Source organism: Pseudomonas sp. 313, assembly GCF_000316965.1.
Lineage (GTDB): Bacteria > Pseudomonadota > Gammaproteobacteria > Pseudomonadales > Pseudomonadaceae > Chryseomonas > Chryseomonas benzopyrenica.
Genome location: NZ_ANBZ01000040.1, coordinates 1 through 42,474, shown reverse-complemented (window position 1 = coordinate 42,474; position 42,474 = coordinate 1). Strand labels below are relative to the sequence as shown.

The window sequence follows — 42,474 nt, the reverse complement described above, 5'->3', positions numbered from 1 at the left end:
CTTTTCGCCTTGTTTGGCTCTAGCTCGCGAGCTCCTGAACAGGTTCTGAAGGCGCCCCCCGTGGGGGCGCCGGGACGGATCAGTTCCAGTGGGCCAGGGCGAAGCGCGGCAACTCGTCCGGATAGGGCTGGAAGGCCAGGTCCGAGGTGAAGGCGTAGTTGATGGAATAATTGAACACCGGTGCCCAGTAGGCCTGCTCGGCGATCCGCTGCAGCGCCTTGCGGTAGTTCTCCTTGCGCACGGCCGGGTCCATGGCGGTGTCGGCCACCTTGAGCCAGTCGATCACCTGGGGATCCTTGGCCACGTCGTCGGCATTGCCCTTGAAGTAGACGCCGGTGGCCGCCGAAGCATCGGCGATGGAGAAGGAACCCCAGGCCAGAAAGGCCATGGGCACCTTGCCGGCGCGCTGCTGGTCACGCAGGGCGGCGTATTTCAGATAGCGCAGCTTGGCGTCGATGCCCACCGCACGCAGGTCCCCGATCAGCGCCTCGACCACGTCGCGGTCGCGGTAGGCGAAGATCTCGGTGCTGAAGCCATTGGGATAGCCGGCGGCCTTGAGCAGGGCCTTGGCCTTCGCCGGGTCGTAGGGGTAGCCCGGTAACGCCTTGGCGTCGCAACCGAATTGCTCCGGATAGCACGCCACCTGCAGCGGCTGGCTGCCGCCCCCCATGAGCTGACTGGCGATGGCTTTACGGTTGATCGCGTAATTGATCGCCTGGCGCACCTCTGCCTTGGCAAAGGGTGAATCCGGGCTGGAGGCGCCCTGGGCATCCATGCTGAGGAAGCCGATCCTCATGCTGGCGCCGCTCTCCACGGTGAGATTGGGCGCGGCCTTGAGTTGCTCGGCCTGGTCCGGCGCCACGCGCCAGGCCCAGTCGATGCCGCCGGTCATGAGTTCGGCGAGTCGGGTCTCGGCGTCGGGAATCACCCGGAACTGGATATGGCCGATGCGTGGCTGCCCCTGGGGGCTGTCCTTGAAATAGTCGGGATTGCGCTCCAGCGTGACCCCCTGGCCGCTGGTGACCGCGACGATGCGATAGGGCCCGGTACCCACCGGCTTCTGCGCGAAGCCCGCCAAGCCCACCTTCTGGAAATACTTGCCGGGATAGATGGGCAAGGGATTGGCCAGGTATTCCAGCGCGGCTGGAAATGGCTGCTTGAGGTGCAGGCGGACCTTGTACTCGCCCAGCTTCTCGGCGCTCTTGATCCAGTTGACGTTCTGCTGGGTGACCACCTTGCCCTCGGGCGAGGCTACGTAATTGAAGGTGAAGACCACGTCATCGGCGGTGAAGGGATCGCCGTTGTGGAAGGTCACGCCCTGGCGCAGATCGAAGTCGAGGGTCAGCGGATCGACCTGCTGCCAGTGGGTGGCCAGCATCGGCTTGTATTCGCCGGTCTGGGGGTCGCGGTAGATCAGGGTGTCCCAGGCCAGGTGGGCGAGGATGACGCCTTCACGGGCATCGTTGTGATAGGGGCTGACGTTTTCGGGTTCGGTGTCGGAGGCGTAGACCAGGGTGTCGTTGGCCTTGCCGGCGAAGGCCTGGCCCTGGGCCAGGAAGAGGGAAAACGCGATGCCACAAGCGAAACCTTTGAGTCCCATGCCGTCTGTCTCCGGGGCGGTGGTTGATCAAAGGCAGGTCCGCGAAGCGCGGGGAAGGAGTTCTTGCTGAAGCCTGTTATTGGTCTCTTGACCCGACTCTAGGTCTTGCCATCCCATGCCACAAGCAGAATATTTAGATGCGAGCCATGCCTTTTCGGCAAAGGAGACCCCATGCAGCCCTACGGAATCCAGTCCACCGCCCTGCGCTATTTCCTCGAGGTGGTGCGTTGCGGCTCCATCAGCGAAGCCTCCCAACGGCTCAATGTCGCGGCCAGTGCCGTGAGTCGCCAGATCGCCAAACTGGAACGCGAACTGGAGACACCGCTGCTCGAACGTCGCGCTCGCGGGGTGGTGCCCAGCGCCGCCGGCGAGCGTCTGGCGGTGCATGCGCGCAAGGCGCAGCTGGCCAGCGAGCAGGTGGCGGCCGAACTGCGCGGCCTGGCCGACCTGCGCCTCGGCCAGGTGCGTCTGGCCACCACCGAAGGCTTTTCGCTGGACTTCCTGCCCGAGGTCATCGTTGCCTTTCGCCAGGGCTATGCCGGTATCCACTTTTCCCTGGAGGTCTGCGCGCCGGCGGCGGTCACGCGCCAGGTCCAGGAAGGCGATGCCGACCTGGGCCTCACCTTCAGCCTCAGGCCTGAGCCGGACATCAGCGTCGACGCCACCTTGAGTGGCGCCATCGAGGCGGTGGTGGCGCCCGAACATCCCCTCGCCGGCCGTACCGCGCTGACCCTGGCCGATCTACAGCCCTTTCCGCTGGCGCTGCCAATGCCCGATACCACGGTGCGGCAGCTGTTCGACATCTGCTGTGGCGTCCAGGGACTATCCTTCGAGCCGGTGCTGGTAAGCAACAACATGCAGGCGCTCTATCGCTTCGCCGCCTTGGGCGGCGGCGTGGCGCTCTCCAGCGAACTGAGCCTGCGCAGCCGGCTACGCGAAGGTCAGCTGCGGGCATTGCCGCTGCGGGATGACGGCCTTGCGGCGCGCCGGATCGAATTGCAGAGCATGGCAGGCCGCGAATTGCCGCCGGCGGTCAATGCCTTTCGCCACGCGCTCATCGAGGCGCTGGGGCGCTGAATCAAAGCGGTGCATTGCGCCGCTTCGAACGCACTGCGATGGGGCGGCGCGCGGGGTGCAGCCTCAATGTCCAGGCGAGCAATCCGCCTGGTACGGGACCTGGCGGTAACTGGCACGCATCTGGCAAAGGCCATAGGGTGCAGGAGCACCGGCCAGCCGGTTTGATGCACCACAATCTGCAATGGATGACTAGGGTTCCGACTCGCTCGTGCGGGTGTCTGGTCCGAGAGTCGTCGACCTCTGATGGGGTTACACGGCGGGACAAAAGCCCGGGAGACACAGCGCCAGTCGCGTGCTCCTGTCCCGTCGTCCATCCTATTGGAGGTCCCATGCGCCATCCCCTGCTCGCCTCGCTCGTTCTCGGTTGTTCCCTGCTGCTTGGTGCCACCGCTCAGGCGGCACCGCGTGACGACTTCAAGGTGTGCTGGACGATCTATGCCGGCTGGATGCCCTGGGGCGAAGCCCAGGCCCAGGGCATCATCGACAAGTGGGCCAAGAAATACGGCATCCACATCGAGGTCGTGCAGCTCAACGACTACGTCGAATCCATCAATCAATACACCACCGGCCAGTTCGACGGCTGCGCCATGACCAACATGGACGCCCTGACCATTCCGGCCGCCGGCGGCGTGGACAGCACGGCGCTGATCGTCAGCGACTACTCCAACGGCAACGACGGCGTGGTGATGAAGGGCAAAGGCAAGACCCTGGCCGACCTCAAGGGCCAGCAGGTTAACCTGGTGCAGTTCTCCGTCTCCCACTATTTGCTGGCGCGAGCGCTGCAGAACGTGGGGCTGAGCGAGAGGGACCTAACCACCGTCAACACCTCCGACGCCGACATGGTGGCCGCCTTCCAGACCGCCGACGTGCGCAGCGTGGTGACCTGGAATCCGTTGCTGGCCGAGATCAAGGCTCAGCCCGACACCACCGAGGTATTCGATTCCAGCAAGATTCCCGGCGAGATCCTCGACATGCTGGTGGTGAACACCGCCACGCTCAAGGACAACCCGGCCCTGGGCAAGGCCCTGACCGGTGCCTGGTTCGAGATGCTGGCGCTGATGCAATCCGGCGACGCCAAGGGCAAGGCGGCTCTGGAGGCCATGGCCAAGGCCTCGGGTACCGATCTCGCCGGCTTCCAGGCGCAACTGGACAAAACCCGGCTATTCGCCACGCCCGCCGAGGCCCTGGCCTTCGTCAAGGATCCCGCGCTGCCGACCACCATGCAGCGCATCGCCCACTTCTCCTTCGAACACGGCCTGCTGGGCCAGGGCGCACCCAGCGCCGAGGCCATCGGCATCGCCTATCCGGGCGGCAAGACCAGCGGGGACGCGGGCAATCTCAAGCTGCGCTTCGATCCGACCTTCGTACAGCTGGCCGCCGACGGCAAGCTCTGAGCCCCGCCGCGAGGACGACGCCCATGCGCTTCATCAATCGGCATCCCGATCGGGGCGGCCGGCTCCTGCTGGTCCTGCTGCCCTTCGCCCTGCTCGCCCTGCTCTATCTGGTGGGCTCGGCCACCCGGCTGGCAGAAAACCCCAACGACAAGCTGTTGCCCAGCGTGGCGCAGATGGCCGATGCGGTACAGCGCCTGGCCTTTACCGCCGACGTGCGTACCCGGGGTTATCCGTTCTGGCAGGACACCCTGGCCAGCCTGCAACGCCTGGGCCTGGGCCTGGGGATCGCCGCGCTGATCGCCCTGGTGGTGGGCATCGCCGCGGGCAGCCTGCCCCTGGTCGGCGCGCCGCTGTCGCCGCTGGTGACGGTGCTCTCGATGATCCCGCCGCTGGCGATCCTGCCGATTCTCTTCATCGTCTTCGGCCTGGGCGAACTGGCCAAGGTGATGCTGATCGTGGTGGGCGTCACCCCGGTGCTGATCCGCGAGCTGGACCAGCGCGCCCGGGAGCTGCCACGCGAACTGCTGATCAAGGCCCAGACCCTGGGCGCCAACAGCTGGACGGTGATCCTGCGCCTGGTGCTGCCGCAACTGCTGCCGCGCCTGCTCATCGCCCTGCGGCTGCAGCTGGGTGCCGCCTGGCTGTTTCTCATCGCCGCCGAGGCCATCGCCGCCACCGATGGCCTGGGCTATCGCATCTTCCTGGTGCGGCGCTATCTGGCCATGGACGTGATCCTGCCCTATGTCGCCTGGATCACCCTGCTGGCCTGGCTGCTGGACGCGGGCCTGCGCCTGCTGACGCGGCGCGCCTTTCCCTGGTACGGGGAGGGTCGCTGATGATCGAGGTCCGCAATCTCTGGCAGCGCTATGGCGAGCAGGTGGTGCTCGAAGGCCTCAATCTGCAGGTGCGCGAAGGCGAATTCTGCGCCCTGGTCGGTGCCTCCGGCTGCGGCAAGTCCACCTTCCTGCGCCTGCTGCTCGGCCAGGAGCGGCCCAGCCGCGGCGAGATCCGCATCGATGGTCAGCCGCTCTCGGCGGAACCGGATCCCGAGCGGGGCGTGGTCTTTCAGCGCTATTCGGTGTTTCCCCACCTGAGCGTGCTGGACAACGTCGCCCTGGGCCTGGAATTGCCCAGGTCCCCGCTGCTCGGCCGGCTGCTGGGCACGGCCAAGCGCCAGGCCCGGGAACAGGCCGCCGCCCTGCTCGAACGCGTCGGCCTGGGCCAGGCGCTGGGCAAGTACCCGGGGCAGCTGTCCGGCGGCATGCAGCAGCGCCTCGCCATCGCCCAGGCGCTGATCGCCCGGCCGCGCATCCTGCTCCTGGACGAGCCTTTCGGCGCCCTCGATCCCGGCATCCGCAAGGACATGCACGCCCTGCTGCTGGAGCTCTGGCACGAGCGCCCGCTCACCGTGTTCATGGTCACCCATGACCTGCACGAGGGCTTCAGCCTGGCCACCCGGGTGCTGGTGTTCGACAAGGTCCGCCAGGACCCGCAAGCCCCCGGCGCCTATGGCGCCCGCATCACCTACGACCTGCCCCTGACCGCCAAGACCCGGCCCGTGCATGCGGCTGGGACTCGGCCAGCCCTTACCTGACGAGATTGCCCATGACTGACGAACTGCTCTACCAGGAACGCGTCCCCGGCGGCGGCACCGCCTCCTTCATCCTGCGCCGCGGCCAGACCCTGCGGCTGACCGACGTGGAAGGCGGCGCCAATGTCAGCCTGCTGCTGTTCAATGCCGATGACCGCAGCGAGCGGTTGAACCTGCCCGATACTCTCAAGGGCCAGCACACCGCGCGTCTCACCGCCGGCCATTGCCTCTATTCCGACATGGGGCGGGTGCTGGCGGCCGTGGTGCGCGACACCTGCGGCTGGCACGACAGCTTTGGCGGCGTGGCCAATGCCGCCGAGGTGGCGGAGAAATACGGCGCGGGTCGCTATCAGGAGTTGCGCAACGGCTTCCACCGCAATGGCACCGACAACCTGCTGGTGGAACTGGCCAAGTGGGGCCTGGGCCTGGAAGACCTGCTGATGACCCTCAACCTGTTCAGCCGGGTGGACGTGGATGCCGCGGGCGCCTTTGCCTTCGTGCCCGGCAACTCCCGCGCCGGCGATCTGATCGAGCTGCATGCCCCCATGAACACCCTGGTGGTGCTGACCGCCCTGCAGCATCCGCTGGACCCGGACCCGGTCTATGCGCCGCGCCCGGTCGATCTCGCCCAGTTGCGCGCGGCGCCCGAGGTGGCCGAACGCTGCCGCACCTCGCGCCCGGAAAACGAGCGCGCCTTCCAGAACACCGCCCGCTACTTCCTCTGAGGCCCTGCCATGACCCTGATCGCCAGCACCAAACGCCCGGAAGATGCCAGCTACCGCGCCCTCCTGCCGGCCGGAGCGCCCTACCTCAAGGAGGTCAAGGCCGGCCAGACCCTGCGCATCCATGACCTGGAAGGCAACCAGGCGGTGGACACCCTCTTCTACGCCGCCGCCAACCCCCAGGAACGCTACGATCCCCAGCGCACCCTGAGACGCCAGGGCCGGGTCTATCTGTCGACCGGCAGCGTGCTCTATTCCAACCTGGGCAATCCCCTGCTGACCATCGTCGCCGACACCTGTGGCCGCCACGACACCCTGGGCGGCGCCTGCTCCCAGGAGAGCAACACGGTGCGCTACGCCCTGGATCGCCGGCAGATGCACAGCTGCCGTGACAACTTCCTCTGCGCCGGTGGCCATGACGGGCGCCTGGGCAAGCGCGACATCGGCGCCAACATCAACTTCTTCATGAACGTGCCGGTGACCGCGGACGGCGGCCTGACCTTCGCCGATGGCATCTCCGGCGCCGGCAAGTATGTGGAGTTGCGCGCCGAGACCAACGTCATCCTGCTTATTTCCAATTGCCCGCAACTCAACAACCCCTGCAACGGCTGGAACCCCACCCCGGCGGAGGTGCTGCTATGGGACTGACCCGCGCACGCCAGCTCTGGCAGTGGCTGCGACCGCGTCTCCATCGCCTCTGCGAAGTCCGCGCCGGGCGCTACAGCTACCGCGGCAAGCGCTAGACGCCGACTGACCTACCGCCCTCGCGCGGCCTCTTGGGGACGACCCCGAGAGCTTTTATCTGGCGGGACGGCCCGCCGCCTTCGAGGACGCCTCGAATGTTCACCACCCTGCTCATCGCCAACCGTGGCGCCATCAGCTGCCGCATCCAGCGCACCCTGCGCGACCTGGGCGTCGCCGCGGTCGCCGTCTACAGCGAAGCCGATCGCGCCAGCCGCCACGTCAGCGAGGCCGACCAGGCCTTCAGCCTGGGCGAAGGCGCTGCCGCGGCCACCTACCTGGACACCGCCAAGCTGCTCGAGGTCGCGCGCCAGAGCGGCGCCCAGGCCATTCACCCGGGTTATGGCTTCCTTTCCGAGAACGCCGCCTTCGCCGAAGCCTGCGAAGCGGCCGGCATCGCCTTCGTCGGCCCTACCCCCAAGCAACTGCGTACCTTTGGACTCAAGCACACGGCGCGGGCCCTGGCGCGCGCCCAGGGCGTGCCGCTACTGGAGGGCACCGAGCTGCTGGAGACCCCGGAGGCGGCCCTGGCGGCCGCGCAGGAGATCGGCTATCCGGTGATGCTCAAGAGCACTGCCGGCGGTGGCGGCATCGGCATGCGCGTGTGCCGCACGGACCCTGAACTCGCCGAGGGCTTCGACGCCGTGCGCCGGCTGGGTCAGAACAACTTCAGCGATGCCGGCGTCTTCCTGGAGAAATACATCGAGCGGGCGCGGCACCTGGAGGTGCAGGTGTTCGGCGATGGTCGGGGCGAGGTCCTGGCGCTGGGCGTGCGCGATTGCTCGGTACAGCGCCGCAACCAGAAGGTGCTGGAGGAAACCCCGGCGCCCAACCTGCCGGCCGGCATGGCCGAAGCGCTCTGTGCCGCCGCGCTGGAGCTGGCGCGCGCGGTGCGCTATCGCAGCGCCGGTACCGTGGAGTTCGTCTACGACAGCGCCGCCGACCGCTTCTACTTCCTTGAGGTGAACACCCGGCTGCAGGTCGAGCACGGCGTCACCGAGCAGGTCTGGGGCGTGGACCTGGTGCGCTGGATGATCGAACTGGCCGCCGGTGACCTGCCGCCGCTGGCCGAGCTGGCCAAGGAGCTTCGCCCCCAGGGCCATGCCATCCAGGCGCGACTCTATGCCGAAGACCCGGGCCGCGACTTCCAGCCCAGCCCCGGGCTGCTCACCCAGGTCGACTTTCCATCCGCTGATGGCCGGGCGCTGCGCCTGGACACCTGGGTCGAAGCCGGCTGCGAGATCCCCCCCTATTTCGATCCCCTAGTGGCCAAGGTTATCGCCTGGGCCCCGGACCGGGACTCGGCTCGGCAGCGCCTCGACCAGGCCCTGGCCGCAACCCGGCTTTATGGCGTGGAAACCAATGGCGACTACCTGCAGCAGATCCTCGCCGCCGCGCCCTTCGCCAGCGGCCAGCCCTGGACCCGCTGCCTGGAAGGCCTGACCTACCAGGCCACCACCCTGGAGGTGCTCAGTGCCGGCACCCAGACCACGGTGCAGGACGCCCCCGGACGCCTCGGCTACTGGTCGGTGGGCATTCCCCCTTCCGGCCCCATGGACGACCGCGCCCTGCGCCTGGGCAATCGCCTGCTCGGCAACGATGGCCGCGCGGCCGCCCTGGAAATCACCCTGGCCGGCCCCACCCTCAGGTTCAACACCGAGGCCGTGGTGGCGGTCACCGGCGCGGCGCTGCCGATCCTGCTGAATGACCAACCCCAGGCCATGGACAGCGTCTTTCGCGTCCCCGCGGGTGCCATCCTGCACCTGGGCGCCATCACCGGCGCCGGCGCCCGCAGCTATCTCTGCCTGAGAGGCGGCCTGGACCTGCCTGACTACCTGGGCAGTCGCAGCACCTTCACCCTCGGCCAGTTCGGCGGTCACGGTGGCCGCGCCCTGCGCGCCGGCGACGTGCTGCACCTGCACCCGCTGACCGACGCACGCGCGGAGGCCCGACTGCCCGCCGCCCTGACCACCCGGCTGCCCGAGACCCGCACCCTGCGCGTCATCTATGGGCCGCATGGTGCGCCGGACTATTTCAGCCCGGCCTATCTGGATCTCTTTCTCGCCACCGACTGGGAGGTGCACTTCAATTCCAGTCGTACCGGCGTGCGCCTGATCGGCCCCAAGCCGGAATGGACCCGCGAAGACGGCGGCGAGGCCGGTCTGCATCCCTCCAACATCCATGACAATCCCTACGCAGTCGGCGCCGTGGACTTCACCGGCGACATGCCGGTCATCCTCGGCCCCGACGGCCCCAGCCTGGGCGGCTTCGTCTGCCCGGTCACGGTGATCGAAGCCGACCTCTGGCAACTGGGCCAGCTCAAGGCCGGCGACCGGCTGCGCTTCCTGCCGGTGGACCTGGCGACCGCGCGGCGCCTGCAGCAGGCACGCCTGGCCGAGGAAAGCAGCTTGCAGCCGCAGGCGGAGATCGCCATTACGCCCGAGCGCGGCGATCCCGTGGTGCTGGATCTGGGCCAGGGCGCCGAGCGCCTGGTGGCGCGGCTTTCCGGGGATACCCATCTGCTGCTGGAGATCGGCCCACCGGAGCTGGACCTGGCCTTGCGCTTTCGCGGCCATGGGCTGATGCAGGCGCTGGCCGCGCTGGCGCTGCCCGGGCTGTGCGAGCTCACCCCCGGCATCCGCTCGCTGCAGGTGCACTACCAGCCCGAGGCCCTGCCCCTGGCCGAGTTGCTGGCGGCGGTCAGTCGCTGCTGGCAGGCGCTGGGCGATGCCCAGGACCTGCGGGTACCCTCGCGCATCGTCCATCTGCCGCTGTCCTGGGATGATCCGGCCTGCCGCCTGGCCATCGAGAAATACACCACCACGGTACGCAAGGACGCGCCCTGGTGCCCGAGCAACCTGGAGTTCATCCGCCGGGTGAATGACCTGGAGTCCCTGGAGGCGGTCAAGCGCATCGTCTTCGACGCCAGCTACCTGGTGATGGGCCTGGGCGATGTCTACCTCGGCGCCCCGGTGGCCACACCCCTGGATCCGCGGCACCGGCTGGTGACCACCAAGTACAACCCGGCGCGCACCTGGACCGCGGAAAACTCGGTGGGCATCGGCGGCGCCTATCTGTGCGTCTATGGCATGGAAGGTCCCGGCGGCTACCAGTTCGTCGGTCGCACCCTGCAGATGTGGAATCGCTACCGTGCCGTGGAAGCCTTCCACGGCCAGCCCTATCTGCTGCGCTTCTTCGATCAGATCCGCTTCCATGAGGTGTCGGCGGACGAGCTGCTGCGCATCCGCGCGGACTTCCCCCTGGGTCGCGTGCCGCTGCGCATCGAAGAGAGCGAATTGTCCCTGGCCGACTACCAGGCCTTCCTGGCACGCGAAGCCGAGGGCATTACCACCTTCCGCACGCGCCAGCAGAGCGCCTTCGCCGCCGAGCGGCAGCGCTGGATCGACTCCGGCCAGGCGCATTTCGACAGCCAGGAAGCCGCCGTCGAAGCCACCGAGGATGCCCCCCTCGCCAGCCACCAGCTGGCCCTGGAAAGCCCGGTGGCCGGCAATCTCTGGCAGGCCCAGGTGCAGCCGGGCGACCAGGTGGAAGCCGGCCAGCCGTTGCTGATCCTGGAATCCATGAAGATGGAAATCCCGTTGCTCGCGCCCTGCAGCGGCCGGATCCACGACCTGCAGGTTCAGCCCGGCTCGCCGATCCGCGCCGGCCAGCGCCTGCTGGTCATCGACAAGACGTGAAGGAAGCCACCATGACATTCGATCTGCGCCTCGACACCCTGAGCGCCGCCTATGCCGCCGGGACCCGGACCCCACGCACGCTCATCGCCGAACTGCGGGAGCAGGCCGCGGCCCTCAACCCCGAATACCACCTGTTCATCCACCTGCTGACCCCAGCCGAGCTGGAGCCCTATCTCGCCGCCTTGGACGCTCGCGATCCCGCCGAGCTGCCGCTCTATGGCATCCCCTTCGCCATCAAGGACAACATCGACCTCGCCGGCATCCCCACCACGGCGGCCTGCCCGGCCTATGCCTATGTGCCCGAGCGCTCGGCGACCCTGGTGGAACAGCTGGTCGCCCTGGGCGCCGTGCCGCTGGGCAAGTGCAATCTCGACCAGTTCGCCACCGGCCTCAACGGCACCCGTTCGCCCTACGGCGCCTGTCGCAACAGTGTTCACCCGGACTATCCTTCCGGCGGCTCCAGTGCCGGTTCGGCCCTGGCCGTGGCCCTGGGTGTCGCCAGCTTCGCCCTGGGCACCGATACCGCCGGTTCCGGGCGCGTGCCCGCGGGGCTGAACAACCTGGTGGGTCTCAAGGGCAGCAAGGGATTGCTGTCCACCGCCGGCGTGGTGCCCGCCTGCCAGACGCTGGACTGCGTGACCTTCTTTACCGCCACCGCCGCCGAAGCCAGCACGCTTCTGGCGCTCACCGCCCGCTTCGATCCGCGCGATCCCTACAGCCGCGCCAATCCACAGTGGAACGACGCCGGCGCCTTCGGCCGCCCGCGGCCCTTCCGCTTCGGCGTCCCGACCCAGCTGGAGTTCCTCGGCTGCCCGGAAAGCCCGGCGCTGTTCGCGGCGGCCAAGGCGCAGCTGGAAGCCCTGGGTGGCGAAGCCGTACCGTTGGATCTTGCGCCCTTCCTGGAAGCTGCACGCCTGCTCTATGAGGGTCCCTGGGTGGCCGAACGCTACAGCGTGGTTGGCGCCCTGATCGAGGCCGAGCCGGACGCCGTACTGCCGGTGATCCGCGCCGTGCTGGAAAAGGCGCCCGGCACCAAGGCGGTGGACGCCTTTCGCGCCGGCTACCGCCTGCAGGCGCTGAAAGCCCGGTGCGACGCCCTGCTCGCCGAACTGGACTGCGTGCTCACCCCCACCTATCCGCGCCCGGTGACCCTGTCGGAACTGGCCGCCGAACCGGTCGCCCGCAACGCCGACCTGGGTTACTACACCAACTTCATGAACCTGCTGGACTACGCCGCCGTGGCCGTGCCGGCGGGCGTCATGGCCAACGGACTGCCCTGGGGCGTGACGCTGTTCGGCCGGGTCTTCACCGACCAGTACCTGCTGAGCCTGGCCGCGGCCCTGCAGGAAGCCCAGGGCCTGGCGCTGGTCGGGGGCGCCCTGCCGCACGCCAGCCTGCCGGCGCGTCCCGCCCGCCATGACCGTGCCCGCCTGGTGGTCTGCGGTGCCCACCTGCAGGGGCTGCCCCTCAACGGCCAGTTGCTCGCCCGCGGTGCCCACCCCCTAGCCCTGACCCGGAGCGCGCCGCACTATCGCCTCCACGCCCTGGCCGGCGGCCCGCCGCTACGCCCAGGCATGGTCCGGGTCGCCGAAGACGGCGCCGCCATCGAGGTGGAGGTCTGGGAGCTGCCCAGCAGCGAACTGGGCAGCTTTCTCACCGGCATCCCCGCCCCGCTCGGCCTGGGCAAGGTGGAACTGGCCGATGGCAGCTGGGAAACCGGCTTCATCTGCGAGCCCTATGGCCTGGCGGGGGCCGAGGACATCACGGCGCATGGTGGGTGGCGGGCGTGGTTGGCGAGTCGCAGCGCCCACTAGCGTAATCCCAGGCTCGGGAATCTGGATCGGGTCCCGAGCCCCGTGGGAAGCCATCAGCCGGCGTCTACCTCGCGCACCACCAGACGCTCCCCCTCCTGAATCGCCAGCAACCGGACAGCCATCGGCTGCGCTAGCAGACAGTCGGCCACCGCTGGCTCCAATAGCCGGCGCAGCCGCCGGACCAGATCGCGAGCGCCGAAGCGGGGATCGTGATCACGGGTCAGGAAGGCCCTGGCGCTGTTGTGCAGCTCCAGGCTTTTTCCCCGGCGGCCCAGACGCTGATTGAGCTTGTCCAGCTCGATGGCGAGCAGCCCGGGTAGCCAGTCCTGATCGATGCGCTCGAACGCCAGGATCCGCTCGATACGATTAAGAAATTCCGGATCGAAATGCGCATGCAGCGTCTCTTCCAGGATAGGTTCAGGATCCGCCGACAGCTTGAGCCAGCGCCGCCAGCCACGCGCGAAGCGGGTACGCTGCTGCTGGACGGCGCGGGCACCCAGGTTGCTGGTCATGAAGATGAGGCTGTTGCGAAAATCCAGTCGCTTGCTGCCGGCGCTGAGCACCAGCTGGCCGCTGTCGAGTACATTCAACAGGGTACGGATGACCTGGCGATCGGCCTTTTCCAACTCGTCGAACAATACGATGCCAGGGCGGCCGTAACTACCGGCGATGGCCTCGGCATCGAACAGCGTGGTGCCTTCCTTGCTGCCCACATAGCCGGGCGGCGCGCCGGCCAGGGCTGCGGCGTAGTGCTCCTGGGCCAGGGTGTTCATGTCGATGCGACATAGGGCATCTGCCCGACCATGAATAGCCTGGGCCAGCAGGCGCACGATCTCGGTCTTGCCGACCCCGGTGGGGCCAAGGAACAGACTGACGCCCAGGGGTCTTTCCGGATCACCGATGTCGGCCTTGACCACCTTGAGCAGGGCTTCCACCTCATCGAGCACTCTGGCCTGACCAAGGATGCGCGCTCGCAGCAGGACCATGACCGCTGCCGGCTCGAACAGGAACCGGGAGGGTAAAGGCGCCTGCCCCTCGCATGCGAGCTGGCCACGGTTATGCTCGATCAGGTCATTGACGAAAGGCATGGCCCGCTCCTCGCGCCGCTGGCGCTAACCCAGCTGACGTTCCTGACCGGGATGCGGTAATTTCCCCACCGGGCAGTCCGCTACACCGAGGGTGGAGCGCGTCATCCGCTCGACGTCGGCCTGGGCCTTCTGCGCATCCAGGACCCAGGTGCGATAGAAGTCGAAGGGACAGTCGGCCACCCCCTTGTCGCCGTCGCCGGAGTTGTAGACACCGGTGTAGCCGCGGTGCAGCAGCTTGAACAGGTGGTTCTGCGACTGGTCGTTGGCGCGGGCATCGCGAATCTGCGAGATCGACAGCTGGGCGTACTGAATGCCCATCTCCTCCTCGCCGCACTCACCGAGGGTGCGGCCATCGAAACCGATCAGCGCCGAATGGCCGAAGTAGCTGTACACCCCGTCGAAGCCGGTGGCGTTGGCCACCGCCACATAGCAGTTGTTGGCCCAGGCCATGGTCTTGGCCATCAGCACCTGCTGCTCCTTGGCCGGATACATGTAGCCCTGGCAACGTACGATCAGCTCGGCACCCTTCATGGCGCAGTCGCGCCAGATTTCCGGGTAGTTGCCGTCATCGCAGATGATCAGGCTGATCTTCAAGCCTTTGGGCCCCTCGCTGACATAGGTGCGGTCACCGGGATACCAGCCCTCGATGGGGCACCAGGGAATGCACTTGCGGTACTTCTGCACGATCTCGCCATGGTCGTCGATCAGCACCAGGGTGTTGTAGGGCGCCTTGTGCGGGTGCTCCTCGTGGCGTTCGCCGGTGAGCGAAAAGATCCCCCAGGTTCTGGCCTCGCGGCAGGCGGCGGCGAAGATCGCCGTCTCCTCGCCGGGGATGGTCGCGGCGGTGGCCATCATCTCGTCCTTGTCGTACATGATGCCCATGGTGCTGTACTCGGGGAACACTACCAGATCCATGCCCGGCAGGCCGAGCTTCATGCCCTTGATCATCGCGGCGATCTGCTGGGCGTTGGCCAGCACCTCCGCCTTGCTGTGCAGGCGTGGCATCCGGTAGTTGACGACAGCAACGCCGACGGTATCGGGGCTGCTGGAAACATCGCCGTGGCGCATGGAGTGGCTCCTTCGAAAGGGCTGGACCGGGAATCAGTGGCTGATCATCCAGGGGCGGGTTGACGGACTGGTCTTCAGGCCATGGGGATTGGCCTTGCTGCGGGCCGCCGGCTTGCTTGGCGCGCAGCAGCTGCAACCGGCGCCATGACTGCGCTTGGCCTGGTATTCCTCAAGGGATTGGGGCGCGTGGCGCGAACGCTCATTGGTCTCCTGGGCGCGACGCGCCCCGCGCGCCAGGGTCGCCAGGCCAGGGGCACTGAGGATCACCCGGGGGCTGGGCGTAGCACAGACGGGACAGCTGCAGGGATCGTCGCGCTGGGCCATGGGCCGCAGCAGGGTGAAATCCCCGCAGTCGGGGCAGTCGTATTCGTAGATCGGCATGACGGGCTCCTGGCGGCGGGGGCGCGACCGGCGGCCGCACCCGGGCGGCTCACTTGTCGTAGGCGATGGGCATGTCGATGCTGCCGTCCAGGTAGCGGGTCGGTCCGGCGGCAGTGGGATTGATGTCGAATTCGAAGATGTCCGTCGGCAGCCAGAGGGTGGCGCAGGCGTTGGGAATGTCGACCACCCCGCTGATGTGGCCCTGCACCGGCGCCGAGCCCAGCAGCGAATAGCCCTGGGCGCCGCTGTAGCCGAATTTCTTCAGGTACTCGATGGCATTGAGGCAGGCCTGCTGGTACGCCAGGTTGACGTCCAGGTAGTGCTGCTTGCCGGCGTCATCCACCGAGATGCCTTCGAAGATCAGGAAGTTGTTGTAGGTGGGCACGATGGGGCTGGGCTTGAAGATGGGATTCTTGATGCCGTACTTGGCCATGCCACCCTTGATCAGCTCGACCTTCATATGCACCCAGCCGGCCATCTCGATGGCGCCGCAAAAGGTGATCTCACCGTCGCCCTGGCTGAAGTGCAGGTCGCCCACCGAAAGGCCCGCGCCCTCCACATAGACAGGGAAGAAGATCTTCGAGCCACGCGACAGGTCCTTGATGTCGCAGTTACCGCCATGCTCGCGCGGCGGTACGGTGCGTGCGCCGGTAGCGGCTGCCGCGTCGCGGGCCGCGCCGGTAAGCTTGCCCATGTGGGCGGTCGCGGCGAACGGCGGATTGGCCAGGGGCGGTACCCGGGTCGGGTTGCTGTCGATCAACTCCTGCTCGCGGGCATTCCAGTTGGCCAGCAACTTGGGGTCCGGCAGGCAGCCGATCAGTCCGGGGTGGATGAGCCCGGCGAAGCGTACGCCGGGGATGTGGCGACTCTTGGTGAACATGCCCTCGAAGTCCCAGATGGATTTCTGCGCCGAGGGAAAGTAATCGGTGAGAAAGCCGCCGCCGTTCTGCTTGGAAAAGAAGCCGTTGAAGCCCCACTGGGACTCGGCCTTGGCGCCGATGTCGAGCAGATCGACCACCAGCAGGTCGCCCGGCTCGGCGCCCTTCACCCCTACCGGGCCGGAAAGATAATGCACGGTCGACAGGTCGACATCGCGTACGTCGCTCGCATCGTCGTCGTTCTTGATCGCGCCACCGGTCCAGTCGTAGGTTTCCAGGATGAAGTCATCCCCCGGCTTGACCCAGCAGGCCATGGGGATGTCCGGATGCCAGCGGTTGTGGACGTTCTCGTTGTCGGTGGCGGCCTGGTTAAGGTCAACTTTGATCAGGGTGTCGGTCATCGCGCAGCTCCTGGCTGTTGGCGGTAGCGGGAGGGTTCCAGGTCAGTCTCGGGGCTGGGATTGGGGCTGCAAATACGTCGGATGACGTAGGCGCAAACCCAGACAAGGCAAGGCTTGGACGGGATTACCAGGCAGCCGGAAGCGACCGCCGTGCTGCTGCAGGGCGGCCGCGCAGAGCGCCGGGATCAGACCGACAGATAGCGGCTGATGGTGGCCTCGTCGACTTTGTCGCGGGTTTCCTCGACCACGAAGCGGCCCTTCTCGATCACCAGAAAACGGTCGGCGATCTCGAGGGTGAAGGACAGCACCTGCTCTGACACCACGATGGTCAAGTCACGCAGGGCGCGGATCTCCTTCAGGGTGCGGGCGATGTCCTTGATGATCGAGGGCTGGATGCCCTCGGTCGGCTCGTCCAGCAGCAGCACCTTGGGATTGGTGGCCAGGGCGCGGGCGATGGCCAGTTGTTGCTGCTGGCCACCGGAGAGGTTGCCACCCTTGCGCTGGCGCATCTCATGCAGCACCGGGAACAGCGCATAGAGATCGTCCGGCACCTTGCCTCGCGCGGAGGCCGGTAGGCCGGTCTGGATGTTTTCCAGCACCGTCATGTGGGAAAAGATCATTCGCCCTTGCGGCACATAGGCGATGCCACGCTCGACGCGCTGGTGGGTCTCCAGCCGGGAGACGTCCTGGCCGTCCACCGCTACGTGGCCGCTCCAGGTCGGCAGAATACCCATCAGGCTGCGGAACAGGGTGCTCTTGCCCATGCCGTTGCGGCCCATGACGGCGACGATTTCCTTGTGCGCCACGTCCAGGCTGAGGTCGTGGAGGATGCGGCTCTGACCGTAGCCGGAGACGAGGTTCTGGATGGTGAACATGACCGGGTTCTCCCGTGATCGACTGCAGGAAAAGGGCTGGAGGCGAGGGCTCAGTGCCCCAGGTACACCTCGATAACCTTGGGATTGCTCTGCACCGCTTCCATGCTGCCTTCGGCCAGTACCTTGCCCTGGTGCAGCACCGTGACCTTGTGGGCGATGCTTTTGACGAATTCCATGTCGTGCTCGATGACCAGCACCGAGCGCCCCTGACTGATGCGGTTGAGCAGCTCGGCGGTCTGGGATCGCTCGGACACGCTCATGCCCGCCACCGGTTCGTCGAGCATCAGCAGCTCCGGGTCCTGCATCAGCAGCATGCCGATCTCCAGCCACTGCTTCTGGCCGTGGGAGAGCAGATCGGCCTGCTGGTGCAGCAGGTCGGCGAGAAAGATCTCCGCGGCCACCGCCTGCACCCGCGCGACCACCGCCGCACTGCGCTTGAAGAACAGCGCACCGAATACCTTGCGGCCTTCGGGATAGGACATCTCCAGGTTCTCGAACACCGTGAGATTCTCGTAGATCGAGGGGTTCTGGAACTTGCGGCCGACACCCGCGCGAACGATGTCGAATTCCTTCATCCGGGTCAGTTCACGACCGTTGAATTCGATGCTGCCGGCGGTGGCGCGGGTCTTGCCGCAAATCAGGTCCAGTACCGTGGTCTTGCCGGCGCCGTTGGGGCCGATCACCACGTGTACCTCGTTGCGGTCGACATAGAGATTGAGGTCGTTCACCGCCTTGAAGCCGTCGAAGGAGACGGTCAGGCCTTCGATGGCCAGTACCGGCTTGGCGAGCTGGAAACCGACGGGACTGGTAATCATGGCGTGGTCTCCAGGCGGGAGGCTTTGGTTGCCGTGTGCGGCGCTGACGAGGTGACGGGCGCGCTCGCCGGCTGGCGTCTCAGGCGTGCCACCAGGCGCTGCCCATGGCTCTTCCACAGACCGGCCAGGCCGTTGGGGAAATAGAGGACGACCACGATGAAGAGCCCGCCCATCAGGTACAGCCAGAGTTCGGGGAAGGATTCGGAGAAGTAGGTCTTGCCGAAATTCACCAGCAGCGCGCCGTACACGGCGCCCAACAGCGACAGCCGGCCGCCGACGGCGGCGAAGATGACCATCTCGATGGAGGGCACGATGCCGACGAAGGACGGCGACATGAAGCCCACCTGCAGGGCGAACATGGCCCCGCCCACCGCCGAGAAGGCCGCGGCCAGGCAGAACACGAAGATCTTGAAGCTGGCCACGTCGTAGCCGGAGAAGCGCACCCGCTCCTCCTTGTCACGCATGGCCACCAGCAGCCGGCCCAGCTTGGAGCTCAGGACGAAGCGGCCGACCAGGATGCAGCCGAACAGCAGCGCCGCGTTGACGAAGTAGAGGATCACCTTGGCGCTGTCCGAACGGATGTCCCAGCCCAGCAGCGTCTTCAGGTCGGTGATGCCATTGACCCCGCCGGTGAGGCCCTGCTGGCCGATGATGAGGATGGTCAGGATGGCGGCGATGGCCTGGGTCACTATGGAAAAGTACACGTCCCCTACCCGCCGCTTGAACATCGCCAGACCGATGATGAAGGCCAGCAGCACCGGAACCGTGATCACCGCCACCAGGGTGAAGCCGAAGCTGTGGAACGGCTGCCATAGCCAGGGCAGCTCGGTAATCTGGTTCCAGTCCATGAAGTCGGGAATGCCGGGGGTGGACTGGATCTTGGTGCTTTCCGGATCCGAGGCTTCGAGTTTGAGGAACATCGCCATGCAGTAGCCGCCGAGACCGAAGAAGATTCCCTGGCCGAGACTGAGGATGCCGCCATAGCCCCAGCAGAGCACCAGGCCGACCGCGACGAAGGCGTAGGTCAGGTACTTGCCGACCATGCTCAGGCGGAAGATGTCCAGGGTCAGCGGAAACACCAGCAGGATCAGCGCGGCCAATACCAGCAGGCCTAAGGTGCCCTGCCGGCCGCCGAGCAGGTTGTCGATTGCCTTGTTCATCGTGGACTCCCTACTTGCGGACTTTTGCCGAAAACAGCCCCTGGGGCCGCAGCATCAGGATGAGGATCACCGCCGACAGGGTCAGCACCTTGGCCATGGAACCAGAGAGGAAGAATTCCAGCAGCGACTGCGCCTGGGCGATCCCGAAGGCCGAGGCGATGGTGCCGAGCAGGCTGGCTGCGCCACCAAAGACCACCACCAGGAAGGTGTCGACGATATACAGCGAGCCCGAGGTCGGACCGATGGAGCCGATGGTGGTGAAGGCCGCGCCCGCCACCCCGGCCACGCCGCAGCCCAGGGCGAAGGTCAGGCGGTCTACGCGGCGGGTGTTGATACCCACGGCGCGAGCCATCACCCGGTTCTGCATGGTGGCGCGCACCTGCAGCCCCCAGCGCGAGCGGTACAGCATGAAGAACAGGGTCAGGGTCAGCAGCGCAGTCACGACCATGACGAACAGGCCGTTCTTGGGGATATCGATGCTGGCGGTCGGGCTCCAGGAGCCCATGATCCATTCCGGCAGTTCGGCACTGACCTCGCGGGCGCCGAATACCGAGCGAAACACCTGCTGCAGGATCAGCGACAGGCCCCAGGTGGCCAGCAGGGTGTCCAGCGGGCGCTGGTAGAGCCGGCTGATCATCGCCCACTCCACCAACCAGCCGATGGCGCCGGCGACGAAGAACGCCAGGATCAGGGCGAAAAAGAAGTAGTAGGGCTGCAAGGCCGGAAACAGGTGCAGGGTAAGCGAGGACATCACGTAGGTGGTGTAGGCCCCCACGGTGAGAAATTCGCCATGGGCCATGTTGATCACGCCCATCTGCCCAAAGATGATCGCCAGCCCCAGCGCCATCAGCAGCAACACGCAGAACACCGAAAGGCCGTTGAAACCCTGCATCACGGCGATCGCGCCGAAGTCGGATAAGCTTTCCATGGAGATCTTCCCGTGAAGGTGGACGGAGGCGTCCGTCAGGCGACGCCTCCGGTCAGGCAAGGCTTACTGGTAGCCTTTGGGGAAAGGATTGGGCTCGATCAGATCGGCGGATTCGTGGACCACCTTGAAGGTGCCGTCCGGTTGGATCTGGGCGATGCGCGAGCGGCTCCAAAGGTGATGGTTCTCGTGAACCTTCACGTAGCCTTCCGGTGCGGTCTTCAGCTCCAGGCCCGGAGACGCCGCGACCACCTTGTCGACATCGAAGCTGCCGGCCTTCTCCACCGCCATCTTCCACAACCAGGGACCGAGATAGGCCGCCTGGGTGACGTCGCCCACCACCGCACCCTTGCCGTACTTGGCCTTGAACGCCTCGACGAAGGCCTTGTTGTTGGGATTGTCCAGGGTCTGGAAGTACTTCATCGAGGAGTAGAAGCCGGCCATGTTCTCGCCACCGATGCCGAGCATCTCATCCTCGGTCACCGAGAGGGTCAGCAGAGTCTGCTTGGCCGAAGTGATGCCAGCCGCCTTGAGCTGCTTGTAGAAGGCCACGTTGGAGCCCCCGACGACCGCGGCAAAGACCACATCGGGCTTTTTCAGCTTGATCTTGTTGGTCAGGGAACCGAACTGGGTGCCGCCCAGCGGGTAGTACTCCTCCCCCACCACCTCGCCATGCAGCACGTTTTCAATGTGCTTGCGGGCGATCTTCATCGAGGTCCGCGGCCAGATGTAGTCCGAGCCCACCAGGTAGAACGTCTTGGCGCCCTTCTCCTTGGCCAGCCAGTCCAGCGCCGAGAGAATCTGCTGGGTGGCTTCCTGGCCGGTGTAGAAGACGTTCTTCGACTGCTCGAGGCCCTCGTAGAAGATCGGGTAGTAGAGCAGGCCGTTGTCCTTCTCGAAGATCGGCAGCACCGCCTTGCGCGAGGCCGAGGTCCAACAGCCGAACACCGCCGCGACCTTGTCGGCCTCCAGTAGCTTCTTGGCCTTTTCGGCGAAGGTCGGCCAGTCGGAGGCGCCGTCTTCCTGGATGATCTTGACCTGCCGCCCGAGCACCCCGCCCTGGGCATTGATCTGCTCGATCGCCAGCCGCTCGGCCTGGATGGCCCCGGTCTCGGAGATGGCCATGGTGCCGGTGGCGGAATGCAACTGGCCGACTGTCACGGTGGTATCGGTCACGGCCAGGCCGGTGGTATTGGCGGCGTCCGCCATCACGCCCTGGCTGAACACGCTGGCTGCCAACAGGGACAATGCCGCGGCGCCCAGTGCCAGGCGTCGCGGAAGACTGGATTTCACGCCCGCTGATCTGTGCATCTTGTCGCTCCTCTAGATGATGTGCAGGTCGCCCCCGGGGACCGGGACTGCGGCTTGCGCTGCGGAGCAAGGATGGGCCGGGACAGCAGGCGCGGAACATACGCAGGATGACGTAACGGCCTACGTCATCTGACGTACAGCCCGCTGCAACGCCCTGAGGCATGCTCTGTCTGTCGCGCGCCCGCGCGGGGCACGCCAGGCCGGGCAGACAGTGGCCACAGAGAGGCAGGAGGCCAAGACGGCCGAGGCATGGAACTTGCCTGAACACCGCCACGCAGACCCCAGGAGCCCTGCCGTGCAGCAGACCGGGACGCAACGCATCGCCAAGATCCGCAGGGACTACAACAGCTGGGTGGCCGACGAGACGCTGGAAGACTACGCCCTGCGCTACACGCCCCGGTCGTTTCGCAAGTGGTCGGAATTCCGCATCGCCAACACCGCCCTGGCCGCCGTGTCCTTTCTGGCCCTGGAAGCCATCGGTGGCGCCCTGGCGATCAGCTATGGCTTCACCAATACCCTCTGGGCCGTGCTGGCGGCGAGCCTGGTGATCTTTCTCACCGCCCTGCCGATCAGCTATTACGCGGCGCGCTACGGGGTGGACATGGACCTGCTGACCCGCGGCGCCGGCTTCGGCTACATCGGCTCGACCATCACCTCGCTGATCTACGCCAGCTTCACCTTCCTGTTCTTCGCGCTGGAAGCGGCGATCATGGCGCTGGCCCTGGAACTGTACTTCCGCATTCCGCTGGCCCTGGCCTATGTCATCTGTTCGATCATCGTCATCCCCCTGGTCACCTATGGCATCACCCTGATCAACCGCCTGCAGCTCTGGAGCCAGCCGCTCTGGCTGATCCTGCTGCTGTTGCCCTATGCCTTCGTCATCGCCAAGAATCCCGGGGCCCTGGCGGACTGGACCACCTTCGCCGGCCGCGAGGGCGAGGCCGGCGCCTTCAACCTGCTGTCCTTCAGCGCCGCCTGTACCGTGGCCCTGGCCTTGGTGACCCAGGTGGGCGAGCAGGTCGACTACCTGCGCTTTCTTCCGGAAAAGACCGCGCAGAATCGCCGGCGCTGGTGGGCGGCGCTGCTGATGGCCGGTCCCGGCTGGATAGTGCCCGGCGCCCTGAAGATGCTGGCCGGCGCCTTCCTGGCCTTTCTCGCCCTGCAGCACGAGATTCCCCTGGAGCGTGCCGCCGAACCTACCCAGATGTACCTGGTCGCCTTCGGCTACGTGTTCGCCTCGCCCGGCTGGGCCATGGGGGCCATGGTGCTGTTCGTCATCGTCAGCCAGGTCAAGATCAACCTGACCAATGCCTATGCCGGCTCCCTGGCCTGGTCCAACTTCTTCGCCCGGGTCACCCACAGCCACCCGGGAAGGGTGGTCTGGCTGGTGTTCAACGTGCTGATCGCCCTGATGCTGATGGAGCTGGGAGTGTTCGAGGCCATCCAGGAGGTGCTTGGGCTCTATGCCAACATCGCCATCGCCTGGATCGGCGCCGTGGTCGCCGACCTGGTGATCAACAAGCCTCTAGGGCTGTCACCCCGGCACATAGAGTTCAAGCGGGCGCACCTCTACGACATCAACCCGGTCGGCGTCGGTGCCATGCTGCTCGCCTCGCTGCTGTCCGGTCTGGCTCATGCGGGGCTGTTCGGCGCCCTGGCGCAAGCCGCCTCACCCTTGGTATCCCTGGTTTCCGCGCTGATCTGCGCGCCGCTGCTGGCCTGGCTCACCCAGGGCCGCTACTACATTGCCCGGACCAGCGTGCTGAAGTTGCTGCATCCCGCGCAGGTCCATCTGGAATGCGTGCTCTGCACCAATGCTTTCGAGCGCGAAGACATCGCCTTCTGCCCTGCTTACGGCGCGCCCATCTGCTCGCTCTGCTGCGCCCTGGATGCCCGCTGTGGCGATCTCTGCAAGCCCAGGGCGCGCCTCGCCGAGCAGGTCGACACCCTGCTGCGCTGGCTGCTGCCGAACACCTCGGTGCCGCGCCTGCATACCCGCCTGGCGCACTATCTGGGCGTGCTGCTGGTCATGGTCGGGCTGATGTTCTGCGCCCTGGCGCTGATCTACAGCCAGGTCTCCCAGGGGCTGCAGGTCGATGAGCGTCACCTGTTGTATCAGGGATTCTTCAAGGCCTTCATGGTGCTCACGCTGTTTGCCGGCGCCCTGGCCTGGTGGGTGGTGCTGACCCGCGAGAGCCGCCATGTGGCGCTGGAGGAATCGACCCGGCAGACCGCGCTGCTGATGCAGGAGATCGAGGCGCACCGCAGGACCGACGAAGCGCTGCAGCGGGCCAAGGAGGCTTCCGAAGCCGCCAACGCGGCCAAGAGCCGCTACGTTACGGGCTTGTCCCACGAGTTGCGCACGCCGCTGAACAGCATCCTCGGCTATACCCAGATCCTGCAGCGTGATCCGGCCAGCAGCGGCCATCAGCTGGATGCCCTGGCCACCATCTACCGCAATGGCTCGCACCTGCTCTCGCTGATCGACGGCCTGCTCGACGTGGCCCGGATCGAAGCGGGCAAGCTGCAGCTGGAACCCTCGGAGATTCCCTTTCCGGAGTTTCTCGAACAGCTGCAGCAGATGTTCACGCCCCAGGCCCAGGACAAGGGTCTGAGCTTTGCCCTCGAGGTCGGGGGACGCCTCCCCGCCGTGGTGCGCGGCGATGAAAAACGGGTGCGGCAGATCCTCATCAATCTGCTCGGCAATGCCGTGCGCTACACCGACCAGGGTGGCGTGATCCTGGCGGTCACCTATGCGCGGGAAACCGCTACCTTCGAGGTCATCGACAGCGGTCTGGGCATCGCCGCAGAGCAGCTGGAGCGGCTGTTCCAACCCTTCGAACGGGGTGATCCGCTGCGCCAGGACAACGGCCTGGGACTGGGTCTGACCATCACCCGCATGTTGGTGACGTTGATGGGCGGCGCCCTTGACGTGACCAGCACGCCCGGCCAGGGCACCCGCTTCGTGGTGCGCCTGTTCCTGTCCGAGGTACGGGTGCCCCAGGCGCTGGTCCACGTCGAACACAGCATCAGCGGCTATCAGGGCCCGCGACGCCGGGTGCTGCTGGTGGACGACCACCTGGATCACCGCCGGGTGCTGGCCGGCATGCTCGAACCTCTTGGCTTCGAACTGGCGGAGGCCGCCAATGGCCAGGACGCCATCCGCCAGGTTGCCCTCTGGCAGCCGGACCTCATCCTCATGGATCTTTCCATGCCGCTGCTGGACGGACTGGAGACCAGCGCGCTGATCCGCCGCAATGGCCTGTCCAGGGCGCCGATCATCGTCATTTCCGCCAATGCCTTCGCCGTTGATCGCGAACGCAGCACCGCGGCCGCCTGCGATGATTACCTGGCCAAACCGGTCCATACGCCGCAGCTGCTGGAAAAGATCAGGATGCACCTGAATCTGACCTGGCTGGAGCGGACCGCCGGACCGCCTGGCGCACGATCGATTTCGCTCCAACCGCCGAGCGCTGCCAGTCTGGAAGCGTTACAGGAGCTTGGGGCGCTGGGCTATGTGAAAGGCATCCACGCCTGCCTGGACCGCATCGAGCGCGAGGAGCCGGCCAGCGCCGCCTATGTCGATACCCTGCGCGCACTGGTGAAACGCTTTCAGCTCAACGACTTCAATCGCCGTCTCAAAGACGCGCTGCAGCCGGCCGACCTGCCCCTGGAAGGAGAGAATCCATGACCGCCGCCCTACCGCCCAGCGTGGTGCTGATCGTCGATGACACGCCAGACAACCTCGCCCTGCTCTCCGACGCCCTGGACGCCAGCGGCTACATGGTGCTGGTGGCCCTGGACGGCGCCAGCGCCCTGGAACGCATGCAGCGCCGCCGCCCGGACGTGGTGCTGCTGGACGCCATGATGCCCGGGCTGGATGGCTTCGAGACCTGCCGGCGGATCAAGGCCCAGGCCGAACTGGCCGACATCCCGGTGCTGTTCATGACCGCCCTGACCGAGAGCGAGCACGTGGTGGAGGCCTTCGCCGCGGGCGGCATCGACTACGTGACCAAGCCACTCAAGACCGATGAGGTCTTGGCACGAGTCGCCGCCCACCTGCGCACGGCGCGCGAACTCCAGGCGGCGCGCAGCCTGCCAGCGAGCCGCCCGCATGCCAGGACCGCGCTGGACCTGGCGCCGCTCAGCAGCCGCTACCAGCTGACCGGCCGCGAGGTCGAGGTGCTGCACTGGGTCGCCTGCGGCAAGACCAATCGCGACATCGGCGACATCCTCGGCCTCTCGCCCCGCACGGTGAACAAGCACCTGGAACACGTCTACGTGAAACTCGGGGTAGAAACGCGCACCGCGGCGGCGACCCTGGCCATCGCGACGTGCCGCTAAGCGTTCGGGCGCCGTCAAGCACCTCCCAGGGACCGCTGTCAGCTAATGCAGGAGCGGAGAATCACTGCCGCTACCTAACTGCAGGACGTTGCCAAGCTAGGCACGCTCGTCCTTGGCGGTATCCATGACGATGTAGCTGACCACCGAATGGACATGGGGCAGTACGCCGAGAACCTGGGTATGGAAGGTGCGATAGGCACTCATGTCGGCGACCTCTATGCGCAACAGATACTCGACCGCGCCGGTGACGGTGTGGCACTCGACCACATCCGCCGAATCGCTGATGGCCGCTTCGAAGGCATCCAGCACCGCGCGGGAGTGAGAGGACATGCCCACCGCAACGTAGACGACGAAGCCGATGCCCAGCAGCGATCGATCCACCACCGCTCGATAACCCTTGATGACACCGGAGCGCTCCAGCTCCTGTACGCGCCTGAGGCAAGCCGAGGGCGACAGTCCTACCCGTTCAGCCAGCTTGACGTTGGTCTGTCGAGCATCCCGTTCGAGCTCACGCAATATTCGGCGATCAAGACGATCTACTTTGATCATTAATTGCACTCCAGCCGTCCAGGAAGAAGTTTATGCAATCCTATATAGATATCAAAGCAATAAAATACGACCTAATTTTCTAAAGCCGCACTACCGTTGCCATGACCGATCTCGCCGTCCTGCTGCCCTTTCTGCTGTTTTGTTTCATCCTCACCGCGACTCCAGGTCCCAATAACGTCATGGTGCTCGCCAGCGGCGCCCAGGTGGGCGTGAGACGTACGCTGCCGCTAATTGTCGGGATCGCCATTGGGGTAGCGCTGCAGTTGGCGGTAGTGGGTCTTGGTCTAGGCGTAGTCTTTGCCGCCCTACCCGGCCTGCATCTGCTGCTGAGCATTCTGGGACTGGCTTATCTCCTGCTGCTGGCCTGGCGTATCGCTACCTGCGGACCTATTCGGCTCGACGCCGAGGCCACCACGCCGATGGGCCTGCTGGGCGGCGCGGCCTTCCAGTGGATCAATCCCAAGGCCTGGACGGTATCCATCAGCGCAGCGGCCACCTATATACCGGTGCAGCATCACCGCCTGGACGTGATGCTGGCCGCTACCCTGTTGGCGCTGGTGAGCCTTCCCTGTGTAGGGATCTGGGCGCTCGCCGGCAGCGTCCTGCGTAATGGGTTGGCCGATGAACGCCGCGCCCGCTGTTTCAATCTGGCCATGGCCGTCACGCTGCTGGTCGCCACCTTGCCGCCGCTCTATCAGCTTTTCACCCACTGACTAGGAAAACGGTTCTTCGCGGCTGTGGGAAGGTCGCCGGTGGCACACCCAAGCAACGCTCCTGGCGCAGACAGATCCGTTCCTGGCGATGAGCCGCACTCATGTCATCGTGAGCGACGGGCACTATTCAATATCCGGTCTGGCTGCTATCCATGATGCCCGACAGCGCTCCTGCGCCAGAGCCGCGGCCCTCTCCTCTCACCTAGATGATAGATACACACGATGTCCACGCCTTATACCGACCGCTACGACCTCCCCTTGTCGACCTTCTCTGCCCACGCCGCCGAGCGCTACCAGGCCGGTGTCGATCTGCTGCTGTCGCTCTGGCCGGGGGCGGCCGAGGCGCTGGACGAGGCCATCGCCGCCGATCCTGATTTCGCCCTGGCGCTTGCAGCGCGGGCGCGGCTGCAGCTGATCGACAACCAGGCCGGCGCCGCCCGGGAGGCCATCGCGCGGGCGCAGCGGCTGGTCGAGCGGCGCGGCACGGAGCGCGAGCGCCGCCATGTGCAGGTCCTGCAGCGGCTGATCGCCGGTGAATCCGCCCAGGCGCTGCAAGATGCGCTGGCGCATGCCGACCGCTGGCCGCGGGACATCCTGATCCTGGGCTTGCCCCTGGGTGCTTTCGGCCTGCTGGCATTTTCCGGGCGGGCCGATCACGATCAGGCACGGGTCGATCTCTGCGAGCGCCATGCCCGCCATTTCGCTGCGGATGACTGGTGGTTTCTGACCTACCGCGGCTGGTCCCTGGGCGAGAACGGCGAGGTGGTGCGGGGCCGTACGCTCACCGAGCGGGCGCTGGAGCTACGCCGCCACAACGTCAATGCAGCCCATGCCCTGACCCATGTCCTGCACGAATCCGGCGACAGCCCGGCCGCGCAGGCCCTGATCGCAGGCTGGCTGCCCGAGTACCCCCATCACGGTACCCTGCATGGCCATATCGCCTGGCACGGCGCCCTGGTGGCCCTCGAACAGGGCGACAGCCAGGGCGCGCTGGACCTCTATCAGCGCTTCGTAGCGCCAGCCGCGTCCACCGCCGGTCCGCTCAACCGGGTCAGCGACAACGCCTCCTTTCTCTGGCGCCTGGGGCTTTATGGCCACGAGGTGCCAGCCGACCTCTGGCAGGCTACTGCGGCCAGTGCGTCCGGGCTGTTCCAGCAACCGGGGCTGGCTTTCGCCGACGTCCATATGGCCCTGATCGCCGCGGCGACCGGGGATCGGCAGGCGCTGGAAGAACGCGTGGCCGGACTCGAAGCCCGCCTGTGCGACGGCACTCTTTCCGCCGGACCGGTCGTCCCCCTGCTCTGCCGCGCCTTGCTGGCCTTCGCCGACGAGGACTATGACGGCTGCGCACGGCTGCTGGAGCCGCTGCGCACGGATGTCGCCCGCATCGGTGGCAGTGGCGCCCAGCGCGAGGTCATCGAAGACACCCTGCTGGTCGCCCTGCTGCGCGGGGGCGACCACACCAAGGCAGGCGTACTGCTGGACGAGCGCCTGCACCGGCGGCCTTCGACCCGCGACCGGCACTGGCGGGCCAGCCTTGCATCCTGATCCGGGATGTTCACGGACTACCCGGTGATCAGTTTTACCTTATCTCTTTATCTGTAGACGCAATTTCATTATATTTGCATCTACAGATTGGAGAGTCCTATGTCCCAGGTCGTTGCCGTTGAACAGTTTTCGAAAAGCCAGAGCACGGCCGGCCTACGGGCAGCGCTCAACATTCTGGACAGATGGCAGGCCTCCAGTGAGCAGAGTTGCCGCATCTTGCGCATCTCGCGCAGCACCTACACCCGGGCCTTGCAGCGGGAAGGTAACTGGGCGGTGAGTCTGGATGCCGATCAGCTCCAGCGTGTCAGCCTGGTGCTGAACATGCATTCCGCGCTACGCCTGGTCTTCGACAACCCGGAAAACGTCTACGGCTTCGTCGCCATGGCCAATCACAATGAGTTCTTCAATGGCCGTTCGCCGCTGGAGATCATGGCCCAAGGTGACATGATCTCCCTCTATGAAACCTTCCGGCGTATCGACGTCCTGCGCGGTGCCGGATGGTGAAGCTGGAGGACCTGCCCCTGCTGGCCGATGAGCGTCTACAAGGGCATCGCCTGGTCAACTCCAAATTCCCGCCCATCCACCTGTTCGACGATGTTGCCAATGCCGAAGATTTCGCCGTGCTCCATCAGTTACAGGTGTTGACCAACCCGCGCCTACAAAACGAGCTGGGGCGTCTGGAGCTGATTCCCCGCGAACAGATTCCCTTCGGCATCTCGGGTTGCTCCTATGCGACAGCGCCCTTCACTCACGTCAATCCAGAGGGTTCGCGCTTCAGCGATGGCACCTTCGGCGTTCTCTATCTGGCCGACCATCCCGATACCGCCCTTGCCGAGGTTCGCTATCATCAGCAAGCGTACTGGTCGAAGGTGCCCGCGCTGAAATACGAGCGGTTCGTCTTCCGCAATCTTTCGGTGAGCTTCTCTGAAGAGGGCTTCCGCGATGCCCTGGTGCTGGCAGCGACCGATGCCCTCTACCACCCCGCAGACTACGGCGCGGCGCGTAGTCTTGGCGCCGCCGCCAAACGCGCCGGCTGCCCAGGCCTGCGCTATCGCTCGGTGCGGCGTCCCGGCAACCACTGCTGGGCATTGCTGACCCCAGGACGGATCAGTGCGGTGGTCCAGGCGGCGCCGGTTGAGATGATCTGGAACGGCGGCATCATCAGCGTCAATCGCCTCACCGCCGTGCCGGGCGAGCCGACCTGATCAGGTAGCGCCCCCTCAGGCGTGGGTCAGATACCACCGCCAGTCCTGCTCCCCCACCTCGGCCATGAATTGCCGGTATTCCGCGCGCTTGATGGCGAGGTAGACCTCGATGAACCGCTCCCCCAGCGTCTCCTTGATCCACGCAGAGCGCTCCAGCGCCTGCAGCGCGGTCAGCCAGTCGGTGGGCAGCAGGTCGGTAGCCTGCTCGTAGCCATTGCCGACGATGGCGGGTCCCGGGTCACGCTCGTCACGGATGCCTTCGTGGATGGCGGCGAGGATGGCCGCGGCGGCCAGATAGGGATTGGCATCGGCGCCGCAGATGCGGTGCTCGATATGGCGACTGCTGGCCGGACCGCCGGGCACGCGCAGGGACACGCTGCGGTTGTTGACCCCCCAGCTCTTGGCCAGCGGCGCGTAACTGTTGGCCTGGAAACGGCGGTAGGAGTTGGCGTTGGGACAGAAGATCGCCAGGGCATCCAGCATCCGGTGCTGCATGCCGCCGATGGAATGGCGCAGCAGCGGCGTGCCCTGCGGGTCCTCGCTGGCATAGAGGTTGTTGCCCTCGGCATCGGCCAGGCTGACGTGCAGGTGCAGGCCGCTGCCCGCCTGGTCGCCGAACGGCTTGGCCATGAAGCAGGCCTGCAGGCCGTGGCGGTTGGCCACGCCCTTGACCAGGCGCTTGTAGCGAATGCCTTCGTCGATGGCCTGGAGGGCATCGAAGCGGTGCAGCAGGGTCAGTTCGAGCTGGCCGGGGGCGTATTCGGAGATGGCCGTGCGCACCGGCAGGCCCTGCACCTCGCAGGCGGCGTAGAGGTCATCGAGAAAGGGCTGCAGCTGCTCCAGTTCGTAGACCCCATAGACCTGCGGCGAGCCGGGTCGCACGCCATTCATCTGCAGCGCCGGTTGCGGCCTGCCCTGGGCGTCACGGGTGCGGTCGAGCAGATAGAACTCCAGCTCCACCGCCATCACCGGCTGGAAGCCGTCGGCCTGCAGCCGCTCGATCACCCGCACCAGGGCATGCCGGGGATCGGCGGGGGTGGCCGGCAGCCCCTGGGTCGGGTGCATGCTCACCTGCACCTGGCCGGTCGGGGTGCTGCGCCAGGGTTGCAGGGTCAGACTGCCGGGCAGCGGATAGGTCCAGCAGTCGACATCGGCGACCTCCCAGACCAGGCCGGTGGCCTCGACGTCTTCGCCCTGCAGGGTCAGCGCCAGGATGGAGCTGGGCAGCGGCCGGCCCTCCTCGTAGATGGCCAGCAGTTCGTCACGGTGCAGCAGCTTGCCGCGCGGCACGCCATTGGCATCGATCAGCATGAGTTCGATGCTGCGCACCTCGGGGTGGGCGGCGAGGAAGTCGCGGGCTTCCTGGGCGTCGGCGAAGTTCATGGCTGGCACTCCCGGGCGCCGGGCAGCGCCAGGAGCTCGGCAAGGCCCTGGTCGAGGGTGGCCAGCAGGCGGTCGACGTCCGCCGCTGCGAGATCCGGGCAGCACAGGGTCATGTTGTGGAAGGGGGTGATGAGGATGCCCCGGTTGATCAGGTAGAGATGCAGCGCCTGCTGCAGGCTGTCGTGGAAGGCGGCTTCCGCCTCGGCGCCGGTGGTGGGCGGTGTGGCGCAGAACTGGAATTCGCAGCGGGCGCCCAGTTCGGTCACCGACCAGGCCAGGCCATGGCGGGCGATCACCTCGCGCAGGCCGGCGGCCAGTCGCGCCGCCAGCGGCAGCATCCGCGCATAGGCGGCCGGGGTCATGACCTCTTCCAGGCTGACGCGCAGGCAGCGCATGGCCAGGGCATTGGCCGACAGCGTGGTGCCCATGCCGCTGTGCCCATGGCCGTGGCTGGTCTCGCTGGCGTGCTGCTGCGCCAGGCGCATGGCCTGGGCCATCTCGTGGCTGCAGCCATAGGCCGAACAGGGGACGCCCCCGGCGATGGGTTTGCCGAAGGTGATGAAGTCCGGCTGCAGATTCCAGGCGCGGGTACAGCCGCCGGGGCCGGTGGACAGGGTATGGGTCTCGTCGATGATCAGCAGGGTGCCGTATTGCCGGGTCAGGGCGCGGACCTGGTCCATGAAGCCCGGAGCGGGCAGCACCATGCCGATGTTGGTCATGGCCGGTTCGCAGATCAGCGCAGCGACGTCGCCCTTCGCCAGGGCCGCCTCCAGCGCGGCCAGGTCGTTGAAGGGCACGGCCCGGCTGGTCTCGGCCAGGTTGTGCGCCTGGCCGATCAGGCCGCCGCGGTGCACGGTGCGCCCCTCCTGATGGCGCACCATGACATCGTCGACGGTACCGTGGTAGCAGCCGTCGAACACCAGCAGCATCTTGCGATTGGTGATGGCGCGCGCCCAGCGGATGACATAGCGGTTGGCGTCGGTGGCAGTGGTCGCCACCTGCCAGAACGGCAGGCCGAAGCGCTCGGCGAGCAGCTCCCCGGCGACCACGGCATCCTCGCCGGGCAGCATGGTGGTGAGTCCACGCGCGCCCTGCTCGGCCAGGGCCCGAGCGATGGGCGCCGGCGAATGGCCGAACATGCTGCCGGTGTCGCCCAGGCAGAAGTCGATGTACTCGTGGCCGTCGACGTCATGGAAGCGCGCACCCTGGGCATGGCTGACGAACAGCGCACTGGGCATCGACCAGTCGTTCATCCAGTGCATGGGCACGCCGCCGAACAGTGAGTGCCGGGCCCGCTCGGCCAGGGCGAGGGATTTAGGATTGCGCGCCAGGAAGCGCTCGCGTTCAGCCGCGACGAAGATCTGGACGGCGGCTTCGCTGATACCACTGGTGGTCATGTCGGACTCCTCTTGGGGTTGAGGGCGGCTCGGCCCGGGCTCAGTGCCCGGCCGAGACGCCGCAATCGATGGCCAGGTCGGCGCCGGTGATGGAGCGGGCGGCGGGTTGGCACAGGAAAAAGGCCAGTTCGGCGACTTCCTCGGGTTGGATGAAGCGCGCCTGCTCGCCTTGCGGATACTTCTCCAGCAATTCCTGCAGATAGGCGGCGGGATCGCCATTGCCGTAGCGCTCGGCCTGAAAGTTCAGCATGGGCGTCGCCACATCGCCGGGCGAGAGGCTGTTGCAGCGCACCCCGCTGGGCGCCAGGTCCAGTGCCAGGGCCTTGGTCATCAGGGTCACCGCGCCCTTGCTGGCGCAGTAGACGGCGGCGTTGCGGTTGCCCTGGCGACCGGCATCGCTGCTCAGGTTGACGATGGCGCCGCGAGTTTCCCGCAGCGCGGGTATGGCCGCGGCGCAGAGAAAGAAGCTGGCCTTGAGATTGACGTCCAGCACCAGGTCGAAGTCTTCCTCGCTGAAGGTTTCCGCCGGGCCTTCGCGCCAGACGCCGGCGCAATTGACCAGGGCGTCGAGTCGACCCAGGCGGTCCAGAACGCGGGCGACCACCTCCCGGCTCGCGCTCGCGTGGCGCAGGTCGGCGGCGTGCTGACCGGCAAGGCGGCCGTCGGCCTGTAGCGTCGCCAGGGCCGCGCCGTCGAGATCGGTGCCAAAGACCCGCCAGCCCGCCTGCAGGAAATGCTCGCGCACCGCCCCCCCGATGCCACCCAGTACCCCACTGACCAGTACGACCGGCTGCATGTCAGGCCCCCTTGTTTTCGATGCGGCTGTTGCCGCCGTCCACCACCAGGTACTCGCCGGTGATGTAGCTCGCCTCGGGCGAGGCCAGGAAGGCCACCGCCGCGGCGACCTCGGCAGGACGACCGGCGCGGCCCACGGGGACCCGGGTCGCGGCCTGCAATTCTTCCGGTAGGCTAGAGGCGGTCTCGATCCAGCCAGGGGCGACGGCGTTGACCGTGATGCCCTGCCCGGCCACCTCCAGCGCCAGGCTCATGTTCATGCCGACCATGGCCGCCTTGGCCGCGCTGTAGGCCGCCGCCTGCGGAATGCCCGCCCGGGTGCCGGTGGCGGAACTGACGTGGACGATGCGGCCATAGCCGCGCGCCTGCATGCCGGGCAATACGGCACGGGTCAGCAGGAAGGCCGTGGTCAGGTTGCGCGCCAGGGTCAGATTCCAGTCGGCCAGGGTCATCCGCGCCACCTCCACCAGGGGCTCGGGACTGCCCTGCATGGTCATGCCGGCGTTGTTGACCAGGATGTCGATGCGGCCCCAACGCGCCTCGGCCCACTGGCAGAAGTCGCCAACGGCGGCCTCCTCGGTGAGATCCAGGGCCTGACCTTCAGCGGTGAAGCCGGCGGCGCGCAATTCCGCCACCCGTTCGGCGATGCGCGCACTGCTGGCGGTGACGATCAGCCGTGCCCCCGCCGCGCCCAGGCGGCGGGCTATCGCCATGCCGATGCCGGCTTCGCTGCCGGCACCGCTGATCAGGGCCACCTGGCCCGCCATCGACTCGCTCATGTCGCTGTCTCCATCGTTGTCTGACTGGACTCTAAGCCTGTCTGGCTGATACAAAAAGACGATCGTTATCAGCGAAATTGACGACCATGGCCTTCACCAGCGAAACGCTTCGGGTCTTCCTCGCCGTGATCGACGAGGGCTCCTTTTCCGCAGCGGCCCGCGTCCTCGGGCGGGTGCCGTCAGCGGTGAACATGGCGATTTCCCAGCTGGAGGCCGAGCTGGACCTGGTGCTGTTCGATCGCGCCACCCGCAAGGCGCTACCGACGCCTGCGGCCCGTGCCCTCGAACCTCAGGCGCGGCAGGTGGCCAGCCAGCTCACTCTGCTCGACGCCCATGCCCTGCAGCTGCACGCAGGGCTGGAGCGGCGCTTCGTGCTGGTGATGGCGCCGGAGTTGCAGACGGGTGCCTGGAGTCGGCCGCTGGTGACCCTGGCCGAGGAATTTCCGGCGCTGGAAATCGAGATCCGCTCGGCGGCGCGCGCCGAGGCGATCCGCCTGCTGCACGAGGGCAGCGTCGACATGGCGCTGATCTTCGAGCGTCCGGGAATCAACGAGCAGGAAGGCTTCGCCGAGGCCGGCAGCCAGTTGCTCACGGCGGTGGCGGCACCTGGCTATCCTGCCTCCCGCCAGGATCGACCTCTGGGCGAAACGCTGATGGCCGATACCCGCCAGATCGTGGTGGCCGGCGGCGACCGCAACGCCTCGGATCCGCAAATCGTGCTGTCGCAACGGGTCTGGCTCACCGACAGCTATCTGGCGACGCTGGACCTGGTCCAGGCGGGGCTGGGCTGGGCCTATCTGCCCCATCCGCTGGTGCGTCCGCTGATCGCCTCCGGCCTGCTCGAACAGGTGCAATTCGACAACATGGCCAGCCAGATCCGTCGCTGGATCGACGTCATCTGGATCAAGAACCGCCCCCAGGGTCTGGGCGCGCGGCGCTATCTGCAGCTCTTGCGCGAGCAGATCGGCACCAAGCCGGCGTAGCGGCCTGGGCAAGGCTGCCTTCGCCTTGCCCAGGACTCCGCATTGGATTTGGCAGGTTTCCAGTTGCCCAGGTAGCATACGCGGAACGATTCTCATCTAAAGCTGCAGCTGTCCAGGAATAGCGATGTTCGACTTAAACCAAGCAAGCTTTTCGCTCAACGGTCGGGCCTTGCTGCATCCAGTATCTCTGCAACTGCCCCGCGGCCGGACCGTTGGCCTGATCGGCCACAATGGCTCGGGAAAGTCTACGCTGCTCAAGTTGCTGGCTCGTCAGCTCACGCCCTCCGGCGGCACCCTGACCCTGGATGGTGAGGACCTCACCGCCTGGAAGACCCAACGCTATGCCCAGCAGGTGGCCTATCTGCCGCAACAGTTGCCCGCCGCGGAGGGCATGAGCGTCCGGGAACTGGTCGGCATGGGCCGCTATCCCTGGCACGGAGCCCTTGGCCGCTATGGGCAAAAGGATCGCGATCACGTCGAACGGGCAATGCAGCTGACGGGGACCGATAGATTCGCCGAGCAACTGGTGGATACCCTATCGGGCGGTGAGCGACAGCGGGTGTGGCTGGCGATGTTGCTGGCGCAGGACACCCGCTACCTGCTGCTCGACGAGCCCACCTCGGCGCTCGATATCGCGTACCAGGTCGAGGTTCTGCAGCAGATCCAGACGCTGGGCCGGCAACTGGATCTCGGCATCATCCTGGTACTACACGAAATCAACATGGCGGCGCGCTATTGCGACCACTTGATCGCCCTGCGTGCGGGTCGGGTATTGGTGGAAGGCAGCCCCGCCGAGTTGATGAACGCGGCGACCTTGCAGGCCATCTATGGCATTCCCATGGATGTCCTGCCGCACCCCCATGATGGTACCCCGTTGGGCTTTCACTGCTAGGTCCTGTAAGAAAAGTGCCTACGCGCGCTGATGCTTCGTTGAAAGGCCTGGATCGCCAGGCCGATCGCAATGCTCGTTTACCGCTCTTAAACCCGAGCGCGGGGCCGAACGCTTCCTAGCCTTTTCGTGGGGCCGCCTAGGCCTCGCCTGATCTTCGCTCGGCGACTTTTCGTACCGAATCTAGGCAGCAGGCTGCGGGTCCTTGAGCAGCGGGCAATTGCTGCAAAGTTCTTCTTCCGGCAGGCGGTAGCGGATGCAGCACACCCGTCGCTGCCGCCATTGCCAGGACTTTTGCTCGGCGCTTCCCGCCAGGGGCAGTTCGACGTAGATCACCGGCTTGAACAGCGGATTGCGCGCGCCCTGGGCATCGGTCGGTTGTTCGAGCCAGTGCTCGAAGGGCGGTAGCGCGCCGGCCTGGGGTCGCGCCTTGCGCAATTCGCCAACAAACCATTCCAGGTAGTTGCCGGCATTGCTCCAGAGCACCTTGGGCGACACCCTGATCTGCGCACAGGCGCCATCGATGAAGGGGCGCAGATTCTCCAGCACCAGCGGCTGGAGGACATCCGGGTGGTCCACGGCAAAGGCCTCGCCCGCGTGGGGCAGGACGAAGGCTTCCGGCACCCGGTCCTCGTTCAACACCAGTCCCAGCTGGTCCACCGCCAGGGGCAGCCGCCAGCGCAGCAATAGCGCCGCCGCCACGACCGGGGGAATCAGCCGGGAAAAGTAGTACTTGGACCAGACCGAGAGCAGCGCCCGCCGATCCAGCTCCGGAGCCCCGCCGTAGCTGTCCAGCAGGTCCGGCAACCCTTCTTCGAGCAAGAAGCTCAGCGGGACCACCGACTCTCCTGCCGTAGGTAGCCGCAGTACCGGGGCGAACGCCTGGAGAGGACCGGTGAACAGAGGGGCCAGAACAGGAATCATCGGGTGCGCGATCCGACAGCGAGGAGATCAGGATTCATCCGCTTACCTTAGGCCGCTGCCCGGTCACGGCCAAGCTCTCCGGCGCCAGCCCCCTCATGCCAGCACGCAATGGTCGAAGAAGCGCTCGCGCTCGAGCAGCATGAGCGCCGCGCGCTTGTGGGGAAAGTCGAACTCTTTCTGCCGATAGAAACCCTGGCGTTGCAGATGGCCGATCATCCGCTCGTTATCGGCACGGGGCTCGCAGACGATGCGCCGGGTGCGCGGTTCGTCCAGCAGCAGGTAATGCACCAGCGCCGGCAGCCAGCAGGCCACTCGCTGGGGGCCGCGCAGACTGTCCTCTCCCACCAGCATGTGGATGCCACGATCGTAGTCATCCACGGCGTAGAACGGCGCGATGCGGTCTTCGGCCGCCCAGTAGGCTTCGAAGTAGGCGAAGGGCTGATCGTCCAGGCTGCCGACCAGGGTCAGTACATGGGGATCGGCGGCCTGGCGTTGCAGATAGGCTCGGTGTTGCTTGAGGCTGCCCTCCTCCTGCCAGAAGGCCGCCACGCGCGGCTGATTCTGCCAGCGATGAAACAGCGGCAGGTCATCCTCCACCGCCAGGGCGCGCAGGACGATCCAGGCGCCCAGCCGATGGTCGTAGCGGCGATAGACCTCTCCCGTCGGCTTGGGTGGGCGGCTGGGGTGACGGCGCTGGCCGGTGAGCTGGGCCAAGGCTGGATAGCCCGCGCTGCCCGGCTGGCGCAACCAGGGCTGCGGCCGCTGCCAGAATTGGGCGCGCCAGGTCCGCCAGCCGCCCTCGGCGTCCTGGGTCAGCAGTCCCTGGCGCACGGCCTCGGGCAGCGCCGGCAGTCCCTCCCAGAGCAGTGCCGGCGCCTCGGGCGCGCGCAGCAGCAAGCCCAGGGCGAGCACCGCCAGGCGCTCGCCCGTCAGCTCGGCACTGCCTCCTGTGACAAGGACTTTTAGGCCTTCCGGCACTGGCTGTTCGCGGCAACGTAGCCAGAGTTCGTCACCGACCCGCCACAGGCTGTCACCGTCGAGGCTTTCGTGCACCAGGCGCAAGCCGCCCGGCAGTTGCAGGAGCGACGTCATAGCGGGATCTCGCGGGGCTGGGGGTCTTCATGACGGCCTTCGGTCATGGCCACCACCACCTTGCGCGGGCCCTTGAATGGGGCGCGCCCATGGGCGGTGAGCATGTTGTCGAGCAAGAGGATGTCGCCGGTGCGCCAGGGGAAGAGAATGCGACACTCATTCAGCACTCCGCGAATCTCGTCCAGGGCGCTGTCTTCCAGCGGCGCGCCGTCGCCATAGAAGACATTGCGCGGCAGGTCTTCCTCGCCGACGGTATCGAGCAGCACCTCACGCATCTCCGGCTCCAGCGCCGAGACATGGAACAGATGTGCCTGGTTGAACCAGACCCAGTCGCCGGTACGCGGATGCCGGGCGACCCCTTGGCACAGCTGGCGGGTGCGCAATTCGCCGTCCGCCTTCCACTCGCAGGCGATACCACGGGCGGCGCAGAAGCGCTCCACGGTGGCTCGGTCATCGGTGTCGAACACCTGCTGCCAGGCCACGTCCAGGCCATTGCCATAGTTGCGCACGTAGCTCAGTCGGCGTTCGGCGAAGCGTCGGCGCAGGGCCGGATCGATGCGCGCGAACACCTGGCGGCTATCGGCGATGGGCGTCTCACCGCCCTCTTCCGCGGCCTGGGCACAATAGAACCAGATGCGCATGGGCCAGTCGCAGGTGTAGGCCTGCTCGTTGTGCAGCGGTATCCACTGGCGCGCCGGATATTCGGTCGAGGTATAGACGCCGTCGGCGGTCACCCGGCTCCGCGGGGTGGAGCCGAATTCGTAGTTCAGCAGCGGATGGCCGAAGCCGCTGGCGAAGGCCTGGAAGCCGGCGACGCCCGGGTCGGCGAAGCCATGCAGGAGCATACCGCCGGCCGTTTCCAGATGTTGGTCCACCAGGGCATGTAATGCGCTGGAAACATCGCCCAGCCCGCAACCCGGCGCGCGCGGGGACAGACGGAGCGGCAGGCCGGATTCCAGTTCCAGGAGATCCGCAGGTAGCGTCGTCATGGTGGACCTCCGGTCTAGTGGGTCATGGCCTGGCGCAGACTCAAGGGACGCATGTCGGTCCAGACCTGCTCGATATGGGCCAGGCAGGTGGCCTTGTCGCCACTGACGCCGATGGCGGTCCAACCAGCCGGCAGGGCCTTGTAGTCCGGCCAGATCGAATACTGCTCTTCGGCATTGATGACGACCTGGAACTGGGTGGTGTCGCTGTCGAAACTCATCGCTATCCTCCTGCAAGACAACCGCCTCGTGCGGCTTTCCTCTTAAAGGACGAACGAGGGGCACGACTGTTCAGCGCCCGTTCGGTGGCGGCGGCACGCCACGCAGTGCGGTGGCGATCTGGTGCGCCAGCATCGTCACGCTGGCCGGACCGCCAAAGGTCCAGTACGGACTGGGCAGGCTGGCATGGCGGCCGCTGCGCGCCAGCGGCATGGCCTGCCAGAGCGACGAGCGAAAGAAGGGATGCCCGGTCTGCTCACCGACGAACAGGGCCGTGAGGTCTGGTATCGCGGCGATCTCCTGGACGTCGTGGTAGCGGTGCAACACCCGGTCGGAGACCAGTGGCCAGGGGTCTTGGCCACCTAGACGCCGGACCAGGGCATTGATCAGCACGCGTCGGTTAAGGGTGATGAACACCCCCTGCTGCGGCAAGGGGAAAAGTACGGCAAACGGTTGACCGACGATACCCGCGGCCTGGGCCGCGACCTGGGTGTCGGCCAAAGCGCGGTCAGCCTGGATATTCACCGCTGTAGCCTCCGCTGTCCGGCCGACCCGCCTACCGAGATCGCTGAGCAAGGCGCTGGCGCGCGCCACGGCGTCATCGTCCGCCGTGTCCATTCCGTAGCGGTAGAGCAGCGTCGGGCCCAGGCTCTCCAGTCGACGGAACAGTCCCAGGTGGAGATAGCCGGAGCCGAGGATCAAATCCGGCCGTAGCCGGGCGATGGCTTCGAGGTCGGGTTGCTGAATGCTGCCGAGAGGCTGGCTGTCCTTGAGCAGGTCGGCGCCGAGGCCGACATAGCGCCGATAGCCGGCCAGATTGGCCACCCCCACCGGCGCCAGCCCCAGGGAGGTCACCAATTCAGTGGCGACATCGTCGAGGGTGATGATGCGCAGCGGGCGTTCGGGCAGCTGTGCCGACTGGCGGGCGATCAGGTCATCAGCCGCCCAGGCCGCGCGGGTGGCGATCCAGAGCAACACCAGCAGGATACGCAGCAGCTGCGTGCTCATCGGCGCACCTTTCTGTAGCTACTGGCCAGCAGTAGCAGAAAGGCCGGCGCACCCAGGGCCGCGGTAGCAATGCCGAGGGGAATGTCCAGCGGCGCCAGGCTCCAGCGCGCCAGCAAATCGGCCACTACCAGCAGGCAGGCACCCAGCAGCGGCGCCACCACCAGACGCTGGCGCGCCCGGTGCAAACCGAGCAGGCGCACACCATGGGGCACCAGCAGCCCAACGAAGGCCACCGGACCGACCACGGCCACGGCCGCCGCGATCAGCACACTGGCCAGGGCCACCAGCAACAGCCGGCGACTGGCCACGGAGAGTCCCAGTCCAGCGGCCACGCCCTCGTCCAGCGCCAGCAGATCCAACCAGCGCGCGGTCAGGCCGGCGGCGCCCAGCCCGAGCAGCAGCCAGGGCAGCAGCGCCTGGACATCGTCCCAGGTTCGACCGTAGCTGCTACCCACCATCCAGGTCAGCGCCTGGGCCACGTTGCTCGCATACTGGGCGATCAGCACGCTGGACAGCGCCAGCACCAGGCCACTGATGGCAAAGCCGGTCAATACCAGGCGCAAGGGCTCCAGCCCGCGCCGCAGGTTGGCGCCTATCACCCAGGCCAGGGCAAGACCAGCCCCTAGCCAGGCCAGGGGGAAGCGCCATTCGGCCACCAGGTCCGGGACCAGGACGATGGCGCCCAGCACCGCCAAGCCTGCGCTCTGGCTGACCCCGAGGATTTCCGGCCCGGCCAGGGGATTACGCGTCACCGCCTGCAGCAGCAATCCGCTGGTGGCGAGCAACGCGCCTGCCCCGGCATCCACCAGCAGTCTCGGCAAGCGCAGATCCAGCAGTAGCCGGGCCTCGGGCGCACCGGCGAGCAGCGCCTGCAGGAACGCCCAGGCACCCGGACCGACACCGCCGCAGAGACCGGCCGCTACCAGCCCCAGCAACAGCACCAGCAGGCTGCTGGCGAGCGGCAAGACCGCCCCTCGCCGAGCGCCGGTCTCGCTGGCCAACAATCCGACGGCGGCACGCGGGCCAGCGTCGAGGCGCCCCAGGAGCAGCAACAGGCAGAGCGAGCCCAGCAGGGCCGAGAGGACACCCAGCGGCAGGGTGATCCAGCCGGCCAGCAGCCGGACCAGCCCATCGGCGGCCAGGGTCAGCACGGCGCCCCAGAGACCGGAGAGCGCGACCAGGTGGGAGGGACGGCTCACGCCCAGGCCGAGGCGTAGCAGATTAGGCGCGATCAGGCCGATGAAGCCCAAGGGACCGGCCAACTGGATGGCCAGCGCGGTCAGGGCGCTGGCCAGCAGCAGGCTGGCGGCCTTGATCCCGGCCGGTGGCAGGCCCAGGCCGCGCATCTGGCCATCCCCCAGCCGCGACAGATCCAGCGGCCGCCGCAGTAGCCATATCAGCAGTAAGGCCAGCGGGACCAGGGGCGCGGTGAACGCCAGGTGACCCCAGCCCAACTGCCGCAACGAGCCGGTATTCCACAGCGAAAGGACCATGGCGGCCCGGTCGTTGAGACTGAGAAAGAGAGTGATGGCCGCGGCGGCGGCCTGGGCGATGGCCACGCCGGCCAGGGTCAGGCGCAAGGGCGTGGTGTGCCAGCCACCGGCCATGGCGAAGGTGAACAGGGCCGCCAACAGGCCACCGAGAAACACCAGCGGCAACCCGAGAAAGGCCGGCAGCAGCAGACTCAGGATGAGCCCGACCTGGGCGCCGGCGGTGATGCCGAGCAAATCGGGAGACGCCAGGGGATTACGGGTGACCACCTGCATGAGCGCTCCGGCGATGCCCAGGCTCGCCCCCACCACCAGACCCGCCACGGCGCGCGGCAGTTGCAGCCACCAGAGCGCCAGCCCTGGCCAGGAGGGCGTGCTCGACCAGGGTGCGGCCCAGGCTTGCGCACTGGGCCAGCCGGTGGCGAACAGCGCCTGCCAGAGGAACAGGCCGAGCAGCAACAGACTGCCCAGACCAAGGGAAAGAGACCAAGCGGGCGACCGCGAGACGGCGCCCCTGGGGGACTGCGACATGGAGACTTCGCTTATGCAACGCGGGCGAAGCCTGCTGGCTTCGCCCGTGACTGGAGAGCATTGCCCACGCCAGCGGCGTGGGACTCGACCTTAGAACCTG

The 42,474-nt window shown here is 66.7% G+C and carries 37 protein-coding genes and 1 riboswitch; of the genes, 16 read left to right on the top strand and 21 right to left on the bottom strand.

What is annotated here, in order from left to right; genetic code table 11:
• Nucleotides 1–79: 79 nt before the first annotated feature.
• Complete coding sequence (locus C722_RS0108980) at nucleotides 80–1,600, bottom strand: ABC transporter substrate-binding protein (protein ID WP_017640191.1); 1,521 nt, start codon at nucleotides 1,598–1,600, stop codon at nucleotides 80–82.
• Nucleotides 1,601–1,771: 171 nt separating this feature from the next.
• Between C722_RS0108980 and C722_RS0108975 the strand changes: the two genes are divergently transcribed.
• The 8 genes from C722_RS0108975 to atzF all read left to right on the top strand — a co-directional run bounded on the left by C722_RS0108975 (nucleotide 1,772) and on the right by atzF (nucleotide 12,637).
• Nucleotides 1,772–2,677 carry a LysR family transcriptional regulator gene (locus C722_RS0108975; protein WP_017640190.1) on the top strand — a complete coding sequence of 302 codons (906 nt, stop codon included), beginning with the start codon at nucleotides 1,772–1,774 and terminating at the stop codon, nucleotides 2,675–2,677.
• Between the two features lie 178 nt (nucleotides 2,678–2,855).
• Nucleotides 2,856–2,955, top strand: a riboswitch (guanidine-I (ykkC/yxkD leader).
• Nucleotides 2,956–3,006: 51 nt separating this feature from the next.
• The gene (locus C722_RS0108970) at nucleotides 3,007–4,071 is read left to right on the top strand and encodes a putative urea ABC transporter substrate-binding protein (RefSeq protein ID WP_017640189.1); all 1,065 of its coding nucleotides are present in this window, start codon (nucleotides 3,007–3,009) and stop codon (nucleotides 4,069–4,071) included.
• Between the two features lie 23 nt (nucleotides 4,072–4,094).
• Nucleotides 4,095–4,907, top strand: a complete 813-nt coding sequence (locus C722_RS0108965) for an ABC transporter permease (protein WP_017640188.1) — start codon at nucleotides 4,095–4,097, stop codon at nucleotides 4,905–4,907.
• Nucleotides 4,907–5,665 (top strand): ABC transporter ATP-binding protein, encoded by a 759-nt coding sequence (locus C722_RS0108960; RefSeq protein ID WP_017640187.1) that lies wholly within the window; start codon nucleotides 4,907–4,909, stop codon nucleotides 5,663–5,665. The genes C722_RS0108965 and C722_RS0108960 overlap by 1 nt, the downstream gene beginning before the upstream one ends.
• A gap of 11 nt (nucleotides 5,666–5,676) precedes the next feature.
• Nucleotides 5,677–6,387: an urea amidolyase associated protein UAAP1 gene (locus C722_RS0108955; protein ID WP_017640186.1), complete on the top strand. Its 711-nt coding sequence runs from the start codon at nucleotides 5,677–5,679 to the stop codon at nucleotides 6,385–6,387.
• Between the two features lie 9 nt (nucleotides 6,388–6,396).
• A complete protein-coding gene (locus tag C722_RS0108950) occupies nucleotides 6,397–7,032 on the top strand; it encodes an urea amidolyase associated protein UAAP2 (protein WP_017640185.1) in 636 nt (211 codons plus the stop codon).
• 191 nt (nucleotides 7,033–7,223) lie between these two features.
• A complete protein-coding gene (gene uca / locus C722_RS0108940; protein ID WP_017640183.1) occupies nucleotides 7,224–10,823 on the top strand; it encodes an urea carboxylase in 3,600 nt (1,199 codons plus the stop codon).
• An 11-nt stretch (nucleotides 10,824–10,834) separates the two neighbouring features.
• Nucleotides 10,835–12,637, top strand: a complete 1,803-nt coding sequence (atzF, locus tag C722_RS0108935; protein ID WP_017640182.1) for an allophanate hydrolase — start codon at nucleotides 10,835–10,837, stop codon at nucleotides 12,635–12,637.
• A 53-nt stretch (nucleotides 12,638–12,690) separates the two neighbouring features.
• Here the strand turns inward: atzF and C722_RS0108930 are convergent, their stop codons facing one another.
• The 9 genes from C722_RS0108930 to urtA form a co-directional block, all read right to left on the bottom strand.
• Nucleotides 12,691–13,725 carry an AAA family ATPase gene (locus tag C722_RS0108930; protein ID WP_017640181.1) on the bottom strand — a complete coding sequence of 345 codons (1,035 nt, stop codon included), beginning with the start codon at nucleotides 13,723–13,725 and terminating at the stop codon, nucleotides 12,691–12,693.
• Between the two features lie 24 nt (nucleotides 13,726–13,749).
• Nucleotides 13,750–14,793 carry an aliphatic amidase gene (locus C722_RS0108925; RefSeq protein WP_017640180.1) on the bottom strand — a complete coding sequence of 348 codons (1,044 nt, stop codon included), beginning with the start codon at nucleotides 14,791–14,793 and terminating at the stop codon, nucleotides 13,750–13,752.
• A gap of 33 nt (nucleotides 14,794–14,826) precedes the next feature.
• Nucleotides 14,827–15,174, bottom strand: a complete 348-nt coding sequence (locus tag C722_RS0108920; protein ID WP_017640179.1) for a zinc ribbon domain-containing protein — start codon at nucleotides 15,172–15,174, stop codon at nucleotides 14,827–14,829.
• 49 nt (nucleotides 15,175–15,223) lie between these two features.
• The gene (fmdA, locus tag C722_RS0108915; protein ID WP_017640178.1) at nucleotides 15,224–16,453 is read right to left on the bottom strand and encodes a formamidase; all 1,230 of its coding nucleotides are present in this window, start codon (nucleotides 16,451–16,453) and stop codon (nucleotides 15,224–15,226) included.
• A gap of 185 nt (nucleotides 16,454–16,638) precedes the next feature.
• Nucleotides 16,639–17,328, bottom strand: a complete 690-nt coding sequence (gene urtE / locus C722_RS0108910; RefSeq protein ID WP_017640177.1) for an urea ABC transporter ATP-binding subunit UrtE — start codon at nucleotides 17,326–17,328, stop codon at nucleotides 16,639–16,641.
• Nucleotides 17,329–17,378: 50 nt separating this feature from the next.
• A complete protein-coding gene (gene urtD / locus C722_RS0108905; protein ID WP_017640176.1) occupies nucleotides 17,379–18,143 on the bottom strand; it encodes an urea ABC transporter ATP-binding protein UrtD in 765 nt (254 codons plus the stop codon).
• Nucleotides 18,140–19,303 (bottom strand): urea ABC transporter permease subunit UrtC, encoded by a 1,164-nt coding sequence (gene urtC / locus C722_RS0108900; RefSeq protein WP_017640175.1) that lies wholly within the window; start codon nucleotides 19,301–19,303, stop codon nucleotides 18,140–18,142. The genes urtD and urtC overlap by 4 nt, the downstream gene beginning before the upstream one ends.
• A 10-nt stretch (nucleotides 19,304–19,313) precedes the next feature.
• Nucleotides 19,314–20,231 (bottom strand): urea ABC transporter permease subunit UrtB, encoded by a 918-nt coding sequence (gene urtB, locus C722_RS0108895; RefSeq protein WP_017640174.1) that lies wholly within the window; start codon nucleotides 20,229–20,231, stop codon nucleotides 19,314–19,316.
• Nucleotides 20,232–20,294: 63 nt separating this feature from the next.
• Entirely contained in the window at nucleotides 20,295–21,539 is a 1,245-nt protein-coding gene (gene urtA, locus C722_RS0108890; protein ID WP_037063515.1) for an urea ABC transporter substrate-binding protein, read from the bottom strand.
• A gap of 295 nt (nucleotides 21,540–21,834) precedes the next feature.
• Between urtA and C722_RS0108885 the strand changes: the two genes are divergently transcribed.
• Nucleotides 21,835–25,230, top strand: a complete 3,396-nt coding sequence (locus tag C722_RS0108885; protein WP_017640172.1) for an ATP-binding protein — start codon at nucleotides 21,835–21,837, stop codon at nucleotides 25,228–25,230.
• Nucleotides 25,227–25,883, top strand: coding sequence for a response regulator (locus C722_RS0108880; protein ID WP_017640171.1), 657 nt, complete (start codon nucleotides 25,227–25,229; stop codon nucleotides 25,881–25,883). Before C722_RS0108885 ends, C722_RS0108880 begins: the two co-directional genes overlap by 4 nt.
• Before the next feature lie 96 nt (nucleotides 25,884–25,979).
• Here the strand turns inward: C722_RS0108880 and C722_RS0108875 are convergent, their stop codons facing one another.
• Nucleotides 25,980–26,432 carry an Lrp/AsnC family transcriptional regulator gene (locus C722_RS0108875; protein WP_026083743.1) on the bottom strand — a complete coding sequence of 151 codons (453 nt, stop codon included), beginning with the start codon at nucleotides 26,430–26,432 and terminating at the stop codon, nucleotides 25,980–25,982.
• A gap of 101 nt (nucleotides 26,433–26,533) precedes the next feature.
• Here C722_RS0108875 and C722_RS0108870 point away from each other — a divergent pair, with 101 nt between their 5' ends.
• The 4 genes from C722_RS0108870 to C722_RS0108855 all read left to right on the top strand — a co-directional run bounded on the left by C722_RS0108870 (nucleotide 26,534) and on the right by C722_RS0108855 (nucleotide 29,898).
• Nucleotides 26,534–27,145 carry a LysE family translocator gene (locus C722_RS0108870; protein ID WP_017640169.1) on the top strand — a complete coding sequence of 204 codons (612 nt, stop codon included), beginning with the start codon at nucleotides 26,534–26,536 and terminating at the stop codon, nucleotides 27,143–27,145.
• A gap of 222 nt (nucleotides 27,146–27,367) precedes the next feature.
• Complete coding sequence (locus tag C722_RS0108865) at nucleotides 27,368–28,693, top strand: tetratricopeptide repeat protein (RefSeq protein WP_017640168.1); 1,326 nt, start codon at nucleotides 27,368–27,370, stop codon at nucleotides 28,691–28,693.
• 99 nt (nucleotides 28,694–28,792) lie between these two features.
• Entirely contained in the window at nucleotides 28,793–29,197 is a 405-nt protein-coding gene (locus tag C722_RS0108860; RefSeq protein ID WP_017640167.1) for an antitoxin Xre-like helix-turn-helix domain-containing protein, read from the top strand.
• Complete coding sequence (locus C722_RS0108855; RefSeq protein WP_017640166.1) at nucleotides 29,191–29,898, top strand: RES family NAD+ phosphorylase; 708 nt, start codon at nucleotides 29,191–29,193, stop codon at nucleotides 29,896–29,898. Before C722_RS0108860 ends, C722_RS0108855 begins: the two co-directional genes overlap by 7 nt.
• 15 nt (nucleotides 29,899–29,913) lie before the next feature.
• On the opposite strand, the gene C722_RS0108850 is transcribed toward C722_RS0108855, so the two are convergent.
• From C722_RS0108850 to C722_RS0108835, 4 genes are read right to left on the bottom strand one after another with little or no spacing between them, the layout of a single operon-like run.
• Nucleotides 29,914–31,281 (bottom strand): glutamine synthetase family protein, encoded by a 1,368-nt coding sequence (locus C722_RS0108850; RefSeq protein WP_017640165.1) that lies wholly within the window; start codon nucleotides 31,279–31,281, stop codon nucleotides 29,914–29,916.
• The gene (locus C722_RS0108845; RefSeq protein ID WP_017640164.1) at nucleotides 31,278–32,678 is read right to left on the bottom strand and encodes an aspartate aminotransferase family protein; all 1,401 of its coding nucleotides are present in this window, start codon (nucleotides 32,676–32,678) and stop codon (nucleotides 31,278–31,280) included. The genes C722_RS0108850 and C722_RS0108845 overlap by 4 nt, the downstream gene beginning before the upstream one ends.
• Nucleotides 32,679–32,718: 40 nt before the next feature.
• Nucleotides 32,719–33,474 (bottom strand): SDR family NAD(P)-dependent oxidoreductase, encoded by a 756-nt coding sequence (locus C722_RS0108840; protein WP_017640163.1) that lies wholly within the window; start codon nucleotides 33,472–33,474, stop codon nucleotides 32,719–32,721.
• Between the two features lies 1 nt (nucleotide 33,475).
• Nucleotides 33,476–34,252 carry an SDR family NAD(P)-dependent oxidoreductase gene (locus C722_RS0108835; protein ID WP_017640162.1) on the bottom strand — a complete coding sequence of 259 codons (777 nt, stop codon included), beginning with the start codon at nucleotides 34,250–34,252 and terminating at the stop codon, nucleotides 33,476–33,478.
• Between the two features lie 86 nt (nucleotides 34,253–34,338).
• Between C722_RS0108835 and C722_RS0108830 the strand changes: the two genes are divergently transcribed.
• Entirely contained in the window at nucleotides 34,339–35,235 is an 897-nt protein-coding gene (locus C722_RS0108830; protein WP_017640161.1) for a LysR family transcriptional regulator, read from the top strand.
• 124 nt (nucleotides 35,236–35,359) lie between these two features.
• Nucleotides 35,360–36,127: an ATP-binding cassette domain-containing protein gene (locus tag C722_RS0108825; RefSeq protein ID WP_017640160.1), complete on the top strand. Its 768-nt coding sequence runs from the start codon at nucleotides 35,360–35,362 to the stop codon at nucleotides 36,125–36,127.
• A 180-nt stretch (nucleotides 36,128–36,307) separates the two neighbouring features.
• On the opposite strand, the gene fhuF is transcribed toward C722_RS0108825, so the two are convergent.
• The 6 genes from fhuF to C722_RS0108795 all read right to left on the bottom strand — a co-directional run bounded on the left by fhuF (nucleotide 36,308) and on the right by C722_RS0108795 (nucleotide 42,374).
• Nucleotides 36,308–37,048 carry a siderophore-iron reductase FhuF gene (fhuF, locus tag C722_RS0108820; RefSeq protein WP_026083742.1) on the bottom strand — a complete coding sequence of 247 codons (741 nt, stop codon included), beginning with the start codon at nucleotides 37,046–37,048 and terminating at the stop codon, nucleotides 36,308–36,310.
• Nucleotides 37,049–37,141: 93 nt separating this feature from the next.
• The gene (locus C722_RS0108815; RefSeq protein ID WP_017640158.1) at nucleotides 37,142–38,140 is read right to left on the bottom strand and encodes a GNAT family N-acetyltransferase; all 999 of its coding nucleotides are present in this window, start codon (nucleotides 38,138–38,140) and stop codon (nucleotides 37,142–37,144) included.
• Nucleotides 38,137–39,129: a TauD/TfdA family dioxygenase gene (locus tag C722_RS0108810; RefSeq protein WP_017640157.1), complete on the bottom strand. Its 993-nt coding sequence runs from the start codon at nucleotides 39,127–39,129 to the stop codon at nucleotides 38,137–38,139. Before C722_RS0108810 ends, C722_RS0108815 begins: the two co-directional genes overlap by 4 nt.
• A gap of 14 nt (nucleotides 39,130–39,143) precedes the next feature.
• The gene (locus C722_RS0108805) at nucleotides 39,144–39,347 is read right to left on the bottom strand and encodes an MbtH family NRPS accessory protein (RefSeq protein ID WP_017640156.1); all 204 of its coding nucleotides are present in this window, start codon (nucleotides 39,345–39,347) and stop codon (nucleotides 39,144–39,146) included.
• 70 nt (nucleotides 39,348–39,417) lie between these two features.
• Complete coding sequence (locus C722_RS0108800) at nucleotides 39,418–40,353, bottom strand: ABC transporter substrate-binding protein (protein WP_051226145.1); 936 nt, start codon at nucleotides 40,351–40,353, stop codon at nucleotides 39,418–39,420.
• Nucleotides 40,350–42,374 (bottom strand): iron ABC transporter permease, encoded by a 2,025-nt coding sequence (locus C722_RS0108795; RefSeq protein ID WP_026083740.1) that lies wholly within the window; start codon nucleotides 42,372–42,374, stop codon nucleotides 40,350–40,352. Before C722_RS0108795 ends, C722_RS0108800 begins: the two co-directional genes overlap by 4 nt.
• Nucleotides 42,375–42,474 lie beyond the last annotated feature (100 nt).

Excerpts from the sequence above, each read along its gene's own strand:
- C722_RS0108980 (WP_017640191.1), bottom strand. The coding sequence starts at position 1,600 with ATGGGACTCAAAGGTTTCGCTTGTGGCATCGCGTTTTCCCTCTTCCTG.
- C722_RS0108975 (WP_017640190.1), top strand. The coding sequence starts at position 1,772 with ATGCAGCCCTACGGAATCCAGTCCACCGCCCTGCGCTATTTCCTCGAG.
- C722_RS0108970 (WP_017640189.1), top strand. The coding sequence starts at position 3,007 with ATGCGCCATCCCCTGCTCGCCTCGCTCGTTCTCGGTTGTTCCCTGCTG.
- C722_RS0108965 (WP_017640188.1), top strand. The coding sequence starts at position 4,095 with ATGCGCTTCATCAATCGGCATCCCGATCGGGGCGGCCGGCTCCTGCTG.
- C722_RS0108960 (WP_017640187.1), top strand. The coding sequence starts at position 4,907 with ATGATCGAGGTCCGCAATCTCTGGCAGCGCTATGGCGAGCAGGTGGTG.
- C722_RS0108955 (WP_017640186.1), top strand. The coding sequence starts at position 5,677 with ATGACTGACGAACTGCTCTACCAGGAACGCGTCCCCGGCGGCGGCACC.
- C722_RS0108950 (WP_017640185.1), top strand. The coding sequence starts at position 6,397 with ATGACCCTGATCGCCAGCACCAAACGCCCGGAAGATGCCAGCTACCGC.
- uca (WP_017640183.1), top strand. The coding sequence starts at position 7,224 with ATGTTCACCACCCTGCTCATCGCCAACCGTGGCGCCATCAGCTGCCGC.
- atzF (WP_017640182.1), top strand. The coding sequence starts at position 10,835 with ATGACATTCGATCTGCGCCTCGACACCCTGAGCGCCGCCTATGCCGCC.
- C722_RS0108930 (WP_017640181.1), bottom strand. The coding sequence starts at position 13,725 with ATGCCTTTCGTCAATGACCTGATCGAGCATAACCGTGGCCAGCTCGCA.
- C722_RS0108925 (WP_017640180.1), bottom strand. The coding sequence starts at position 14,793 with ATGCGCCACGGCGATGTTTCCAGCAGCCCCGATACCGTCGGCGTTGCT.
- C722_RS0108920 (WP_017640179.1), bottom strand. The coding sequence starts at position 15,174 with ATGCCGATCTACGAATACGACTGCCCCGACTGCGGGGATTTCACCCTG.
- fmdA (WP_017640178.1), bottom strand. The coding sequence starts at position 16,453 with ATGACCGACACCCTGATCAAAGTTGACCTTAACCAGGCCGCCACCGAC.
- urtE (WP_017640177.1), bottom strand. The coding sequence starts at position 17,328 with ATGTTCACCATCCAGAACCTCGTCTCCGGCTACGGTCAGAGCCGCATC.
- urtD (WP_017640176.1), bottom strand. The coding sequence starts at position 18,143 with ATGATTACCAGTCCCGTCGGTTTCCAGCTCGCCAAGCCGGTACTGGCC.
- urtC (WP_017640175.1), bottom strand. The coding sequence starts at position 19,303 with ATGAACAAGGCAATCGACAACCTGCTCGGCGGCCGGCAGGGCACCTTA.
- urtB (WP_017640174.1), bottom strand. The coding sequence starts at position 20,231 with ATGGAAAGCTTATCCGACTTCGGCGCGATCGCCGTGATGCAGGGTTTC.
- urtA (WP_037063515.1), bottom strand. The coding sequence starts at position 21,539 with ATGCACAGATCAGCGGGCGTGAAATCCAGTCTTCCGCGACGCCTGGCA.
- C722_RS0108880 (WP_017640171.1), top strand. The coding sequence starts at position 25,227 with ATGACCGCCGCCCTACCGCCCAGCGTGGTGCTGATCGTCGATGACACG.
- C722_RS0108875 (WP_026083743.1), bottom strand. The coding sequence starts at position 26,432 with ATGATCAAAGTAGATCGTCTTGATCGCCGAATATTGCGTGAGCTCGAA.
- C722_RS0108870 (WP_017640169.1), top strand. The coding sequence starts at position 26,534 with ATGACCGATCTCGCCGTCCTGCTGCCCTTTCTGCTGTTTTGTTTCATC.
- C722_RS0108865 (WP_017640168.1), top strand. The coding sequence starts at position 27,368 with ATGTCCACGCCTTATACCGACCGCTACGACCTCCCCTTGTCGACCTTC.
- C722_RS0108860 (WP_017640167.1), top strand. The coding sequence starts at position 28,793 with ATGTCCCAGGTCGTTGCCGTTGAACAGTTTTCGAAAAGCCAGAGCACG.
- C722_RS0108855 (WP_017640166.1), top strand. The coding sequence starts at position 29,191 with ATGGTGAAGCTGGAGGACCTGCCCCTGCTGGCCGATGAGCGTCTACAA.
- C722_RS0108850 (WP_017640165.1), bottom strand. The coding sequence starts at position 31,281 with ATGAACTTCGCCGACGCCCAGGAAGCCCGCGACTTCCTCGCCGCCCAC.
- C722_RS0108845 (WP_017640164.1), bottom strand. The coding sequence starts at position 32,678 with ATGACCACCAGTGGTATCAGCGAAGCCGCCGTCCAGATCTTCGTCGCG.
- C722_RS0108840 (WP_017640163.1), bottom strand. The coding sequence starts at position 33,474 with ATGCAGCCGGTCGTACTGGTCAGTGGGGTACTGGGTGGCATCGGGGGG.
- C722_RS0108835 (WP_017640162.1), bottom strand. The coding sequence starts at position 34,252 with ATGAGCGAGTCGATGGCGGGCCAGGTGGCCCTGATCAGCGGTGCCGGC.
- C722_RS0108830 (WP_017640161.1), top strand. The coding sequence starts at position 34,339 with ATGGCCTTCACCAGCGAAACGCTTCGGGTCTTCCTCGCCGTGATCGAC.
- C722_RS0108825 (WP_017640160.1), top strand. The coding sequence starts at position 35,360 with ATGTTCGACTTAAACCAAGCAAGCTTTTCGCTCAACGGTCGGGCCTTG.
- fhuF (WP_026083742.1), bottom strand. The coding sequence starts at position 37,048 with ATGATTCCTGTTCTGGCCCCTCTGTTCACCGGTCCTCTCCAGGCGTTC.
- C722_RS0108815 (WP_017640158.1), bottom strand. The coding sequence starts at position 38,140 with ATGACGTCGCTCCTGCAACTGCCGGGCGGCTTGCGCCTGGTGCACGAA.
- C722_RS0108810 (WP_017640157.1), bottom strand. The coding sequence starts at position 39,129 with ATGACGACGCTACCTGCGGATCTCCTGGAACTGGAATCCGGCCTGCCG.
- C722_RS0108805 (WP_017640156.1), bottom strand. The coding sequence starts at position 39,347 with ATGAGTTTCGACAGCGACACCACCCAGTTCCAGGTCGTCATCAATGCC.
- C722_RS0108800 (WP_051226145.1), bottom strand. The coding sequence starts at position 40,353 with ATGAGCACGCAGCTGCTGCGTATCCTGCTGGTGTTGCTCTGGATCGCC.
- C722_RS0108795 (WP_026083740.1), bottom strand. The coding sequence starts at position 42,374 with ATGTCGCAGTCCCCCAGGGGCGCCGTCTCGCGGTCGCCCGCTTGGTCT.